31 protein-coding genes, 1 tRNA gene and 2 pseudogenes are annotated in these 42,913 nt (G+C 58.9%); 22 read left to right on the plus strand and 12 right to left on the minus strand.

Going from position 1 to position 42,913, the window contains the following annotated elements; genetic code table 11:
- From NDI87_RS02980 to NDI87_RS03025, 10 genes and pseudogenes are all read left to right on the plus strand, one after another.
- Window positions 1-2,747 (plus strand): annotated as a pseudogene (locus tag NDI87_RS02980) (DNA-directed RNA polymerase subunit beta'); the annotation flags it as partial.
- A gap of 71 nt (window positions 2,748-2,818) precedes the next feature.
- The gene (rsmB, locus tag NDI87_RS02985; protein WP_296273320.1) at window positions 2,819-4,141 is read left to right on the plus strand and encodes a 16S rRNA (cytosine(967)-C(5))-methyltransferase RsmB; all 1,323 of its coding nucleotides are present in this window, start codon (window positions 2,819-2,821) and stop codon (window positions 4,139-4,141) included.
- A complete protein-coding gene (locus NDI87_RS02990) occupies window positions 4,098-4,730 on the plus strand; it encodes a DUF4390 domain-containing protein (RefSeq protein WP_296273321.1) in 633 nt (210 codons plus the stop codon). Before rsmB ends, NDI87_RS02990 begins: the two co-directional genes overlap by 44 nt.
- Window positions 4,727-7,009 (plus strand): ATP-binding protein, encoded by a 2,283-nt coding sequence (locus NDI87_RS02995; RefSeq protein ID WP_296273322.1) that lies wholly within the window; start codon window positions 4,727-4,729, stop codon window positions 7,007-7,009. Before NDI87_RS02990 ends, NDI87_RS02995 begins: the two co-directional genes overlap by 4 nt.
- A gap of 41 nt (window positions 7,010-7,050) precedes the next feature.
- Window positions 7,051-7,722, plus strand: a complete 672-nt coding sequence (locus tag NDI87_RS03000) for a response regulator (RefSeq protein WP_296273323.1) — start codon at window positions 7,051-7,053, stop codon at window positions 7,720-7,722.
- A gap of 56 nt (window positions 7,723-7,778) precedes the next feature.
- Window positions 7,779-7,854, plus strand: a tRNA-Phe gene (locus NDI87_RS03005).
- A gap of 113 nt (window positions 7,855-7,967) precedes the next feature.
- Window positions 7,968-9,254, plus strand: a complete 1,287-nt coding sequence (locus tag NDI87_RS03010; protein ID WP_296273324.1) for a tyrosine-type recombinase/integrase — start codon at window positions 7,968-7,970, stop codon at window positions 9,252-9,254.
- Between the two features lie 205 nt (window positions 9,255-9,459).
- Window positions 9,460-9,912 carry a hypothetical protein gene (locus NDI87_RS03015; protein ID WP_296273325.1) on the plus strand — a complete coding sequence of 151 codons (453 nt, stop codon included), beginning with the start codon at window positions 9,460-9,462 and terminating at the stop codon, window positions 9,910-9,912.
- Between the two features lie 293 nt (window positions 9,913-10,205).
- Window positions 10,206-10,814: a hypothetical protein gene (locus NDI87_RS03020; RefSeq protein WP_296273326.1), complete on the plus strand. Its 609-nt coding sequence runs from the start codon at window positions 10,206-10,208 to the stop codon at window positions 10,812-10,814.
- Window positions 10,815-10,897: 83 nt separating this feature from the next.
- Window positions 10,898-11,131 carry a hypothetical protein gene (locus tag NDI87_RS03025; protein WP_296273327.1) on the plus strand — a complete coding sequence of 78 codons (234 nt, stop codon included), beginning with the start codon at window positions 10,898-10,900 and terminating at the stop codon, window positions 11,129-11,131.
- Between the two features lie 101 nt (window positions 11,132-11,232).
- On the opposite strand, the gene NDI87_RS03030 is transcribed toward NDI87_RS03025, so the two are convergent.
- On the minus strand, window positions 11,233-11,832 hold the full coding sequence (locus tag NDI87_RS03030) for a site-specific integrase (protein WP_296273328.1): 600 nt from the start codon (window positions 11,830-11,832) through the stop codon (window positions 11,233-11,235).
- A gap of 264 nt (window positions 11,833-12,096) precedes the next feature.
- A complete protein-coding gene (locus NDI87_RS03035) occupies window positions 12,097-13,653 on the minus strand; it encodes a hypothetical protein (protein WP_296273329.1) in 1,557 nt (518 codons plus the stop codon).
- Between the two features lie 343 nt (window positions 13,654-13,996).
- Here NDI87_RS03035 and NDI87_RS03040 point away from each other — a divergent pair, with 343 nt between their 5' ends.
- Window positions 13,997-14,488, plus strand: a complete 492-nt coding sequence (locus tag NDI87_RS03040; RefSeq protein ID WP_366028231.1) for a DUF6641 family protein — start codon at window positions 13,997-13,999, stop codon at window positions 14,486-14,488.
- 524 nt (window positions 14,489-15,012) lie between these two features.
- Here the strand turns inward: NDI87_RS03040 and NDI87_RS03045 are convergent.
- Window positions 15,013-17,091, minus strand: coding sequence for a molybdopterin oxidoreductase family protein (locus NDI87_RS03045; RefSeq protein WP_296273330.1), 2,079 nt, complete (start codon window positions 17,089-17,091; stop codon window positions 15,013-15,015).
- Window positions 17,092-17,147: 56 nt separating this feature from the next.
- On the opposite strand from NDI87_RS03045, the gene NDI87_RS03050 reads away from it, so the two are divergent.
- On the plus strand, window positions 17,148-18,335 hold the full coding sequence (locus NDI87_RS03050; RefSeq protein ID WP_296273331.1) for a M20 aminoacylase family protein: 1,188 nt from the start codon (window positions 17,148-17,150) through the stop codon (window positions 18,333-18,335).
- Window positions 18,336-18,343: 8 nt separating this feature from the next.
- On the opposite strand, the gene NDI87_RS03055 is transcribed toward NDI87_RS03050, so the two are convergent.
- From NDI87_RS03055 to NDI87_RS03065, 3 genes and pseudogenes are all read right to left on the minus strand, one after another.
- Window positions 18,344-19,108, minus strand: a complete 765-nt coding sequence (locus NDI87_RS03055; protein ID WP_296273332.1) for a type III pantothenate kinase — start codon at window positions 19,106-19,108, stop codon at window positions 18,344-18,346.
- 10 nt (window positions 19,109-19,118) lie between these two features.
- Complete coding sequence (locus NDI87_RS03060) at window positions 19,119-19,556, minus strand: rhodanese-like domain-containing protein (protein ID WP_296273350.1); 438 nt, start codon at window positions 19,554-19,556, stop codon at window positions 19,119-19,121.
- 174 nt (window positions 19,557-19,730) lie between these two features.
- Window positions 19,731-20,273, minus strand: a pseudogene (locus NDI87_RS03065) (MBL fold metallo-hydrolase); the annotation flags it as partial.
- 227 nt (window positions 20,274-20,500) lie between these two features.
- On the opposite strand from NDI87_RS03065, the gene NDI87_RS03070 reads away from it, so the two are divergent.
- The 4 genes from NDI87_RS03070 to icmF all read left to right on the plus strand — a co-directional run bounded on the left by NDI87_RS03070 (window position 20,501) and on the right by icmF (window position 27,755).
- On the plus strand, window positions 20,501-21,619 hold the full coding sequence (locus tag NDI87_RS03070) for a C4-dicarboxylate ABC transporter (protein ID WP_296273333.1): 1,119 nt from the start codon (window positions 20,501-20,503) through the stop codon (window positions 21,617-21,619).
- A gap of 69 nt (window positions 21,620-21,688) precedes the next feature.
- Window positions 21,689-22,315, plus strand: coding sequence for a TRAP transporter small permease subunit (locus tag NDI87_RS03075; protein WP_296273334.1), 627 nt, complete (start codon window positions 21,689-21,691; stop codon window positions 22,313-22,315).
- Window positions 22,312-24,240: a TRAP transporter large permease subunit gene (locus tag NDI87_RS03080; protein ID WP_296273335.1), complete on the plus strand. Its 1,929-nt coding sequence runs from the start codon at window positions 22,312-22,314 to the stop codon at window positions 24,238-24,240. The genes NDI87_RS03075 and NDI87_RS03080 overlap by 4 nt, the downstream gene beginning before the upstream one ends.
- A gap of 173 nt (window positions 24,241-24,413) precedes the next feature.
- Window positions 24,414-27,755 (plus strand): fused isobutyryl-CoA mutase/GTPase IcmF, encoded by a 3,342-nt coding sequence (icmF, locus tag NDI87_RS03085; protein WP_296273336.1) that lies wholly within the window; start codon window positions 24,414-24,416, stop codon window positions 27,753-27,755.
- A 128-nt stretch (window positions 27,756-27,883) separates the two neighbouring features.
- On the opposite strand, the gene NDI87_RS03090 is transcribed toward icmF, so the two are convergent.
- The 3 genes from NDI87_RS03090 to gshA are packed head-to-tail and all read right to left on the minus strand — an operon-like array spanning window position 27,884 to window position 31,066.
- Window positions 27,884-28,051: a hypothetical protein gene (locus NDI87_RS03090; protein ID WP_296273337.1), complete on the minus strand. Its 168-nt coding sequence runs from the start codon at window positions 28,049-28,051 to the stop codon at window positions 27,884-27,886.
- Between the two features lie 54 nt (window positions 28,052-28,105).
- Window positions 28,106-29,494, minus strand: a complete 1,389-nt coding sequence (dbpA, locus tag NDI87_RS03095; RefSeq protein ID WP_296273338.1) for an ATP-dependent RNA helicase DbpA — start codon at window positions 29,492-29,494, stop codon at window positions 28,106-28,108.
- Window positions 29,495-29,503: 9 nt separating this feature from the next.
- On the minus strand, window positions 29,504-31,066 hold the full coding sequence (gene gshA / locus NDI87_RS03100) for a glutamate--cysteine ligase (RefSeq protein ID WP_296273339.1): 1,563 nt from the start codon (window positions 31,064-31,066) through the stop codon (window positions 29,504-29,506).
- A gap of 95 nt (window positions 31,067-31,161) precedes the next feature.
- On the opposite strand from gshA, the gene NDI87_RS03105 reads away from it, so the two are divergent.
- The 3 genes from NDI87_RS03105 to NDI87_RS03115 all read left to right on the plus strand — a co-directional run bounded on the left by NDI87_RS03105 (window position 31,162) and on the right by NDI87_RS03115 (window position 34,588).
- Window positions 31,162-32,736, plus strand: a complete 1,575-nt coding sequence (locus NDI87_RS03105) for an AMP nucleosidase (protein WP_296273340.1) — start codon at window positions 31,162-31,164, stop codon at window positions 32,734-32,736.
- 82 nt (window positions 32,737-32,818) lie between these two features.
- Window positions 32,819-33,952, plus strand: coding sequence for an ATP-binding protein (locus NDI87_RS03110; protein ID WP_296273341.1), 1,134 nt, complete (start codon window positions 32,819-32,821; stop codon window positions 33,950-33,952).
- Between the two features lie 3 nt (window positions 33,953-33,955).
- Window positions 33,956-34,588 (plus strand): methyltransferase domain-containing protein, encoded by a 633-nt coding sequence (locus NDI87_RS03115; protein ID WP_296273342.1) that lies wholly within the window; start codon window positions 33,956-33,958, stop codon window positions 34,586-34,588.
- A gap of 76 nt (window positions 34,589-34,664) precedes the next feature.
- Here NDI87_RS03115 and purT read toward each other — a convergent pair whose 3' ends face one another.
- A complete protein-coding gene (gene purT / locus NDI87_RS03120; RefSeq protein ID WP_296273343.1) occupies window positions 34,665-35,906 on the minus strand; it encodes a formate-dependent phosphoribosylglycinamide formyltransferase in 1,242 nt (413 codons plus the stop codon).
- 147 nt (window positions 35,907-36,053) lie between these two features.
- Here purT and NDI87_RS03125 point away from each other — a divergent pair, with 147 nt between their 5' ends.
- From NDI87_RS03125 to NDI87_RS03135, 3 genes are read left to right on the plus strand one after another with little or no spacing between them, the layout of a single operon-like run.
- Window positions 36,054-36,977 carry an ATP-binding cassette domain-containing protein gene (locus tag NDI87_RS03125; protein WP_296273344.1) on the plus strand — a complete coding sequence of 308 codons (924 nt, stop codon included), beginning with the start codon at window positions 36,054-36,056 and terminating at the stop codon, window positions 36,975-36,977.
- Between the two features lie 8 nt (window positions 36,978-36,985).
- Window positions 36,986-37,795, plus strand: coding sequence for an ABC transporter permease (locus tag NDI87_RS03130; RefSeq protein WP_296273345.1), 810 nt, complete (start codon window positions 36,986-36,988; stop codon window positions 37,793-37,795).
- Complete coding sequence (locus tag NDI87_RS03135) at window positions 37,792-38,274, plus strand: hypothetical protein (RefSeq protein ID WP_296273346.1); 483 nt, start codon at window positions 37,792-37,794, stop codon at window positions 38,272-38,274. Before NDI87_RS03130 ends, NDI87_RS03135 begins: the two co-directional genes overlap by 4 nt.
- A gap of 62 nt (window positions 38,275-38,336) precedes the next feature.
- Here NDI87_RS03135 and NDI87_RS03140 read toward each other — a convergent pair whose 3' ends face one another.
- Together NDI87_RS03140 and NDI87_RS03145 are read right to left on the minus strand one after the other, a co-directional pair.
- Complete coding sequence (locus tag NDI87_RS03140) at window positions 38,337-39,212, minus strand: response regulator (RefSeq protein WP_296273347.1); 876 nt, start codon at window positions 39,210-39,212, stop codon at window positions 38,337-38,339.
- 297 nt (window positions 39,213-39,509) lie between these two features.
- Window positions 39,510-42,913, minus strand: a 3,404-nt coding sequence (locus tag NDI87_RS03145; protein ID WP_296273348.1) for a DEAD/DEAH box helicase, incomplete at its 5' end; no start/stop codon positions are given.

The following is a 42,913-nucleotide window of genomic DNA, read 5'->3' on the forward strand; positions in this document are numbered from 1 at the left end:
CCAACGGCGAACCGTCCATCGTGCCGTCGCAAGACGTGGTGCTGGGCCTGTACTACACCACCCGCGACCGCATCAACAGCAAGGGCGAAGGCCTGGTGTTTGCCGATACCGGTGAAGTGCAACGCGCCTTTGACGCGGGTGAGGTCGAAATGAGCTCGCGCATCAGCGTGCGCCTGACCGAGTACACCAAGGACAAGGAAACCGGCGAACTCACGCCCAGCACCAGCCTGGTGGAAACTTCAGTGGGTCGCGCCCTGTTGTCGGAAATCCTGCCCAAGGGGCTGCCCTTTGCCTTCATCAACAAAGCCTTGAAGAAAAAGGAAATTTCCCGCCTCATCAATGCCTCGTTCCGCAAGTGCGGCCTGAAGGAAACCGTGGTGTTTGCCGACAAGCTGTTGCAATACGGCTTCCGTCTGGCCACCCGCGCCGGTATTTCGATCTCGATCGAAGACATGCTGGTGCCCACCGAAAAGCCGGGCATCATTGAGCGTGCCGAGGCCGAGGTGAAGGAAATCGCCAATCAGTACACCTCGGGTCTGGTGACCGCCGGTGAGCGCTACAACAAGGTGGTCGATATCTGGGGCAAAGCCGGTGACGAAGTGTCCAAGGTGATGATGGCCCAGCTCTCCAAAGAGACGGTGACCGATCGCCACGGCAACCAGGTGCCGCAAGAGTCGTTCAACTCCATCTACATGATGGCTGACTCCGGTGCGCGCGGTTCTGCCGCCCAGATTCGTCAGGTGGCCGGTATGCGGGGTCTGATGGCCAAGCCTGACGGCTCGATCATCGAGACACCCATTACCGCCAACTTCCGCGAAGGCCTGAACGTGCTGGAGTACTTCATCTCCACCCACGGTGCGCGTAAGGGTCTGGCCGACACGGCTTTGAAAACCGCCAACTCGGGTTACCTGACGCGTCGTCTGGTTGACGTGACGCAAGACCTGGTGGTGACCGAGCAGGATTGCGGCACCCACGCCGGCTACCTGATGCGCGCCATTGTCGAAGGCGGCGAAACCATTGAATCGCTGCGTGACCGCATTCTGGGTCGCACCGCAGCCGAAGACATCCTGCACCCCGAGAACCAGTCGGTGCTGGCCCCGGCCGGTACCATGCTCGACGAAGACATGATCGACGAGCTGGAACTGGCGGGTGTGGACGAAGTCAAGGTGCGCACCGCGCTCACCTGCGAAACCCGTTTTGGCATTTGCGCCCGTTGCTACGGTCGCGACCTCGGTCGCGGTGGCCTGGTCAACGGCGGCGAGGCGGTGGGCGTGATTGCCGCCCAGTCGATCGGCGAGCCCGGTACCCAGCTGACCATGCGGACCTTCCACATCGGTGGCGCCGCATCGCGTGCGGCGATTGCCTCCAGCGTTGAAGCCAAGTCCAATGGCAACATCGGTTTCAACACGACCATGCGTTATGTCACCAACGGCAAGGGTGAACTGGTGGTCATTTCGCGCTCGGGCGAGATCGTCATTCACGACGAGCACGGCCGTGAACGCGAGCGTCATAAAGTGCCGTACGGCGCCATCCTGACCATCAAGCCGGACCAGACCATCAAGGCCGGCACCATTCTGGCCAACTGGGATCCGCTGACGCGCCCCATCATCACCGAATACGCCGGCCGGGCCCGCTTCGAAAACGTCGAGGAAGGTCTGACCGTGGCCAAGCAGGTGGACGAAGTCACCGGCTTGTCGACGCTGGTGGTGATCGACCCGAAACGCCGTGGCTCGGCCAAGGTGGTTCGCCCGCAGGTCAAGCTGATCGATGCCACCGGCAACGAGGTCAAGATCCCTGGCACCGACCATGCCGTGACGATCGGTTTCCCGATTGGCGCGCTGGTGCAGGTGCGTGACGGCCAGGACGTGGGCCCCGGCGAAGTGCTGGCCCGTATCCCGGTCGAAGGTCAGAAAACCCGTGACATCACCGGCGGTTTGCCGCGTGTGGCCGAGCTGTTCGAAGCCCGCTCACCCAAGGACAAAGGTGTGCTGGCCGAGATGACCGGTACCATTTCTTTCGGCAAGGAAACCAAAGGCAAGATCCGCCTGCAGATCACCGACCCGGAAGGCAAGGTCTGGGAAGAACTCGTGCCCAAGGAAAAGAACATGCTGGTGCACGAAGGCCAGATCGTCAACAAGGGCGAAGTGGTGGTCGACGGCCCGGCCGACCCGCAAGATATTTTGCGCCTACTGGGTGCCGAAGAGTTGGCGCGTTACATCGTCGACGAAGTGCAGGACGTCTACCGCCTGCAGGGCGTGAAGATCAACGACAAACACATCGAAGTGATTGTTCGCCAGATGCTGCGCCGTGTGGTGGTCGAGGCTGCGGGGGACTCCAACTACATCAATGGTGAGCAGGTGGAGCGCTCGGAAATGCTCAACACCAACGACGCCTTGCGCGCCGATGGCAAGATTCCGGCCACCTTCACCAACCTGCTGCTGGGTATCACCAAGGCGTCGTTGTCCACCGACAGCTTCATCAGCGCGGCTTCCTTCCAGGAAACCACCCGCGTGCTGACCGAAGCCGCCATCATGGGCAAACGCGATGGCCTGCGTGGCCTGAAAGAAAACGTCATTGTGGGTCGCCTGATTCCAGCCGGTACCGGCATGGCGTACCACGAAGCCCGCAAGGTGCGCGAAAACATGGACGAGTCCGAGCGTCGCGCCATTGCCGAAACCGAAGCGGCTGAACTGGCACTGGCCAGTGAGCAGGACCAGGATCAGGACGAAGGTATTGACGTCAAGTAATTGACCGACTGTTAAAAAGCGTCTCAGGCCCTTGTTCGCATGGGCTTGAGGCGCTTTTTTTATATTCAATCATGACCACCTCTACCCAGATCCCCCTGTGGCGGCAACTGCAGGCCGTCGCCAATGTGTTGCAGGCCATTCAGGCCGGCGCCTCCGGCACGGCAGCCATCGGTGCGGTCGATGCGGCGCTGCGCCCCGGGGTGCAGGCGCTGAGCTTTGCGGTGCTGCGCACGCTGGGGCAGGCGCAGGCCTTGCGCCGTCTGCTGGCACCCCGTCAACCCGCCCCGCCGCTGGATGCCTTGCTGTGCAGTGCGCTGGCGCTGCTATCGCAGGTAGACGATGCACCTTACGACGCTTTCACCCTGGTCAATCAAACGGTGGAAGCGGCCAAGAAAAACCCCAAACTGAAGGCCCAGGCGGCCTTTGTCAACGCCTGTTTGCGCCGTTTCTTGCGCGAACAGCCCGCCTTGCTGGCGCAGGTGGCACAGGACCCGGTGGCGCACTGGAACCACCCGGCCTGGTGGCTGGCCCAAATGCAGGCCGAGTGGCCGACCCAATGGCAGGGTATTTTGACGGCCAATAACGCGCAGGCCCCGATGGTGTTGCGCGTCAATACCCGGCGCATCAGCGTCGCTGATTACCTGCAAAAGCTGGAAGCCGTCGGTCTGCAGGCAGCGCCGCTGGGTCCGGTGGGCGTGGTGCTGCGGGCGGCCACGGCGGTCCAGAAGATCCCGGGTTTTGTCGACGGGCTGGTGTCGGTGCAGGACAGTGCGGCGCAATGGGCGGCACCGCTGCTTTTGACCGGCTTGCATGGCTCGGCACCGTTGCAGGTACTCGATGCCTGCGCCGCCCCCGGCGGCAAAACAGCGCACTTGCTGGAGTTTGCCAATGTCGCGGTCACCGCGCTCGACATTGACGCCCAGCGCTGCCAGCGCATTCACGACAACCTGCAGCGTCTTGGTCTCAGCGCCCAGGTGCAGGTTGCCGATGCTGCCGACCTGCCAGGCTGGTGGCAGGGGCAAAGTTATGACGCCATCTTGCTTGACGCCCCCTGCTCCGGTTCAGGCGTGGTGCGCCGTCACCCCGACATCCGCTGGCTGCGCCGCCCCACGGACGCGGCACAACTGGCGCGACAGCAGGCCAGGCTGCTCGCCGTACTCTGGCCTTTGGTCAAACCCGGCGGCCGTTTGCTGTATTGCACCTGTTCCGTCTTTCAGGCCGAAGGCCAGGGCCAGATCAAGGCGTTTCTTGACAACAACAGCAACGCCACCTTATTGCCGTCGCCCGGACATTTGTTGCCAGGCCATGCTGTGCAATGGGCGGGTCTGGTTGACAATCCGACACGTGAGCATGATGGTTTTTATTACGCATTGCTGGAAAAGTCTGCTGCCTAGACTGTTGCTGGGCTGGCTGGCCGCGGCTGTGCTGGGGCTGGGCGCAGCGCTGGCGCAAGCACCCGAAGACACAGAGCGACCGATGCTGCGCCTGGAGCGTATCGATGATGCCATCTGGCTCTCAACCCAGCTCCAGTTTGACTTGTCACCGGCTGTGGTGGATGCCTTGCACAAAGGCATTCCGGTCTTTTTTGTGGCGCAAGCCGATGTGCTGCGCGAACGCTGGTACTGGACCAACAAAAGAATAGTCACCGCCAAGCGTCAGTTTCGCCTGGCTTACCAACCCCTGACCAATCGCTGGCGGCTCAACATTACTTCCGGTGAGGTCGTGGAGCCTGCACTGGGTCTGGCCCTGAACCAGAGCTTTGAATCCTGGAAAGACGCACTGGCCACCGTGCGCCGCATCACGCGCTGGAAAATTGCCGATACACCGGAGCTGAAGGCCAATGCCGCCTACCTGGTCGCGTTTCGCTTTCGGCTCGACCTGACGCAACTGCCCCGGCCTTTGCAAATTGGCACGCTAGGGCAATCAGACTGGTCGGTTGAGCTGGCTGGCGAACAGTTGCTTGACGCCGGGTCGGACCAATGAAATCAGCCTCGGCCAGCGCGTCGGCACGCCATTCCCGATCGGTCCGCTGGTTGCTGGGTCTGGGCCTGATCGCCATGGTGGCGATTGGCCTGGTGCTGCTTTTTTTATTGACCCAGGCCACCACCAACCGCGAGCTCTACGAGAAAAATTACGCCCGCCTGTTTGCCGTCAATGTGGTGGTGGCGGTGCTGTTGCTGGGGGTTATTGGCTGGATTGCCGTGCGCCTGCTCCGGCGCCTGGTACAGAAAAAATTTGGCAGCCGTTTGCTGGTCAAGCTGGCGGCCATTTTTGCGCTGGCGGGTTTTGCCCCGGGTGTGCTGATTTACGTGGTGTCGTACCAGTTTGTCACGCGCTCCATCGAGAGCTGGTTTGACGTCAAGGTCGAGGGTGCCCTGAATGCCGGACTTAATTTGGGTCGTACCACGCTGGAAGCCTTGTCGGCCGATCTGGCAGGCAAAGCACGCACGGGTGCGGCGCAGCTGTCATCGACGCCCGATGTCAGTGCGGCCTTGCCGCTGGAGCGTACGCGCGTCGCGGTGGGGGCCGACGACATGATGCTGTGGGGGGGCTCGGGCCGGCTCATTGCGGCGGCCGGCCAGTCGCGCTACCAGCTTAATCCCGAACGACCCAGTGCGCAGCAATTCAGGGCGGCGCGGGACCAGGGCGTCATTACCTGGATTGAAGGCCTGGACGATGTTGATCCGAGTGCCGCGTCCCAGGCCCGGGTCAAGGCGCTGGCGCGCATCACCAGCGATCAATTGGGGGCCTTCAATGAGTCGCGCTATCTGCTGGTGGTGAAAGCGCTGCCCGACACGCTGGTGGCCAATGCACTGGCCGTGACACAGGCCAATCGCGAATACCAGGAGCGGGCGCTGGCCCGCGATGGCCTGCGCCGGATGTACATCGGCACGCTCACCCTGAGCCTGTTCATGGCGGTTTTTGGCGCGGTCCTGCTGGCCGTGGTACTGGGTAACCAGTTGGCCCGGCCGCTGCTGCTGCTGGCCGATGGCGTGCGCGAAGTGGCTGCCGGTGACCTAACCCCAAAAACCTATTTGCGCGGTAATGATGAACTGGATGGCTTGACCCGCTCATTTGCCCAGATGACCCAGCAGCTTGCCGATGCGCGCCAGGCGGTGCAGACCAGCATGGCACAGGTGAGCGCGGCGCACGCCAACCTGCAAACCATTCTGGACAACCTCACGGCCGGCGTCATGGTGCTCGATGCCAACGGGCACATCTTTGCGTCCAATCCCGGTGCCACTCGTATTTTGCGGGTGCCACTGGCCGCGCACCAGGGGCAGGCATTGGCCCAGGTTGACGGGCTGCAGTCCTTTGGACAACAGGTGCAGGCGCAATTCGACAACTTTTTCAGCGCCCACGGTGAACGCACGCTGGACCATTGGCAACAGTCTTTTGAGCTCGGTGGTATCGGTCGGGCGCAAAGCGGGCGTCCGGCCCAGGACGTGATTACCCTGGTGACGCGGGGTGCCGAATTGCCCGGTGAGCAGCGCCTGCTGGTGTTTGACGATATTTCTGAAATCGTGTCGGCGCAACGGGCGCAGGCCTGGGGTGAAGTGGCGCGGCGCCTGGCGCACGAGATCAAAAACCCGCTGACACCGATCCAATTGTCAGCCGAGCGCCTGGAGATGAAGCTCGCTGGCAAGCTGGCTGCCACTGAGCAGGCCATGCTGACCAAATCGGTGAAAACCATCGTCGACCAGGTTGATGCCATGAAACGTCTGGTCAATGAATTCCGGGACTACGCGCGCCTGCCGGCGGCGGAACTCCAGCCGCTCAACCTCAACGAGCTGGTCAATGATGTGCTGAATTTGTATGCCGACAACCTGGGCCCGGTGCCAGTCAAGACCGAGCTTGATCCCGAGTGCCCCAATATCCTGGGCGACACCCAGCAGTTGCGCCAGGTGTTGCACAACCTGTTGCAAAACGCGCAGGATGCCACCCAGAGCGCGGGACATGCCGATGCCGAGCATGCCGTGCTGGTCAAAACCCAGTGGCAAGCCAGCGCGCGCCGGGTACGCCTGGTGGTGGTGGACTGCGGAACCGGGTTTCCTGACCACATTCACAAACGGGCGTTCGAGCCCTATGTGACCACCAAGGACAAAGGCACCGGCCTGGGCCTGGCGGTGGTCAAGAAAATTGCCGACGAGCATGCCAGTCGGGTGACCATTTCAAACCGCTTGCACAACGGTGAAATTCTCGGTGCGCAAGTATCGTTATCATTCGTGGTTGAGCCTGCGCCAGGCCCTCAGGCAATTTGATGTGATATTGCTGATACCACTTTCAGGGGAATGACAAGTACATGGCTAACATTTTGGTAGTGGACGACGAACTGGGTATTCGTGATCTGTTGTGCGAGATTCTCAATGACGAAGGTCATACCGTGGAGTTGGCGGAAAATGCCGCCCAGGCGCGCGCCGCCCGTCTGCGCGAGGCCCCCGATCTGGTTTTGCTCGACATCTGGATGCCCGACACCGACGGAGTCACCTTGCTCAAGGAATGGTCCACTTCCGGGGCCTTGACCATGCCCGTGATCATGATGAGCGGCCATGCCACCATTGACACGGCCGTCGAGGCCACGCGCATTGGCGCTCTGGCTTTTCTGGAAAAACCGATCACCCTGCAAAAACTGCTCAAGGCGGTGGAACAGGGTCTGACCCGTGGCGCTTTGCGCAAACTGACCCAGTCCATGCCGTCCATGGGCATGAAAGCAGACACCGTGGCGCTGGCTGACATGCCGGTCAGTATGGTTGAGCTGGCGCCAGAACCTGGCCCGCAGGCCACGCAGAACTTCATGCTTGACAAGCCGCTGCGCGATGGCCGTGACGAATACGAAAAAGCCTACTTCGAGTTCCATCTGGCCAAAGAAAATGGCTCGATGACCCGTGTCGCTGAAAAGACCGGCCTGGAGCGCACCCACCTGTACCGCAAGCTCAAGCAACTGGGTGTCGATTTGACGCGCAAACGCGGGTGAAAAATCAAGCCGGCGCTTAAAAAACGGCCCATTGCGCTGCTAGAATACGCGGCTTAGGCCTGGTAGCTCAGTCGGTAGAGCAGAGGATTGAAAATCCTTGTGTCGGTGGTTCGATTCCGCCCCGGGCCACCAAACAGACACCGTAGTTGCAATGTGACTACGGTGTTTTCATTTGTGCAGTACGCTAAGTTGCACTGTGATTACGATCAGTACACACTGGCAACTGTGAAGTTTCATGATCAGTCATGGATAGGCTGAAACAAACTCAAGTTTGCTATCCAAGTCCCGCGCACTTCCGCAGCGCATCTCCGAAACACCACATCACGCCCACGAGTGCAATTGCTCAGTTGAATGCAGCGCAACCGATGCTGTTGCACATGCGTGATGGTGAAGTCGTCTTGTACCGTCGCGCAAATAGCCCTGTCTGGCAAAGCAGATACAAGTTGCAAGACGGCAGTTGGCACCGTGCAAGCACACGCAAGATGTCAGTTGAACATGCCGTCAAAGCAGCCTGCACAATGTACGATGAAGCACGGTTCAGGCAGTCACTCGGCTTAGCACAAACAGCACAGAATTTCACGGGTTTAGCACAGGCAACGCTTCAGGAATTGCGCTCCGAAATGGATGCAGGTCGCGGTAAGAGCGTTTATGCGTCGTACATCACATGCATTGAAAAATACTTCATTCCGTACTTCGGTGACAAGCGACTTGAGCAATTGCAACATGAAGACATTGTGGCGTTTGAAATCTGGCGCAATCGGCAAATGACAAAACAACCGAAAGCATCAACACTGATGAACTTCGCAAGTGCGTGGAACAGATTGCAGCAAACAGCAATTGCAAAAGGCTGGCTCAGTGAACACGCTGCAATACCGAAACTGACAACACGCGGAATGAAAAGCACATCACGACCAGCATTCGGAAAAGATGAAGTGGCGAAGTTGTTGCAGTTCATGCAGACATGGGCAGAGCAGGGCAGACTGTCAGTTGAACGCGAGATGCGACCACTGTTGCGTGATTATGTGGAAATGTTGTTGCTGACAGGAATGCGGCATGGAACGGAAGCAATGGGTATTTGTTGGAAGCACATTGAATGGCACACGGACAAAGGTGTTCGTTACTTACGAATATGGGTTGACGGTAAGACAGGCGGTCGCTGGTTGATTGCGAAGCATCGTGCGGTTGATGTCTTGAACAGATTGCGTGACCGACAAAAGGATGTGAAACATCTTTCGCTGGACGAATTGCTTGCATCACCAGTGCAAAGCAAGTTGTTCGCGTTCAGCAACGGGCATCAACCACCAAGTTTGAACGGAACATTCAGGCGGTTGATGCGTGACAGCGAATTGTTGAAGGATGCGAAAGCGCAGAACAGAACGCTGTATTCAATGCGTCACACATACGCAACGCAAGAACTGTTCGCGGGAACTGACATTCACACGCTTGCAAAGCAGATGGGAACGAGCGTCTTGATGCTTGAAAAGCACTACAGCAAGTTGACGGCGACGATGGCTGCAAACAAGTTGGCTTAAATTTGAACGACTATTGAGCGAACCGACTTGTAAAAAGTTGTAAATGACTGTAGAGTTTGTAGCTGCTGACTGGGAGAGACACACTACATGCAGGCAAGTTGATTAAAGGTGTGCGAATGTTGGAGCAGATACGGCGAAAATAGTACAACTACAACGGCTAAATGGCTGGCGTATTTGTCTCATACACACCTTTATAGGATCAAAAATGTTCTTAAAAAAATCGATCATGATTTTCGTGACCTTCATTGTCACCGCGTGTGCTCAGCAACAAATACTTTTGAAGCAAACTTCCTCAGGTTATCCAGAAGGCGTTTTCAAAAATACAAATGTTGAAAGTATCCGTTCAAAATTATTGGATGCTTGTTCAATACGTGGTTATCTCGTTCACGAAGCAACTGGTAACCAAGTTGTGTGCGGAAAGACAATGTCTGGAACTGAGGCTGTATTCGCTCAAATGCTGGTTGGCAACTCCTATTCAACTACACCAGAACAACGAATTAAATTTATTGTCTATCAATCCGGAAGTAATGTGAAAGTTACAGCCAATCAATGGATTGAATCGCAGATGGCAATGGGTCAAGTTCGCAGACAAGAACTTAATTCAAATAATCAAAATAATAGCATTCAACAATTGCTATTTTCTATGGGCGCAGAGTAAAAATTGTATTTAAGTCAGCATTGTGAAATACAGACTGACAACTTACAGGCATTCAAAGCAACGCAGAGTTAGTGGGCCTAAATTTAATTGCAAGCTCAGTCATTTACGAAATAGGGCGAAAAATTAAATTTAAATTAATGATTGAAATGTCAACGGTTGCCCTGTTGACTGCATGTGGTGATTAACGCCTAGTTTCAAGCATATACGCGAGGCCAAGATTATTGTAAGTGACAGTGACAGTGACAGTAGCAGTAGGATGTAAATTGTGCAAATGTATCTGATAAAGGATGAAAATGAAATATCAATATTTAACTATAAAAATGTTGTTAACAATATCAATGACTACAGCAATTACGGCTATTGCTGGACCTTTTGGTATGGAAAAAGGCATGTCGCTTGACGCACTTCAATCCCTAGGAAAATTTTCTCCAGTGGAATCAAAAAAATTTGTCTATCGTGCAAAGACTTTGAAACAAGGACATCCAGATTTTGAGGTGTATAGTGTGATCATTACGCCAAGTCAAGGACTCTGTAAGATTACCGCATTCGGTAAGGACTTTGATACAAGCAGTTATGGTTTAGAGCTTACGAGTAAATATAAGGATATAAAAAATAGTCTAAAACAAAAATATGGTAACACGAGCCAAGATCTCGATTTTCTTATGGCAGGATCAATTTGGAAAAATTCGAATGAATGGATGATGTCGTTACGACAAAAGGAGAGGAAGCTCATGGCGATGTGGGATAAGGAAAAATCGACTCTTAATGACTCGTTGAGTGCCATCTTGTTACAGGCACATGCCGTAAGTCAAACGAAGGGATATTTGACTTTATCTTATGAATTCGATAATTCTGATGCATGCTTAACCGAATTGGAAGCTTCAATTAATTCAAATTTGTGAATGAGATAATATAATTCATGGTTTATTTATAATAAATACTGCACTATTCACTTCCCAAAATGTTTCAACAAGGAGCTACTGAAATGGCAACATCAAACGAACAACTCGCACAAGCAATCAAAGCAGCGGAAGATGCAGCAGCATTAGTCGCACAACTCAAAGAGCAATCACGCGCTGAAGACTTGAAGACAGTCAAAGAACTGATTGAGCGTCACGGCTTCCTGCAGAAAGATTTGACACCTGAGTTGAAGACACGAGTTGCCGCAAAGAAAGCGACGGCACCTCGTAAAACTGTCGGTCGTCGCAAAGCAAAATGATTCGTTGACTCGCAATGCGCTGAAGTGTCAACGCTTCACGCGCAACATGAATCTAAAAGCTGTCAGATCCAACGCTGACAGCTTTTTTTACGTCCAGCGAGTCAGTGCAGCAGTTCAACAGCGGAGCGCAGCATCGCTGGATTTACATCGATGTATTTCTGGGTGACTGAAAGCGACTTGTGACCAGCGAGTTCCATCAACACGCGCACTGAAACACCTTTCTGTGCAAGATTCGTGATGAACCCGCGTCTTCCGCTGTGACTTGAGCCTTCAACATTCGCGCCCTTGTACCAGTAGTGAAACATTTGACATGCAGTTGATGCACTGAAACCGCGACGCGGGTTCTTTTGATTGCTAAACAATGCGCGTGTCGTGTCAGTCAGTGTGACAGCAAGCAAGTCGGACAACTTGAAGCGGTCGCACAGATAGTTGAAGATTTCTTTTTGCATTCTGTCTGACAAAATCACCGTGCGACCTCTATCGCCTTTCGTTTGTTCTGCACTCAAACGAATTTCATCTTTAATCTGACCGTCTTTCGTCAGAACATCACAGATGCGAACTGCCGACACTTCGCCGACGCGCATACCGCTTTCGTGTGTCAGCAAGAACATGCAACGGTTTCGTGTTGCGTGACTACGCGCTGCAATGTACAGCAGCACTTTTTTGATTTCGCGATCTGTCAAAACTTTTGCTTTCGCCATGATGTAAATTTCCTTCAAAATAAATACTTGATGTGTATTTATTCTGAACCCGTTGGTAAAAAAGGAAAAGCCTTATGGCGAAATAATGGCAGGTCTTGGAAATCAACAACTTACAGCAGGACCAAATGAAAACATGATTTCCTTTAGTTCACATGCAGCAACGAAGCAGCGCGAATTTCATTGCGAATGCCTTGGCCGCAATTATAAATTCCGATGCACTACGCTGGATTTGATGCGTACACGATGCAATGTGATGTCACATGCTCAAAAGTTCTGCGGTTGGTAACTCGCTGCCAGCTTTTCAAGTTCTTCCATTCGCAATTTGTGTGCTTGTTCTTCCTTGAACACTTCAGCAGAAATTCCACTGTACGCTTTCAGTTCGTCAACATCGAGGTTCCATGTTGAAATGCCAGTCTTGCTCCGCATCATCACTTCAATTTTCTCTTTGTCATACTCGGTCAACTTGTGTCGGACAAAAATTGCATCATGCACACTTGCAAGAACTTCGCGACCGAGCCGTTTCAATTCCGCACGAACAACATCCATTGCGTCAGTCTCAAAGTGCTGATACAGATATGACATGACCTTGCTTTTGCTGACGCGACCAGATGCCGTTTGCAATTCGGAGTGCGTCAACAATGTAGGATCGGCTTTTGTGTGATAGCTGTAAATGAACTTGTCTAGCTTATCCTGTTCAGCAATGAATTTCTTCATCACATCACAGTCGATGAATCGGCTACGGGCAACGGGATTCTTGATGATGTTGACAAGTGCAGGATTGAATGCGTTTCCGCTTTGATCAATCCAACCATGTCTGTATGTTCGTGCACCGAAACTGAGCGCTGTTAGTGCTTGCTTCACGATGTCAAGTTGTACTTCCTCGGCAATATGACTGTCATCGCCAAATGTATCAAGCATTACACATTTGCGAAATGCCTTCTTGCCCGCAAGATAGGCAAGTGAAGTTACGAATTCTTCATCAAATGAAATCGGCGATTTCATTTGCGCGTAACACAGCCGTGCGTATCCCATCTTCCATGACACGACACTGGTTCTGATGTCGTATTCATAGCAATCACCGAGCATCGCTTCGCGCAATGTCTTGTGAACTGACTGCACATTGATGCCGCGATAGTAAACGCGCCCGAATTGACTTTGATTGATCAACATCGGCAAGTCGCCAGTGCCTGTCTGTGCGATACGCATGATCACTCGCGCTTGTCGCACCAGAACCTGTCGTTCAACATCATTGATCTTGTTTGCTTTGTGCGTCAACCACACAATGAACTGATGCAGTGACTTAATGTCAATCGGACATATATGATACCGTTCCTTCAATTCTTTCTGTGTCATTGTTCCAAAGTCAGGAAACAAGCGATAGAAGAAATCAACATCGGATAGTGAAGTGTCGTTCAGCAATGCATCAAGTTCATTGATCTTCTTATGCCGAAGCATCTTGATGTCCATTGCATCCGTCATCGTGACTAACTTTGTCAGTGCGATAGTTGACGGATCGGAACCTATCAAACCTGGCGTTACGACACGAACAAGTTCAAGTCCGTTTTCTTGCAACCATTTGTGCAAGTACTGTTTCTTTCCATCAATCGTAAATTGTCCGACTTCTAACGACAATGCATGTGTGCTGACATAAAAATGCCTGAAGAACTTGAACATATTCGTGGCCATGTTCAACAGCGATGCATCTAATTTGCGTTCCAGTACATCTTTGTACTTTGCAATTGCAAGTTCGGCTTTGTTTGTCTTCGGCATCACGGCCTTCAACTTGCTGACAACAATCGGATCAATGGTGAGTGTGATCATGGTAATTGCAGTGAAATTGCATTCAACGGAACGGAATGGGCAAGACTGAAAAAAGTCTTACACATATAGTAACTTATAAACAGATAAGACAAAACATGACTGATCCACTTCATGTCATTGAATTGAAGAAATCGGTGGACGAATGAAGCGAAGAGTAATGAGTTCACAGATGTGTTGGAAGCACATCTACAGATAAGACATTGAACATCCAGCAGTACTATGACTTGATGCATCTTCTTTGCTTCGATTGAATTCATTTTTTTGCAATTTGTTTTTTTCACAGGTATTTATGCAGAACTAAATACTTGAAGCAAGAAACCAAATATATCGGACTAGGAATGAAATGGAAATGGGAACAAAATTGCAGCACTTAAACAGAAATCGCGGAGAAATCATGAGTGTGATCGGTACATTGAAACTTGTTGCAACGAAACGACCAAATCAAATTACAGCGGTGCAACTTCGGCGTAACAAAATTTGTCGGCGGTTGCATGAACAGATCATGCTTGCGAAAGCGCGACAAGACGGCAAGCAATTCGCCGCGACAAAATTTCGCACAGTGACAGATTCTGAAACAGGCGAACGCAAAAGTGTTGAAGTTGCGAAGATCATCAAGCCGTGGTGGTTCACAACTGACAACGGAAAAACAGCAATTGCAGTTCGCTACGGTGCGCGAGTGCTTGAACTTGCAAAAGGAAAGTTCGCTGTTGAAGTTGCATCACCGACTGACATCGTTGCAACACTTGAAATCATCAAGTCGGCAGTTGAAACAGGTGAACTTGACGCGCAACTAGAAGCAACAGCGGGAAATTTGCGTAGCGGGTTTAAGAAGTGATGTTGCGTTGCTGCATTTGTCACGGAGACTAAATACAAGATGCGACTTCACGAATTTCAATCAAGCACTTCACCGACGCCTGAACAGATGCGGATTAAGAGTTTGCAATTGAGTGCTCAGAAGGCGCAAGAAAATGTGCAGACGGAGCGTGACAGGCAGCGTAAGCAGCGTGAAGACGAACGCAAACGCAAGATGTTGTCAGCAGCAAACGGGCAAAGCTCGCCTGCAACTTGAACAGCGACATGTGCAACGCTCACACACGCATCAATTCACGCTTGCACTGATGTTTGCAAGTGCACGGTTGAGAATTTTTTGAACACGCTGCAACGAACTGTGACATGACGATGTTTGCTACACACAAGACACTGTGGATGACGATGCAATGTAATTTCAAACAGGTTTTGCACGGTTTGGCAGAGTTGAAAATCCTTGTGTCGGTGGTTCGATTCCGCCCCGGGCCACCAAATCAAAAAGCCAATCCTCTGCGATTGGCTTTTTTGTTTGCGCAAATCTTTCCGGGTGCGTCATGAAACGACCAGCGCGACCTCCACCAGGCAGTCGTAAAACGTGGGCCCACGGCCCAGATCCGTCAGTCTTTGGCTGGTGAGCTGGTTCACGTTGGTGCCGTTGAGCCCCAGTTTGCGCCACCAGACGCCCAGCCCGTTGACCACGCCCGCCCGGGCCCGCACACTGATGCGGGCACGGCATTGGTAGCTGCCCCGGTCGTTGAACACACGCACCGTGTCGCCGTCGGCAATGCCGCGCGCAGCCGCATCGACCGGGTGCATTTCGAGCAGCGGCTCGCCTTCGCTGTGCTGCAGGCTTTTGACGTTGACAAAGCTCGAATTCAAAAAATTGCGCGCCGGTGGCGAGATCATGGCCAGCGGGTAGGCGCTGGAACTGTGCGCCGCCTCATGGTTGGGCACATGGTCGGGCAGGCCGTCCAGCCCACGCGCTGCCAGTCGTTCACTGAAAAATTCGCACTTGCCGGACGGCGTCGGGAATTTGCCCTGGGAAAACGGCGCTTCGGGTGTGTCCAGGGTGACAAAGCCGTTGGCCAGCAGGGCATCAAAGTTGACCGCATCGCCATAGGCCTGGCGGCACAGGGCTGCATCGTTGTCCTGCAAGCAGGGGTCGGTCAAGCCCATGTGCCGGGCCAGTTCCCGGAAAATCTGCGTGTTGGGTTTGGCCTCACCCAAGGGGGCAATCGCGGGCCGGTTGAGCAGCGCGTCGGTGTGGCCATAAGCGCTGTGCACATCCCAATGCTCCAGTTGCGTGGTGGCGGGCAGGATGTAGTCGGCATAGTCGGCGGTGTCGGTCTGGAAATGCTCCAGCACCACGGTGAACAAATCCTCGCGCGCAAAGCCCTGCACCACTTTGGCGGATTCGGGCGCGATCGCCACCGGATTGCTGTTGTAGACCATCAGCGCCTCAATGGCCGGGCCGAATTCGGGGCTTGCCTCGCGCAGCAGGTCGTCTCCAATGGTGGCCATGTTGACGCTGCGCGGCGTGCGCCCGGCCAGCAGGTCGGGCCGCTGCAGCGCTGCCTTTTGCACCGGAAAAGCCCCCGAGCTGGAGAGCAGCACGCCACCGGCGCGCGTGCGCCAGGCGCCGATGAGGGCGGGCAGGCAGGCGATCAGGCGCACCGCGTTGCCGCCGCCGTGCACGCGTTGCAGGCCGTAGTTCATGCGAATGGCGGCTTTTTGACCGTTGTGGACGCAAGCGCCGTAGATGCGTGCCAGTCCTTGCACTTGTTCGGCCGTGATGCCGCACACAGCGGCTGCGCGCTCGGGCGGCCACTGCAGGGCGCGCTCGCGCAAAGCCTCCCAGCCCAGCGTGTAGCGTTCCAGGTAATCATGGTCGAGCCAGTCGTTTTGGATCAGCTCGTGCATCAAGCCCAGCGCCAGTGCGCCGTCGGTGCCGGGCAACAGTGCGATGTGCTGATGGCACTTGTCGGCGGTTTCACTCTTGCGCGGGTCGATGCAGATGAGTTTGGCACCGCGCCGCTTGGCATCGTTGGCATAACGCCAGAAGTGCAGGTTGCTGCTGATCGAGTTGCTGCCCCAGATCAAAATGACATCGGATTCTGCAAAAAACTCGACCCGCATGCCGACCTTGCCACCCAGCGTGTGCACCAGGCCTTCGCCGCCGGCGGCGGCACAGATGGTGCGCTCCAGGTGGGAAGCACCCAGCGTGTTGAAAAAACGTGCCGCAATGCTTTCGCCCTGCACCAGTCCCATGGTGCCGGCGTAGCTGTAGGGCAGGATGGCCTGCGGGTCGCGCGTGGCAATCTCCTGCAGGCGCGCGGCAATGTCGCTCAGGGCAGCGTCCCAGCTGACGCGTTCAAACTGCCCGCTGCCCTTGGGGCCAATGCGTTTCAGGGGATGCAGGATGCGCTCGGGGTGGTAAGTGCGCTCGGGGTAGCGCGACACCTTGGTGCACAGGCTGCCGGCGGTATGCGGGTGCGCCGGGTTGCCCTGCACCTTGATGGCGACGCCGTTTTGCACGGTGGTCAGCAGCGAGCAGGTGTCGGGGCAGTCGTGCGGGCAGGCACCCAGAATCTGGCTGCTGGGGGCCGAGGCAGAAAATGTCGTAGCGGTCATGGTGGCATTGCGAGTTGAGGCATGATTGTGACCCAGTCAGTCCCACAGGAACAGCCATGCATTTGATCCCTGAACTTGTCCAGCAGCGCCCTGGTCTTGAAGCCTTGCGCCGCGATTTGCACGCCCACCCCGAGCTCTGCTTCAACGAGTTCCGCACCGCCGACGTGGTGGCCGCCAAACTCACCGAGTGGGGGATTCCGATCCACCGCGGCCTGGGCACCACTGGCGTGGTCGGCATCGTCACGAGCGGCACCTCCACGCGGGCCATTGGTTTGCGCGCCGACATGGACGCGCTGCCCATGCAGGAGGCCAACACCTTTGCCCATGCCAGCACCCAGCCCGGAAAAATGCACGGCTGTGGCCACGACGGCCATACCGCCATGTTGCTGGCCGCCGCCCAGTACCTGGCCACGCACCGCCATTTTGACGGCACCGTGTACCTGATTTTTCAGCCCGCCGAAGAAGGCGGCGGCGGCGCCCGCGAGATGATCAGGGACGGCCTGTTCGAGAAATTTCCGATGGACGCGGTGTTTGGCATGCACAACTGGCCCGGCCTGCAAATGGGCCGGTTTGCCGCCAGCGACGGCCCGGTGATGGCCAGCAGCAACGAGTTCAAAATCACGATTCACGGCAAGGGCGGCCATGCCGCCATGCCGCACAACACGCTCGACCCGGTGCCGGTGGCCTGCCAGCTGGTACAGACGTTGCAGACCATCATCAGCCGCAACCTGAAGCCCATCGAGGCGGGCGTGATTTCGGTCACCATGATCCACGCTGGCGAGGCCACCAACGTCATTCCGAATTTCTGCGAGCTGCAGGGTACAGTGCGCACCTTTTCAATTGAGGTGCTGGACCAGATCGAGCAGCGCATGCGCGTGACGACCGAGCACCTTTGTGCGGCGTCGGGTTTGCGCGCTGACTTTGAGTTCAAGCGCAACTACCCGCCCACCATCAACAGCGCCGCCGAGGCCGAGTTTGCGCGCCGGGTGATGGCGGATGTTGTGGGTGCTGAGAATGTGCAGACTCAGGAACCCACCATGGGCGCCGAAGATTTTTCCTTCATGCTGCAAGCCAAGCCCGGCTGTTATGCCTTTATTGCCAATGGCGACGGCGACCACCGCGCCCTGGGCCACGGCGGCGGTCCGTGCACACTGCATAACCCGAGCTACGACTTCAACGACGAACTGCTGCCGCTGGGGGCGACTTACTGGGTGCGGCTGGCTGAGGCGTGGTTGAAGATGTGACGTCGCGGTCAGCCAAACCGATGCGCCGCCATCTCCAGCAGCCCGTCAAACAAAAGGTTGTCCACCAGTTCGAACGGCACCGACATGCTCGGCGCCATTTTCCAGCCGGCGCCACCGGTCATGATGCAGCGCGGCTCCATGCCGCAGTGCGCGCGCAGGTGCTGCACCATGCGCTCGACCGCACCGGCAATGGCGTAGGTGCCGCCGCTGGTGAGGGCGTCGCTGGTGTTGGTCGGGAATTCGCAGACATTGCCGGTGGGAACATGGAGGCCGGCGGTGCCGGACTCCAGGGCGCGCAGCATGATGCCGTGGCCAGGCAGGATCAGTCCGCCCAAAAATTTGCCATGCGTGTCGATGGCATCCACGGTCACGGCGGTGCCCACCATCACCACCACCAGCGGGCGCGCCGTGCCCTGCGCCAGGCTGCGGTGCCAGGCGCCGATCATGGCCACCCAGCGGTCAGCCCCCAGGCGTGCGGGGTAGTCGTAGCCGTTGCTCACGCCGGCCTCGAAGCTGCTGGCCACCACCCAGTTGGCGGACACGTCCCACAATTCCATTTGTTCTTCGACCCGCCGCTTGACGGCGTCGCCCGCCACGGTGCAGCCCAGCATGCGCGTCGGGTGGGGCAGCCCGCCCCAGTCGCCATTGGCCAGACGGTCGATGTTTTCCAGAAACTCGACACCTTGCGCCAACAGGGGCGCGTTGCGCTGCGGTGCGGTGTGCAGCGCCCACTTCAAACGGGTGTTGCCGACATCAATGGCCAAAAAAGTCATGGCTGCATTATCAACTCTGTCGCCATGGCAGGCCGCTCTGGCGCCAGCCGCCCAGGTGCCCGCGCTGGGCATGGCTGTCGGGATCGCCTTCAAAACCTTCCAGAATGTTGTAAGCCTCCAAGCCCAGTTCGGTGGCGCGTCTGGCGGCGGCGATGGAGCGCACGCCGCTGCGGCACAGCAACACCACCTTTTTGCCGGCAGGCACGGCGGCGCGCAGTTCGGCGTCGAAGTTGGGGTTGCTCACCATGCCGGGCCATTGTTTCCAGGCCACGGCCGGGGCCTCGGGCACAAAGCCAACCCAGGTGCGTTCGGCATCCGAGCGCACATCCACCAGCACGGCCTCGCCACTTTGCACCCAGCGCCAGGCCAGTGCGCCGCTGATGTCGCCCGCGTAGCCGCTGGCGGGCTGCACCTGCAGGCTGTTGGCGGCGTGCGCGTCGTGGCGCAGGCCGCCATGCAGGTTGGCAGGCACGGCCTCGGCGATGCGTTTGGGCGGCGGCAAATGCAGCGCGTCCATGATGGTGACAAATTCTTCCAGCGTTTTGCCGGCCACCCGGGCATTGCCGGTTTTCTCGATGCCGATGGTGGAGCTGGTTTTGCCCTGGTAGTCATGGCCCGGCCACACCGTGGTGTCATCGGGCAGCTTGAACAGTACCTCGGTCAAACTGCGGAACATGGCTGCGGAACTGCCACTTTGAAAGTCGGTGCGACCGCAGCCGTTGATCAGCAGTGTGTCGCCGGTGAAGACATGGTCGCGCCAGACAAAACACATGCTGCCGGCGGTGTGGCCGGGGGTGTGCAGGGCGCGAATCTGCTCGCTGCCAAAGGTCAACGTGTCGCCGTCCTTGAGTTGCACTGCTGCGGTGCTGATGCCGCAACCGGCGGGCGCCGTGGTTTTGGCGCCGGCCAGCTCGGCCAGTTGCCCGGCGCTGGTGATGTGGTCGGCGTGGGCATGGGTTTCCAGCGCCCACACCAGCTTCAGGCCGTAGTCGCGCAGCACCTGCAGGTCGCGTTCAAGTTGCGTGTCCACCGGGTCGATGATGATGGCTTCCCGTGTGGTAGTGTCAAACAACACATAGGTGTAACTGTTGGAGGCAGTGTCGAAAAGTTGAATCGGCTTCATGGCGTATGGCAATCCGGGTAAGTGTGACGCCTTGGCAGGCATGTGGATGTTGAACTGTAACTGCCTGGATCAATGCAGTCGTAATGAAAAGAATCTCCTCACTGGTGATGCGCGAAACTGTTAATGTGCGCATTTTGCCTCGCATAACAGCGAGAAAAGTAAAAAGTCTTTTGTGATGGTGACGCCATCAGACGGGTGAAAACCCTAACCTTTTGGCAGAACATCCATGCTCAAAATAAGGGGCCCATTATTTATAACAGGAGACTCCCTTGACCGATAGCAAAACCCCCCGTCGTCGCAGCTTGCTCAAAGGCGCTGCCATTGCTGCAGGTGCCATGTCTGCACCCATGATTGCCAAGGCGCAAACCGGCCCCATTTCCATGCGTTGGCAGAGTACCTGGCCCGCCAAGGACATTTTTCACGAATACGCGCTGGACTATGCCAAGAAGGTCAACGACATGACCGGTGGCGACCTCAAGATTGAGGTGTTGCCCGCCGGTTCGGTGGTGCCCGCATTCGGTTTGCTCGAAGCGGTGTCGAAAGGCACGCTGGACGGCGGCCATGGCGTGCTGGGTTATCACTATGGCAAACAAAACGCATTGGCCCTGTGGAACTCTGGCCCGGCCTTCGGCATGGATGCCAACATGATCCTGGCCTGGCACAAGTACGGCGGTGGCGCTGAGCTGCTGGCCAAACTCTATGCCTCCATTGGCGGCAACGTTCAGTCTTTCCTGTACGGCCCCATGGCCACGCAGCCGCTGGGCTGGTTCAAAAAGCCCATCACCAAGTCGGCTGATTTCAAGGGGCTGAAGTTCCGCACCAATGGCCTGGCGATCGACTTGTTCACCGCCATGGGTGCTGCCGTGAACGCGCTGCCCGGTGGCGAGATCGTGCCGGCCATGGACCGCGGTCTGCTCGACGGTGCCGAGTTCAACAACGCATCTTCCGACCGCCTGCTGGGCTTCCCGGATGTCTCCAAAGTCTGCATGCTGCAAAGCTACCACCAGAGCGCCGAGACCTTTGAGATCATGTTCAACAAGACCAAGTACGACGCCCTGCCCACCAAGATGAAAGCCATCATTGCCGGTGCGACCGAGGCCGCATCGGCTGACATGTCCTGGAAGGCGATTGACCGCTATTCCAAGGACTATGTCGAGCTGCAGACCAAAGACAAGGTCAAGTTCTACAAGACGCCTGATTCCGTGCTGCAGGACCAGCTCAAGCTGTGGTCGGAGATCGTCGCGAAGAAGTCCGCCGAAAACCCCTTGTTCAAGGAAATTGTCGAATCCCAAAAGGCCTTTGCTGCCCGTGCCGTGAAGTGGGATCAGGACACCTATGTGAACCGTCGCATGGCGGTGAATCACTTCTTTGGAGCCAAGAAGGCATAAGCTTTTTTGTGCCACCTTTCAGCCATTCAGACCCGTTCTGGATGGCTGATTTACTTTGACGGTATAAAAATGCAAAAACTATTGCTGGCAGTTGACAAGCTCAGCACCCTGGTCGGGAAGGCATTTTCCTGGCTCATTGTGCTGCTCACGCTGTTGATCACCTGGGAGGTGTTTTCGCGATACGCGCTGGACAACCCGCACCCCTGGGCTTTTGATGTGATGAGCATGATGTACGGCACGCTGTTCATGACGGCGGGTGCCTATACGCTGTCGCAAAACGGCCATGTGCGGGGAGACGTGCTTTACGGATTCTTCCCGCCACGCCTGCAAGCCGGGCTTGATCTGGCCCTGTACATCCTGTTCTTTATTCCGGGTGTGGTGGCCCTGGCCTGGGCTGGCTATAACTTTGCCGCCGAATCCTGGGCCATCAATGAGCACTCCAACATTACCGCCAACGGCCCACCGGTGTACCCATTCAAAACCGTCATACCCATTGCTGGTGCCATTTTGCTGGCACAGGGGCTGGTTGAAATCGTGCGCTGCATCGTCTGTCTGAAGCAGGGCGAATGGCCCCCACGCGGCGACGACGTGGCAGAAGTGGACATCGAAAAATTGAAAGAACTCGTGAACGTCAAGGACGAAGACATCGCCAAGCTGGACGCGTTTGTGACCAAGCCAAAATGGAGTGAGAAGTGAGAAAAGAAGTCTGGTTTGGGCTGACCATCATGGCCATGGTCGTGTTGGCCGCGTTTATCTTGCTACCGTCACCTTCTGAGATGAGCAATGGTCATCTGGGGCTGCTGATGCTGGCGCTGGTGGTGGTGGCCATCATGCTGGGGTTTCCCACGGCCTTCACCCTGATGGGCATGGGAATGGTGTTTGCCTGGATTGCCTACCGCAGTCAAAATCCGGGCCTGGCAGTGCAGCAGACGCTCGACCTGATGGTGCAGCGCACTTATTCGGTGATGTCCAACGACGTGTTGATTTCCATCCCGTTGTTTGTGTTCATGGGTTACCTGATTGAGCGCGCCAACCTGATCGAGAAGCTGTTCAAGAGCATGCACCTGGCCACCTCGCGCATCCCGGGGTCGCTGGCGGTTGCCACCATCATCACCTGCGCCATTTTTGCCACGGCCACCGGCATTGTGGGTGCCGTGGTCACCCTGATGGGTTTGCTGGCCCTGCCCGCCATGTTGCGCGCCGGTTACAGCGTGCAACTCTCGGCCGGTGCCATCACGGCGGGCGGCTGTCTGGGTATTCTGATCCCGCCTTCAGTCATGTTGATTGTGTACGGCGCAACGGCGGGTGTCTCCGTGGTCAAGCTCTACGCGGGTGCATTTTTTCCAGGCTTGATGCTGGCTGGTTTGTACATTCTGTATGTCATCATTCTGGCCAAGCTCAAGCCCCACATGGCGCCACCGATGTCGGAAGAAGACCGGCGTGTGCCCCTGCCCGAGTTCGCCGAAATTGTCTCCACCAGCGTCAGCAACAAGGTCTTGCCGGGTCTGATTGGTGCCATCAAGGGCAAGCGTAATGCAGCGGTGCCGATGAAGGAGCTTGTCAGCCATCTGTTCATCGCGCTGCTGCCAGCCATCACCGTGATGGCGATCATGGGCGGAATTTACCTCAAGGTAACGGCGCCGATCCAGCAGGAGGTGGCCGGGGAAGTGGTTGCCATGGGCGGCTCATCGTTTGACTCCCCTGCCGAAGAAAGTGACGGGGGTCTGGCTGAACCCGAGTCGGAAGACGGTTTGCAGCCGCCCCCGACCGAGGGCGAGGCACCCGCCGCACTGGGTGGCGTAGCCGAGGCGCCAGCTGCACCCAGTGCGCCGGTGGCGGCTGAGCCAGTCGTGGAGCAGGAACGCCTGCCTGCGCCAATGACGTTCTGGATTGGTCTGGCAAGTTGCGCTGTGGCGCTGGCCATTTTTTATGCCATCTTCAGTTTCGCCCGGCTGGAAATCTTCAAGATGCTGCTGGGCTCCTTTTTCCCGCTGGCCATCATGATCCTGGCGGTGCTGGGCACCATTGTGTTTGGGCTGGCAACACCGACCGAAGCTGCGGCCATGGGCTCCATGGGCGGACTGCTGCTGGCAGGGGCCTACCGGCGACTCAACATGACGGTGATGCGGGAGTCGGTTTACCTGACGGCCAAGACCAGCGCCATGGTGTGTTGGCTTTTTGTCGGCTCCAGTATTTTCTCGGCGGCGTTCGCGTTGCTGGGCGGTCAGGAACTGATCAACACCTGGGTTCTGGGGATGGAATTGACGCCGGTGCAGTTCATGATCCTGGCGCAGGTCGTCATCTTTTTGCTGGGCTGGCCGCTGGAGTGGACCGAGATCATCGTCATTTTCATGCCGATCTTCATCCCACTATTGCCGCACTTCAACATCGATCCCTTGTTCTTTGGCCTGCTGGTGGCGCTCAATCTGCAAACGGCTTTCCTGAGTCCACCCGTGGCGATGGCGGCGTTTTACCTGAAAGGGGTGAGCCCGCCGCATGTGACGCTGAACCAGATCTTTGCCGGCATGTTGCCATTCATGGGCATCCAGGTTTTTGCCATCTTCCTGCTGTACCAGTTTCCGGCCATTGGCATGTGGCTGCCGCAGGTACTGTACAAATAAGCGGGTGGCCAGGCGCGTGAGTGTTGAAAGGGGCGCACAGGCGCCCTTTTTAATTGGAAACCCGCTAAGATTGATACCGACTTGACGTTTACGTTAACGTCAACATCAAGTCAGCGTTTGCTGGTCTGATCGCTGGTTTTTGATATTTACAAATTGTCACCTGGAGACATCCCATGACCGACCTGTCCGCCGACTTCAAGGCTCTGGCCAATTACCGCCCCGTCAACAAAGTGCGCTTTGTCACCGCTGCCAGCTTGTTCGACGGCCACGACGCCGCCATCAACATCATGCGCCGCATCCTGCAAAGCATGGGCGCCGAGGTGATCCACCTGGGTCATAACCGCAGTGTCGACGAAGTGGTCACCGCTGCGCTGCAGGAAGACGCGCAGGGCATTGCCATGAGCTCGTACCAGGGCGGGCATGTCGAGTATTTCAAGTACATGGTCGATTTGCTGAAAAGCCGGGGCGGCGCGCACATTCAGGTCTTTGGCGGCGGTGGCGGCGTGATTGTGCCCAGCGAAATCAGGGAACTGATGGATTACGGCGTGGCCCGCATCTACAGCCCCGAAGACGGCCAGCGCATGGGCCTGGCCGGCATGATTGGTGACATGGTGATGCGCTGCGATAAAGACCTGACGCAATACGCACCCAAATCCATCGAGGCCATCCAGGGCCATACCGAGCTGGCCTGGCGCGCGCTGGCGCAACTCATTACCGGTCTGGAGAACGAGGCCGCTGGTGGCCAGGCCAAAGCCGCGCTTTCCAAACCGTTCAAGGCCTTGACCCAGGACATCAAGGCACTCGCAGCCACCAAGAAAATTCCCGTGCTGGGCATCACCGGCACCGGCGGCGCCGGCAAGTCCAGCCTCACCGACGAGTTGATCCGCCGCCTGCGGCTGGACCAGAACGACGCTTTGCGGGTGGCGGTGATTTCTATCGATCCGTCGCGGCGCAAGAGCGGTGGCGCCTTGTTGGGCGACCGCATCCGCATGAACGCCATCAACCCCTGGAGTCTGGGTCAACGGGTGTTCATGCGCTCACTCGCCACGCGCGACTTTGGTAGCGAGATCAGCGCCGCCCTGCCCGATGTGATTGCGGCCTGCAAGGTGGCCGGCTTCGATCTGGTCGTGGTCGAGACTTCGGGCATCGGCCAGGGCGACGCGGCCATCGTGCCGCATGTGGATGTGCCGATGTACGTGATGACGCCTGAATTTGGCGCCGCCAGCCAGCTTGAAAAAATCGACATGCTTGACTTTGCCGAGTTTGTCGTCATCAACAAGTTTGACCGCAAGGGCGCCTCTGACGCGCTGCGCGACGTGGCCAAGCAGGTGCAGCGCAACAAGGAAGCATTTACCACGCCAGTCGATCAGATGCCGGTGTTTGGCACCATGGCGGCGCGCTTTAACGACGACGGTGTCACTGCGCTTTACCAGGCATTGAAAGTGCGCCTGGCCCAGTTCGGCCTGCCGGTGAGCGAGGGCAGCCTGCCCAAAGTGGCCGTGCGCCACAGCACCAACCAGACGCCGGTGCTGCCAGCCGCGCGCACCCGCTACCTGGCCGAGATCAGTGACACCGTGCGCGGCTACAAGGCCAAGGCCCGCGCCCAGGCCAGATTGGCGCGGGAAATCCAGCAGCTCAACGCCAGCGCGCAGATGCTGCTGGAACACGACCCGTGCAAGGATGGCTCAAGCAAGCCGGGCGCTTACGGCACCGTGCTTGAATTGGCGCAGGCACGCAGCGAACGGCAGGATCCTGCTTGCGCCAAACTGCTGGCGCAGTGGCCAGCCATGCAAATGGCCTACGCCGGTGACGAATACGTGGTCAAGATCCGCGACAAGGAACTGCGCACCGCGCTCACCAGCAAGAGCCTGAGCGGCACCACCATCCGCAAGGTCTGTTTGCCGCAGTACGAGGACCACGGTGAAATCCTCAAGTGGCTGATGCTCGACAACGTGCCCGGCAGTTATCCCTACACCGCGGGCACCTTTGCCTTCAAGCGCGAAGGCGAGGACCCGACGCGTATGTTCGCCGGCGAGGGCGACCCGTTTCGCACCAACCGCCGCTTCAAGCTGCTCAGCTCCGGGATGGTGGCCAAGCGACTGAGCACCGCCTTTGACTCGGTCACGCTGTATGGCAACGACCCCGATCCACGACCAGACATTTACGGCAAGGTGGGCAACAGCGGTGTGAGCATCGCCACCATTGACGACCTGAAAGTGCTCTACGGTGGTTTTGACTTGTGCTCGCCCACCACCAGCGTGTCCATGACCATCAACGGCCCGGCACCGAGCATTCTGGCGATGTTCATGAACGCCGCCATTGACCAGAACCTGGAAAAGTTTGCCACCGACAACGGCCGTGAACCGACCGACACCGAAGCGCAGAAGATTCGTGAGTGGGTGCTGGCCAATGTGCGCGGCACGGTGCAGGCCGACATCCTGAAAGAGGACCAGGGCCAGAACACCTGCATTTTTTCCACCGAATTCAGTCTCAAGGTGATGGGTGACATCGCCAGCTACTTTGTGCACCACAACGTGCGCAACTTCTACAGCGTGTCGATTTCCGGCTACCACATCGCCGAAGCCGGCGCCAACCCGATCAGCCAGCTCGCCTTCACGCTGAGCAACGGCTTCACTTTTGTCGAGGCTTATCTGGCGCGCGGCATGCACATCGACGACTTTGCACCGAACCTGAGCTTTTTCTTCAGCAACGGCATGGACCCCGAATACACCGTGATGGGCCGGGTCGCGCGGCGCATCTGGGCCGTCGCCATGAAAGACAAATACGGTGCCAATGAGCGCAGCCAGAAGCTCAAGTACCACATCCAGACCAGTGGCCGTTCCCTGCACGCGCAGGAGATCCAGTTCAACGACATCCGCACCACCTTGCAGGCCTTGATTGCGATCTACGACAACTGCAACAGCCTGCACACCAACGCGTTCGACGAAGCCATCACCACGCCGACCGAGGACTCGGTGCGCCGCGCCATGGCGATCCAGCTCATCATCAACCGCGAATGGGGCCTGGCCAAGAACGAGAACCCGTCACAGGGCGCCTTTGTCATTGAAGAACTCACCGAGCTGGTGGAAGAAGCCGTGTTGCTGGAATTTGAGCGCATCACCGAGCGCGGTGGCGTGCTCGGCGCCATGGAGACCGGCTACCAGCGCGGCAAGATCCAGGACGAGTCGATGACGTATGAGATGCTGAAGCACACCGGCGAGCTACCCATCATCGGCGTCAACACCTTCCGCAACCCGCATGGCGACCCGGTCAATGACAAGCTGGAACTGGCGCGCAGCACCGAGGAAGAGAAGCAGAGCCAACTCACGCGCCTGGCCGACTTCCATGCCCGTCACGCCAAGGAGGCGCCCGCCATGCTCAAACGCCTGCAGCAGGCGGTGATCGACAACCTGAACGTGTTCGAGGTGTTGATGGACGCCGTGCGTGTGTGTTCGCTGGGCCAGATCACCAACGCGCTGTTTGAAGTGGGTGGGCAGTACCGGCGGAATATGTAAACATCTCGTCATTGCGAGTCGCTGCGCTCCTCGCAATGACGGAAAAGGTCGTCACTGCGAGCGTAGCGCGGCAGTCCATGCGTTCGGAAGTCATGGATTGCTTCACTGCGTTCGCAATGACTACAGCTTCAACCGCCTTTTTTGCAGCGCTTGCCGGGGTTCTTCTTGTTGTTGGTGGCCACGCCACGCTCCAGGCTGCGCATCTGGCCGTGCGGGGCGGTAAAACACACGCCCTTGGGGGCGACAGGACGGGGGCTTGCCTTGCGATCGGCTTCGGTGCGGAATTCTTTGGCCATGAGTGGACTCCAGTGGATGAATATAAAAAACCGTGATTATCTCGCACTTGGCTGTCAGAGCAGCCGCACCCGGACACTTTTGCCCTTGACCTTGCCGGCATTGAGCTTTTGCATGGCCTGCTGGGCAATGTCGCGCTGCACCGCCACGAAGGTGGTGAATTCGGTCACAACGATCTTGCCGATCTGCTCGCGCCTGAAACCGGCGTCCGCCGTCAGGGCGCCCAGCACGTCGCCGGGGCGGATCTTTTCCTTGCGGCCACCCAGCAGTTGCAGTGTGACCATGGGCGGCAGCAGCGGACCTTTGCCGGTGGGCGTGAGTTCGTCGAGCTTGTGCCAGCTGGACGGCTGCTTCTGGTATTGCTCGATCTTGCCGACCGCGCCCATTTCGTACATGGCGGCCAGGCTCAGCGCCAGACCCGACTCGCCGGCGCGGCCGGTGCGGCCAATGCGGTGCACATGGACCTCGGGGTCGGGCGTGATGTCGACATTGATCACGGCACTGAGTTCCTTGATGTCGATGCCGCGCGACGCCACGTCGGTCGCCACCAGAATGGACGCGCTGCGGTTGGCAAACTGCGCCAGCACCTGGTCGCGCTCGCGCTGCTCCAGTTCGCCGTACAACGCCAGTGCGCTGAACCCCTGGTCTTGCAGGTAGCTCACCAGGTCCTTGCATTGCTGCTTGGTGTTGCAGAACGCCAGTGTGCTGACCGGGCGAAAGTGGTTCAGCAGCCTGGCCACCACTTCAAACCGGGTGGGCCGGGTCACTTCGTAAAAACGCTGCTCGATCAGGCTTTTTTCAGCACTGTCGGCCACCGTGATCTGTTCGGGCGAGCGCATGAACTGCTTGGCCAGTTTCTCGATGCCTTCGGGGTAGGTGGCAGAAAACAGCAGCGTCTGGCGCTCGGGCGGGCACTGCTTGGTGACGGTCACGATGTCGTCCAGAAAACCCATGTCGAGCATGCGGTCGGCTTCATCGAGTACCAGGGTATTGAGGGCTTCCAGTGAAAGATAGCCGCGCGCCAGATGGTCCATCACGCGCCCGGGTGTGCCGACCACGATGTGCGCGCCGTTTTCAAGAGACGCACGCTGGCCGCGCAGCGCCACGCCGCCGCACAGCGTGACCACCTTGATGTTGTCGAGCGCGCGGGCCAGCCGACGCACCTCCACCGCCACCTGGTCCGCCAGTTCGCGCGTCGGGCATAAGACGAGGGCTTGCACCGCAAAGCGGCGCGGGTTGAGCCGCTCCAGCAGCGCCAGGCCAAAGGCGGCGGTCTTGCCGCTGCCGGTCTGGGCCTGGGCGATCAGGTCCCGTCCGGCCAGCGCCGTCGGCAGGCTGGCCGCCTGGATCGGCGTCATGGTCAGGTAGCCCAGCTGCTGCAGGTTGTCCAGCGTGGCGGGGTTGAGCGGCAGGGCGCTGAAAGCCAGGGATGTGGTGTTGGTCATGGCAGGCAATCAGGCAAAGTAAGCGGTCACAAAATCTTCAAACGGCTCTTGGGGGGTGACATCGAGCTGCTGTTGCGCGGCCAGCGATTGCTGCACGCTGGTCTTGAATTTGGCCAGGGTATCGGCACTCAGCGGGCTGGCTTGCAGGCTCTGGGTGTGGACTTTTGACATGTCAAACGCAAAGTTGAAGTAGCCACCGTGTTGTTTGATCGCTTCCAGCACCTGGGCCGAGGGCGTGCGCTCGGGCTGGTCGATGCGGGTACGCAGGTCCTGCATGGCCTGCTGGTAGCGCTGGCCGCCGTAGGCGGTATCCAGCATGGCGGCAAACGGCGCCATCTCGTCAAACAACTCATGCGCCAGCGCGCGCAGCGGCTGCTCGCGGTTATGCACCAGCAAATGCAGACCGGGTTGGCGGCCACGCGTGACCACGCGGCGTTTGTTTTCGTCGTTTTCGCTTTGCTCACGGCTGGTGATGGGCGGGCTGGCGCGAAACAGGCACATCAGCAACAACACGTCGGCAAACAGGCTTTGCTCGGGTGCAATGCCGATGTCAATGAACGGATTCAGGTCAAACAGCCGCATTTCAAGGTACTGCACGCCCAGGGTGCGCAGCGCCTTGGCCGGGCGCTCGCCGTTGGGGGCGATGCGCTTGGGGCGCATGGGGGCATAAAACTCGGCTTCCAGCTGCAGCAGGCTGTCGCTGAGCTGCTTCCAGCGGTCACCGTCGCGTACGCCGAGCTCGGCGTAGTAGGGGTCGGGCGTGCGAATGGCTGCTTCCAGAGCGGCGCTGTACTCGGCCAGCGAGTTGAAGCTGATATTGAGCTTGTCTTGCGCGTGGTTCTGGTAACCCAGGTCGCTCATGCGCAGGCTGGTGGCGTAGGCGCCGTGCAGGGTGCCGGGCACCAGTTCGGTCAGGTCGCTGGGGTGTCCCTGCAGAAACGACCGGCACACCGCCGGCGAGGTGCCAAACAGGTAGGGCACCAGCCAGCCATAGCGCAAGAAGTTGCGGATCAGGCCAAAGCTGCGCTGGTCGATGAAGTCCTGCAAGTTGGGCTCGCCGCCGCAACAGTCGCGCAGGGCCAGCCAGAAGTCCTGCGGCAGCGACCAGTTGTAGTGGGCGCCGGCAATGGTCTGCATGGCGCGACCATAGCGCAGCCCCAGGCCCTCGCGGTACACCATCTTGAAGCGCGCCGCATTGGTGGGGCCGTAGTCGGCAATGGCAATGTCGGCATCGGTGCCAATTTTGCAGGGCATCGAGCCCGCCCAGAGGAACTCACCTTCAAGCTGCTGCGCACTGAAGCGGTGGACGTCTTTTAAAAATGCCAGCGGAAAGCCGGGCTCGCTGGACGGCGGCGTGATGAATTCGAGCAGCGCCTCGGCGTAGTCGGTGGTGATCCAGGGATGCGTCAGCTTGGAGCCCAGCGCCTTGGGGTGCGGTGTTTTGGCGAGTTGGCCACTGCGGTCAATGCGCAGGCATTCGCGTTCATAGCCGCGCTGAATCCCGCGCAGCAAGCGGGCTTGCGCGACTTCGGAAAACTGGCGGACTTCGTTGCAACAGGTAAATTTCAGCATGTCTGGGTTGTTGTCGGATTCACGGGTGCAGAGTATGGCAGTTTTGCAACGGGCGCAGTCACCCCCATGTTGCCGTGGCGTGGAACAATCGGCCCATGTCTTACCTACCTGCTTTCATCGCGCCCATGCGCTTTACCGACCCGGCTGCTGCCCTGGCGCAGACGCGGCTGATTTATGACAACAGCATTGCCCACTTGCGCCAGGCCATGCAGCGCTATGTGGCGGGTGAAGACTTGCCCGGCCATGTGCGCGGTTGCTACCCCTTTGTGCGGGTGCAGACCGACACCGTGACGCGCCAGAGTTCAAGCGAATCATCGCGTCTGAGCTACGGTTTTGTGGCCGGGCCGGGCCGTTTCGAGACCACGCTGACCCGGCCCGACCTGTACGCCAAATATTATCTGGAGCAGTTCACCCTGCTGCTGGACAACCACGGCATGGCGCTGGAAGTGGGCACCAGCAACCAACCTATTCCCGTGCATTTTTCCTTTGCCGAGGATGGCCATGTGGAAGGCAGCCTGAGCCCGCAGCGGCGGCAATTGATGCGCGATGTCTTCGACCTGCCCGACCTGGCCGCCATGGACGACGGCATTGCCAATGGCACCCACGCGCCGCACCCCGGCGAGCCGCAACCCCTGTCGCTGTTCACCGCGCCCCGGGTCGACTATTCGCTGCAGCGCCTGCGCCACTACACCGGCACCGCGCCCGAGCATTTTCAGAACTTCGTGTTGTTCACCAACTACCAGTTCTACATTGACGAATTTGTCCGGCTCGGCCATGAGGCGATGCAGGACGCCGCCAGTGACTATGTTGCTTTTGTCGAGCCGGGCAATGTGGTGACGCAAAAAGTGGCGGGCATTGCGAGCGCCTTGAACCCGACCGTCGTCACTGCGAGCGAAGCGCGGCAGTCCATGACTTCGGAAAACCTGGATCGCCACGCTTCGCTCGCGATGACGGCAAATAGCAAAGCTCCCCCGCGCTTGCCGCAAATGCCCGCCTACCACCTAGTGCGCGCTGACGGTAGCGGCATCAGCATGGTCAATATCGGCGTCGGCCCCGCCAATGCCAAGACCATCACCGACCACATTGCCGTGCTGCGCCCGCACGCCTGGATCATGCTGGGCCACTGTGCCGGTCTGCGCAGCAGCCAGCAACTGGGCGACTACGTGCTGGCGCACGGCTATGTGCGCGAAGACCATGTGCTTGACGAGGAACTGCCGCTGTGGGTGCCGATCCCCGCGCTGGCCGAAGTGCAGGTGGCGCTGGCCTCTGCCGTGACACAGGTCACGCAACTCCAGGGGCTGGAACTCAAGCGCATCATGCGCACCGGCACCGTGGCCAGCACCGACAACCGCAACTGGGAGCTATTGCCCGACAACGGCCCGCAGCGCCGCTTCAGCCAGAGCCGCGCCGTGGCGCTGGACATGGAAAGCGCCACCATTGCCGCCAACGGCTTCAGGTTTCGCGTGCCCTACGGCACCCTGCTGTGTGTCAGCGACAAACCGCTGCACGGCGAGATCAAGCTGCCCGGCATGGCCAACCACTTTTACCGCGAGCGGGTGGACCAGCACCTGCGCATTGGCATCCGTGCGCTGGAGTTGCTGCGCGAGCAGGGCATCGACCAGCTGCACAGCCGCAAATTGCGCAGCTTTGCCGAGGTGGCGTTCCAGTAAGTTGGGTCAAAAAATAACGACTACATTTAACTTCTATTAAAAATAGTCGCGACTAATTTTAATAATTGTTTAAAATGGTCGAATGAAACGTTATTTGGACGACCGGGTTCGACAGGATTTGAAACAAAAAATGGTGGTGTTGACTGGCCCTCGTCAAGTCGGCAAGACCACACTCAGCCGCCAGCTGGTTGGTGAACTGCCTGGTTCGCAATACCTGAACCATGACGTGGCTGCGCACCGGGCGGTAATAGTGGCGCAGAGTTGGCGCGCCAGTGCCCCGCTGCTGGTGCTGGATGAAATCCACAAAATGCGCGACTGGAAGAGCTGGCTCAAAGGCGTTGCCGATGGCCGCACCCCTGGCCAGCAACTGCTGGTGACGGGCAGCGCGCGCATGGACACCTTTCGTCAAAGCGGTGAGTCGTTGGCAGGGCGCTATTTCCGGCTGCGCTTGCACCCGCTCTCTGTGCGTGAATGGTCTGAACAAATGCAGGTGCCTGCGTCGGCGGCGTTAACGCATCTGCTCAATCGAGGTGGTTTTCCCGAGCCTGCGCTGGCTGCCAGCGATGCCGATGCCCAGCGCTGGCGTGCCGACTATTTTTCGGGTCTGGTGCGTGAGGATGTGCTGGAGTTTTCCCGCTTGCAGGAAGTGAATGCCATGCGTTTGTTTGCCGAGATGCTGCGTTCGCGCGTGGGCTCGCCGCTGTCGCTGGCTTCGCTGTCGCGCGATCTGGGTGTGTCTTCCGTCACGCTGGGCAAATACCTGGACATTTTGCAGGCGCTGTTCATTGTGTTTGTGGTGCGCCCGTGGCACCGCAACATTGCCCGCGCGACCCTGCAGGCGCCCAAGGTCTATTTTTATGACACTGGCCTGGTGCAAGGGGACGATGGCATCCGCTTTGAAAACCTGGTGGCTTGCCATTTGCTCAAAAACGTGCAGTGGCAGCAAGACACGCGCGGTGCGGCGGTTGACCTGCACTACATCCGAACCAAGGACGATTCTGAAATTGACTTTTGTTTGAGCGAAGGCGACGCCCTGACGCATCTGGTGGAGTGCAAGCTGTCTGACACCAAGGCGCAGCGCAGCTTGGCCCGGTTTGCCGCTGAGTGGCCGCAGGCGCAAGCGATTCAACTGGTGCGCGAGTGCCGCGCTGAAGCCGATGTGGGAAGGGTACAGGTTCGCGACGCCGCACCTTGGCTGGCCGGGCTCGAGGTTTAAACCATGTCCACCCTGCTGCACATTGAACGCTTGGATGCGGGGGTGCGCGCGTTGCTGGACAGCGGCGCGACCAGCGTGCTGGACCTGGGTTGCGGGCCGGGCGAGCTGCTGCTGCGCCTGCGCGAACACCCGCAGTTTGTGCGCCTGCTGGGCATCGACATCGATGCGCGGGCGCTGGCGGATGCGCGCGCGGTGATGGGGCTGAACTGGCTGCAGCCCGATCCGCGGCTGGCGGTGCGTCTCGGTTCGTTTGAAGAGGTCGATGCCGAACTGAAAGGCTTCGATGCCGCAGTGATGTTGGAGACCATCGAGCACATCGCGCCCGGCCACCTGCCCCGGGTGGAGCGCGCCGTGTTTGCCGGCATGCATCCGCGGCTGCTGCTGGTGACCACGCCCAATCAGGAATACAACGTGCTGCACGGCATGGCTGCCGGGCGCAAACGGCATTCCGGCCACCACTTCGAGTGGACCCGGGCCCAGTTTCAGCATTGGGCTGGCGGGGTGGCCCAGCGCCATGGCTACAGCGTCAGTTTTTCCGATCTGGGTCCGCCTGACCCGGTGCGCGGCAGCTCGACCCAGATGGCGAATTTTGAAACCTTGCGGGTCAGACCACTTTGCGAAGCAAACGTGCTCTGACCCCAACAAATTAGACAGCTTGCGGGTCAGACCACTCGCATAGCGACGTGCTCTGACCCCATCTGATTGGATGAATTCAAGCCGCCCGCGGCCTGACCTTTGACGCCGCCAGCTTGGCATTCACGCGGGCCTGTTCCATGTCCGCATGCGCCGCCAGAACCACACCCATGCGGCGCTTGACGAAGCTCTCGGGTTTGCCAAACAGGCGGATGTCGGTGCCGGGCACGCGCAGGGCGTCATCGACACCGTCAAACACAACGCCCACGGCGTCGACACCGCCATAAATCACGGCGCTGGCGCCCGGGTTGCGCAGCGCGGTGTTGACCGGCAGGCCCAGGATGGCGCGGGCGTGCAGCTCGAACTCGCTTTGCCATTGGGTGGTGAGCGTGACCAGGCCGGTGTCGTGCGGGCGCGGCGACACTTCGCTGAACCACACCTGCTCGCCCTTGATGAACAATTCGACGCCAAAAATCCCCAGTCCCGAGGCCTGGCCATCGAGCTCGACACCGAGGTCGTCGGTGACGGTTTTGGCAATCTGGCGGGCTTTTTCCAGCGCCGCCGGCTGCATCGGGTGCGGCTGCCAACTCTCCACGTAGTCGCCATTGACCTGGAGATGGCCCACCGGTTCGCAAAAATGGGTCTCTATCTGACCGTCGGCACTCTTGGCGCGCACCGTGAGCAGGGTGATTTCGTAGTCAAAGTCGATAAAGCCTTCCACAATCACGCGGCCGTGGCTGACGCGGCCACCGGCCATCGCTTGGTCCCAGGCGGGCTGCACATCGGCCGGGCCGCTGAGTCTGCTCTGGCCCTTGCCGGACGAGCTCATCACCGGCTTGACGATGCAGGGGTAGCCAATGCCCGGTTTGTCAGCCACGCCGTCGATGGCCGCCTGCAACTCGGCCAGCGAGTCGCAAAACCGGTAGGGGCTGGTCGGCAGGCCCAGGACCTCAGAGGCCAGGCGGCGGATGCCCTCGCGGTCCATGGTCAGGCGCGCAGCGCGGGCGGTAGGGATCACGCGCACCACACCGGTGGCCTCCAGCACCTCGAGCATGGGGGTGGCAATGGCTTCGATCTCGGGCACCACCAGGTCGGGTTTCTCCTCTTCGATCAGTACCCTCAGCAGGGCCGGGTCGCTCATGACGAGGGTGCGCGCGTGGTGCGCCACCTGGTGACCCGGCGCGTTGTCATAGCGGTCCACCGCAATGGTCTCCACGCCCAGCCGTTGTAGCGCGATCAGGACTTCCTTGCCCAGTTCGCCGCTGCCGAGCAGCATGACGCGGGTGGCGTTGGGAGACAGTGGGGTGCCGATGGTGGTCATGAGGTTTGCGCGTGGTCGCGTCCAGGTGGGGGCAAAAAGGAGGTTTTGATTCTATTCAACCTGCAATCTGCCGAAATGATCTTCGGATGGCGAGACCTGGGTGTTGATGAATCTCATTGGTGGTGCAGCTCGGCGACAATCCAGCCCATGCCTGAATCCATCCTCTCTGTTCAACACCTGGTCAAACGTTATGGCGACGCCACGGTGGTCAGCGACCTGTCCTTTGCCATTGCGCCGGGCGAATGCCTGGGTGTGATCGGCCCCAACGGGGCCGGCAAAACCACCACCATCCGCATGTGCCTGGGCCTGACGGCGCCCGATGAGGGCACGGTGACGGCGTTTGGCCTGCCAATGCCGCGCGATGCGCTGGCCATCAAGGCGCAGCTGGGGGTGGTGAGCCAGATGGACACGCTTGACCCGGACTTCAACTGCGCCGAAAACCTGCTGGTGTACGGCCGCTATTTCGGCATGAAGGACGCGCAAATCCAGGAGCGCATCCCGTCGCTGCTGGAGTTTGCCTCGCTGACCAGCAAAGCCCATGCCAAACCCGGCGAGTTGTCGGGCGGCATGAAGCGCCGCCTGAGCCTGGCGCGCGCGCTGGTCAACAACCCACGCCTGCTGTTGCTCGACGAGCCGACCACCGGCCTCGATCCGCAGGCGCGCCATCTGATGTGGGAGCGCCTGCAACTGTTGCTGCAGCAAGGCAAGTCGATTTTGCTGACCACGCACTTCATGGACGAAGCCGAGCGCCTGTGCCACCGGCTGCTGGTGGTGGACCATGGCAAGAAGATTGCCGAAGGCGCGCCGCGTGACCTGATCCGGCAGTACCTGGAACCCGATGTGGTCGAGGTCTATGGCAGTGGCGCGCTGGCGCTGGCAAATGCGCCGCTCAAGGCCATGGCGGCGCGGGTCGAGGTGAGCGGTGAAACGGTGTTTTTCTACACGGCTGACGCCAAGCCGCTGCTGCAGGCGCTGGCCGACTATCCGCAATTGCGCACGCTGCACCGCCCGGCCAATCTTGAAGATTTATTTCTCAAACTGACCGGCCGTCAAATCAGGGAGGATGCATGAGTACGCATATGAGTGCAGAAAGGAGCCCGTCGGCCTGGCGCGCACCTGCCTTGTCATGGCGCTGGTGGCCGGTGTTCCGGCGCAATTGGCTGGTCTGGAAAAAGCTCGTCATTCCGAGTCTGGTCGGCAACATTGCCGAACCGCTCTTGTGGCTGGTGGCCTTTGGCTACGGCATGGGCGCGCTGGTGGGCAAGGTGACGGTGGACGGCGTGCAGGTGCCCTACATTTTGTTTCTGGCCAGCGGGTCGATCTGCATGAGCGCCATGAATGCCGCCAGTTTTGAGGCGCTGTACTCGGCGTTTTCACGCATGCATGTGCAAAAAACCTGGGACGGCATCATGAACGCGCCGGTCAACCTGGACGACATCGTGCTGGCCGAAATGCTGTGGGCCGCTTTCAAGGCGGTCTTTACCGTGACGGCCATCCTGGGCGTGATGCTGGGCCTGGGCATCAGCTACAGTCCCAAGCTGCTGGTGGCCTGGCCGGTGCTGCTGGGCGTGGGCATCACCTTCAGTTGCGTGGCGCTGATCTTCAACGCGCTGGCCAAGGGCTATGATTTTTTCACCTATTACTTCACGCTGTTTCTGACGCCGATGATGTTCCTGAGCGGCATCTTCTTCCCGCTGGAGCAATTGCCCGCCGTGGTGCGCAGCATCTCGCAGTGGTTGCCCCTGACCAACGCGGTGGCGCTGGTGCGCCCGCTGTTCATGGACCAGTGGCCAAGCGACTGGCTGCGTCCGCTGGCGGTGCTGACGCTGTATGCCGTCGGTGGTTTCTGGGTGGCGCTGGCGCTCACGCGCAAGCGCTTTCGGGCATGACCGAGTTTGCTGAAAAAATCCAGCAGCCCCGCTTGTGGCGTGGCGACGGCTGGACCGCCCGGGTCATCAAAAATGAAGACGACGACGGCTGGGCTGTGGCCATGTTCAAGGACGGCGAGCCCGAACCGGCGCTGGTCGGCCCCTGGACCATGGGGCGCGACAAGAAGAACCCCAAGCCGCTGGACGGCAACGCCTTCGGCACGCTGGTCAAGACCGCCCGCGAGTTTGTCCGCCGCAGCGAGCAGCAACTGCACGCCGCCCTGCACCAGAGCATCACCGTTGCCGCTGGATCAACCCGCGTCACCGTTTGCCTGGACATCGTGCCCGATGAAGACAATCCCTATGCCATGCTGAGCGCCAGAGACGAGGGCGACGAACTGCTGGCCGAAGTGCGCGTGGCCGCGTCGTTCAAGCTCAAGCGCAGCAGCGCGGTGGCCTGGATCGAGGGCGGCTTTGCCAAGCCAGCGCAAAGCACGTAAAAAAGCGCCCTCGGTTCCAGACGGAGGGCGCTGTGAAGGACCCTGGCGGGTCCGAGTGCTCGTTAAGCTGTTCGAGTGGATGTCAACAGCGCCTTGGTTCCCATTCCGAGCAGCATGGCAAATCCAACCAAGGGCATGACCACTGCATAAGCCAGACCGATGAAGGGTGCGGCCACCAGCTTGCCTGTCGTTGTCAGGGCCATCAGTACCTTGCGGCCTTTTGGGTTGGCCATCATGGCCTTGCCGGCAGACCATGCCAGTATCGAGATGCCCACGAGGGGAAGCGACACAGCATAGACCAAGCCGATGAACGGGGCGGCAAAGAACAGCGCCACATTCTTCAGGTAGGTGGGGGCCTGTTTTGCAGCCCGCGATTGCACCAGGGCTTTGCCGCCAATCCAGGCCAGCATGGCGATCCCGATCAGGGGCAGCAACACCGCATAAGCCAGACCGATGAAGGGGGCTGCCAGTGCAAGCGCCAGGCTCTTGAAGCCATTTTGTTTTTCAAGCACTTCGACAGGCAGTGCTTCGCTGGAGTTGAGCATTGGCGCTGGTACGACAGACAGTACCGGGGCCGACATCGCCTTGGCCGCACTGGCCTCGATCATCTCGGGTGACAAGGGCTTGCGCATGAAATCCGAGACACCCGCCGCCTTGGCGCGCGATTCGTTTTCGGTGGTGCCAAAGCCGGTGATGATCACGACCGGTGTCCAGGGTCGACTGGACTTGACACGTTCGGCCAACTCAACGCCATCCATGCCGGGCATCTTGATGTCGGTGAAGACGACATCAAATTCCTGCTCGCGAATCCGTTGCAGGGCTTCGTGGGCATTCTGGGCCGTTGTGACCACATAACCTTTGCCTGACAAAACACGGTTGAAACTCTTGCCAACCACAGCGTCGTCATCGACGACCAGGATTTTGCGTAGTGCACTCATGATATTTCTCCTTTAAGTTCAGTTTGGTTCAGACTGCTTAACTCTAAGCATGGGTCGTGCCAACTTGAAATTAAATTTAAAAGTCTATTTTTATCAATGAGTTACATCAGTTTACAGAGTCAAGAACCCATTTAAAAAGCAACTGAAAAGCGACAAAGTACATTGGTTTTATACACCTTGACCGATTTTTCTTCAAAATAGGTCAAAAAACTAAATTAAATCAATCAGTTGAGAAAACTATTGATCCATATATTTTTTCTATACAGTCGATGTCTGGCGGGCTGCGCGAGATCCATCTCAAGCCGACAGCGGCTTGAGCAACTCCGCCAGATCGCTCTCGGAAAACAGCGGCTGTTTGCGCCCGACCGAGCCGCTGTACATGTTCTCGGCCAAGGCTGCCTTGCGCTCCTGCAGCGCCAGAATGCGTTCCTCGATGGTGCCTTGCGCCACCAGCTTCACCACCCAAACGCTGTTGGCCTGGCCGATGCGGTGGGCGCGGCCAGTGGCTTGGGCCTCGACTGCCGGGTTCCACCAGGGGTCGTAGTGGATCACTGTGTCGGCCTGCGGCAGGTTCAGACCCGTGCCGCCCGCTTTCAGGCTGATCAGGAACAGCGGCACCTGGCCGCTGGTGAACTGGTCGATGAGTTCGTCGCGTTTCTGGCTCTGGCCGGTGAGCTTGATCCAGCGGATATTGCGCTGCTTCAGCTCGGCCTCGATCAGCGTCAGCATGCTGGTGAACTGGGAAAACAGCAGGATGCGCCGCCCCTCGCTCAGCATCTCGGGCAGCATTTCCATCAATTGTTCCAGCTTGGCAGAGGCCTTGACCTTTTTGGCGGCCTCCAGCTTGAGCAGATGCGGGTCGCAGCAGACCTGGCGCAGCTTCAGCAGCGCATCCAGAATGGTGATCTGCGATTTGGCCAGGCCCTTGGCGTCGAGGGCTTCGCGCACGGTCTTTTCCATGCCCAGACGAATGGTCTCGTACAGGTCGGCCTGCTTGCCAGAGAGTTCGACGCGCATCACGGTTTCCACCTTGGGCGGCAACTCATGCGCCACCAGCGCCTTGGTGCGGCGCAGCATGAAGGGCGTAACGCGGGTGCGCAGCTGGTGCAGCGCTTCGGCGTCGCCCTGCTTTTCGATGGGGTTGCGAAACAGTTCGGTAAAGCGCTTCTGGCTGCCCAGGAAACCGGGCATCAAAAAGTGGAACAGGCTCCAGATTTCACCCAGGTGGTTTTCCATGGGGGTGCCCGACAGGCACAGGCGGTGGTTGCTTTTGAGCTCGCTGGCCACCTGCGCCGCGTTGGTGCTGGCGTTTTTGATGTTTTGCGCCTCGTCCAGCACCACCAGGTGCCAATGCGCGCCCAGCCAGTGTTCGCGGTCACGGTGCAGCAAGGAATAGGGTGCGATGACGATGTCGTGATCGGCCATGCTGCCGATGACCTCATGGCGGTCCTTGCCGTGGATCACCAGGCTGCGCAGCGCGGGGCAAAAGCGCTCGGCTTCGCGCTGCCAGTTGCCCATCAGGCTCACCGGGGCAATGATCAGCGCCGGGTGGGTCAGGCGGCCGGCGTCTTTTTCGATCTGGATGTGGACCAGGGTTTGCAGCGTTTTGCCCAGGCCCATGTCGTCGGCCAGAATGCCGGCCAGACCGTATTCGCGCAAAAACTGCAGCCAGTTCACGCCCTGCTGCTGGTACGGGCGCAGCGAGGCATTGACGCTGGGCGGGGGCAACACTTCGGGCAATTCTGCACGGCCGCTGAGGCGCTGCACCATCTCGCGCAAGTGCTGCGCGCCTTGCCAGACTGCGCCCTCGCCTAAAGCAGCGGTGGCGCGCATGGCGTCCAGGCGCGACAGCTTGAGGCTCTCGCCGGCAAAGTCATGCGCACGATCGCCCACCAGCTCCAGCAGCGCCCCCAGCCAGGGTTTGAGGTTGTCGGTGGGCAGACGGATGAAGCCGCCCGCAGGCGCGGGCAGGTAAACGAACGGCGGGATGTCGGGCAGGCCGGTGGCCGCATCGCGCGGGCTGCGCGCCGCCACCTGGATCAGTTCGGGCAAAAATGGCAGGATGTTGTGGCGCTCACCGTTGATCTCCATGCCCAGCGACAAGTCAAACCAGGGCGAGGTGGCTTCGTCATCGCCTTGCGCTTGCAGGCGCACGTCCAGCGCCTCGCCGTGCTGGATCCAGCCGGCCAGTGATTCGTCCAGTGTCAGCGCAAAGCCCGCCTGGCGCAGCGGTGCGTAGTCGTGGTCGGCCCATTGCAGCCAGACTTGCTGGGGGGCGCGGCCGGGAATGCCAAAGATACCGTCGCCGGTGGCGGTGAGGCCGAGCTGCATCAAATGGGTGAGGGCTTCCAGCTCGGCTTGCGGGTCGCGCTGCAGCAGCAGGCGCCCGGTCGCGCTGTCAAGCATCACCGTGCTGCCCTGGCCCACCCACCAGCCGCGGTGGCCGGCGTAGTCGAAGCGCAAGGTGGCCCGGATCAGACCCGCTTCGGGTACCTCGGCTGGCGCCACAGGGGTCAGGTGCAGGCAGGCCTGGGGCGTGATGCTGGTCAGGGTTTCAAGCGGTTCCAGCATGGGTGGCAAGGGCAGCGGCCCGAGCCGCTCGGCCAGAGCCACCTGGTGTTTTTTGAGTGCCGAAGCCTTCAACGGCGGACTTTTCAGCAACACCGCCAGCTGGCCCATGCGCATGTCCTTGACCTGGGCCAGGCCACAGACGCCGCGCTGGCTGTCCAGGTAAAGCGGCGGATTATTCATGCACAGTTTGGCCATGGCATGGTCGAGCCTGGCGCGCAACACCCAGGCGCTGTCGCCGGATTGGCTGGAGTCGACTTCATGCCAATGCCAGTGAACTTCCAGCGGCGCTCCCCATTGCACGGGACTGACCGGCTGTCCGTGCTTGTCGCCGATAAAAAGTCGCCCTGTGCTGGCGGCCAGTTCGAGCGCCTGCACACCGTATTTGCCTTCGAGCGTGACACGTGCCTTGAAACTGTAGCTGTAAAAGTAGCTGCTGCCCGCACTCGGCATGGTGCGCATCAGTTGCAGCACGTCGTGGTCGGTCTCGGTCGCGAAGTCGTACACCGGCTGGCCGCGCTCAGGCAGGTTCTTGATGGGTTTGGCCTTGGCCCAGCCGCCATTGAGCTTGGGGTAGGACAGCACCATTTCCAGCGTCAGCAGCGGCATGGGGCCCTGCGGGGACGACACATTCAGCAAATACAGAAACTGCTCGTGGCGTTCGATGTGGCCAGCGCGCCCGGTGGTCAGGGGGCCACTGGCGCTGCCACGCTCTAGTTCGTCGAGCCAGTGGATCACCTGGTTTTCGGCTTCGAGTTGGGCGGCAGCCTGGCGTTTTGCCAGATCGGCCTGGCGCTGGACCGCCAGTTCCTGCTCTGTTTGCGGTTTGAAGCTTGGTGCGAATGTGCTGTTGCCCAGGATTTGCTGGCCTTTGTAGGCGGCCTTGATCATCAGCGCCACGCCATGCTTGCACTGCTCACCCACCGGGCAGGTGCAGCCGCTGTCCCACGCCAGCACCTGGCCGTAGGCGCCGAGTTTGACTTCGATGGAAACTTGGTACGGCAGGCGCGCAGTGCCCTGAACCTCGCCCAGCAGCAGCCACTCTTCAGCCAGGGGTTCGATCGACAGGTTGAGTACCCGCTGGTGACGGTACAGCTCCATGCCGCGCGTGTAGGTGGCGCGGGGGGGGGGGG

Origin of the sequence: Rhodoferax sp. (genome assembly GCF_023701345.1) — a bacterium.
In the GTDB taxonomy this organism is placed as follows: Bacteria; Pseudomonadota; Gammaproteobacteria; order Burkholderiales; family Burkholderiaceae_C; genus Rhodoferax.

Excerpts from the sequence above, each read along its gene's own strand:
- rsmB (WP_296273320.1), top strand. The coding sequence starts at position 2,819 with ATGACCACCTCTACCCAGATCCCCCTGTGGCGGCAACTGCAGGCCGTC.
- NDI87_RS02990 (WP_296273321.1), top strand. The coding sequence starts at position 4,098 with ATGATGGTTTTTATTACGCATTGCTGGAAAAGTCTGCTGCCTAGACTG.
- NDI87_RS02995 (WP_296273322.1), top strand. The coding sequence starts at position 4,727 with ATGAAATCAGCCTCGGCCAGCGCGTCGGCACGCCATTCCCGATCGGTC.
- NDI87_RS03000 (WP_296273323.1), top strand. The coding sequence starts at position 7,051 with ATGGCTAACATTTTGGTAGTGGACGACGAACTGGGTATTCGTGATCTG.
- NDI87_RS03010 (WP_296273324.1), top strand. The coding sequence starts at position 7,968 with ATGGATAGGCTGAAACAAACTCAAGTTTGCTATCCAAGTCCCGCGCAC.
- NDI87_RS03015 (WP_296273325.1), top strand. The coding sequence starts at position 9,460 with ATGTTCTTAAAAAAATCGATCATGATTTTCGTGACCTTCATTGTCACC.
- NDI87_RS03020 (WP_296273326.1), top strand. The coding sequence starts at position 10,206 with ATGAAATATCAATATTTAACTATAAAAATGTTGTTAACAATATCAATG.
- NDI87_RS03025 (WP_296273327.1), top strand. The coding sequence starts at position 10,898 with ATGGCAACATCAAACGAACAACTCGCACAAGCAATCAAAGCAGCGGAA.
- NDI87_RS03030 (WP_296273328.1), bottom strand. The coding sequence starts at position 11,832 with ATGGCGAAAGCAAAAGTTTTGACAGATCGCGAAATCAAAAAAGTGCTG.
- NDI87_RS03035 (WP_296273329.1), bottom strand. The coding sequence starts at position 13,653 with ATGATCACACTCACCATTGATCCGATTGTTGTCAGCAAGTTGAAGGCC.
- NDI87_RS03040 (WP_366028231.1), top strand. The coding sequence starts at position 13,997 with ATGGAAATGGGAACAAAATTGCAGCACTTAAACAGAAATCGCGGAGAA.
- NDI87_RS03045 (WP_296273330.1), bottom strand. The coding sequence starts at position 17,091 with ATGACCGCTACGACATTTTCTGCCTCGGCCCCCAGCAGCCAGATTCTG.
- NDI87_RS03050 (WP_296273331.1), top strand. The coding sequence starts at position 17,148 with ATGCATTTGATCCCTGAACTTGTCCAGCAGCGCCCTGGTCTTGAAGCC.
- NDI87_RS03055 (WP_296273332.1), bottom strand. The coding sequence starts at position 19,108 with ATGACTTTTTTGGCCATTGATGTCGGCAACACCCGTTTGAAGTGGGCG.
- NDI87_RS03075 (WP_296273334.1), top strand. The coding sequence starts at position 21,689 with ATGCAAAAACTATTGCTGGCAGTTGACAAGCTCAGCACCCTGGTCGGG.
- icmF (WP_296273336.1), top strand. The coding sequence starts at position 24,414 with ATGACCGACCTGTCCGCCGACTTCAAGGCTCTGGCCAATTACCGCCCC.
- NDI87_RS03090 (WP_296273337.1), bottom strand. The coding sequence starts at position 28,051 with ATGGCCAAAGAATTCCGCACCGAAGCCGATCGCAAGGCAAGCCCCCGT.
- dbpA (WP_296273338.1), bottom strand. The coding sequence starts at position 29,494 with ATGACCAACACCACATCCCTGGCTTTCAGCGCCCTGCCGCTCAACCCC.
- gshA (WP_296273339.1), bottom strand. The coding sequence starts at position 31,066 with ATGCTGAAATTTACCTGTTGCAACGAAGTCCGCCAGTTTTCCGAAGTC.
- NDI87_RS03105 (WP_296273340.1), top strand. The coding sequence starts at position 31,162 with ATGTCTTACCTACCTGCTTTCATCGCGCCCATGCGCTTTACCGACCCG.
- NDI87_RS03110 (WP_296273341.1), top strand. The coding sequence starts at position 32,819 with ATGAAACGTTATTTGGACGACCGGGTTCGACAGGATTTGAAACAAAAA.
- NDI87_RS03115 (WP_296273342.1), top strand. The coding sequence starts at position 33,956 with ATGTCCACCCTGCTGCACATTGAACGCTTGGATGCGGGGGTGCGCGCG.
- purT (WP_296273343.1), bottom strand. The coding sequence starts at position 35,906 with ATGACCACCATCGGCACCCCACTGTCTCCCAACGCCACCCGCGTCATG.
- NDI87_RS03125 (WP_296273344.1), top strand. The coding sequence starts at position 36,054 with ATGCCTGAATCCATCCTCTCTGTTCAACACCTGGTCAAACGTTATGGC.
- NDI87_RS03130 (WP_296273345.1), top strand. The coding sequence starts at position 36,986 with ATGAGTGCAGAAAGGAGCCCGTCGGCCTGGCGCGCACCTGCCTTGTCA.
- NDI87_RS03135 (WP_296273346.1), top strand. The coding sequence starts at position 37,792 with ATGACCGAGTTTGCTGAAAAAATCCAGCAGCCCCGCTTGTGGCGTGGC.
- NDI87_RS03140 (WP_296273347.1), bottom strand. The coding sequence starts at position 39,212 with ATGAGTGCACTACGCAAAATCCTGGTCGTCGATGACGACGCTGTGGTT.